Annotated in this window: 61 protein-coding genes and 1 pseudogene (2 of these 62 cut by a window edge); 15 read left to right on the top strand and 47 right to left on the bottom strand. The window is 64.1% G+C overall.

The window, feature by feature from the left end; all coding sequences use genetic code 11:
- A protein-coding gene (locus tag DEA8626_RS00645) for a 3-hydroxybutyryl-CoA dehydrogenase (RefSeq protein WP_108851152.1) crosses the window boundary here: on the top strand, nt 1-221 show its 3' end. Its footprint begins 655 nt before the window's first position; 221 of the gene's 876 nt are visible here — the last part of the coding sequence; its start codon lies off the left edge, out of view; its stop codon occupies nt 219-221.
- Nucleotides 222-230: 9 nt separating this feature from the next.
- On the opposite strand, the gene DEA8626_RS00640 is transcribed toward DEA8626_RS00645, so the two are convergent.
- The 7 genes from DEA8626_RS00640 to DEA8626_RS00610 are packed head-to-tail and all read right to left on the bottom strand — an operon-like array spanning nt 231 to nt 5,642.
- Nucleotides 231-1,133 (bottom strand): lysophospholipid acyltransferase family protein, encoded by a 903-nt coding sequence (locus DEA8626_RS00640; RefSeq protein WP_245890662.1) that lies wholly within the window; start codon nt 1,131-1,133, stop codon nt 231-233.
- A 35-nt stretch (nt 1,134-1,168) separates the two neighbouring features.
- Nucleotides 1,169-1,453: an HPr family phosphocarrier protein gene (locus DEA8626_RS00635; RefSeq protein WP_108851151.1), complete on the bottom strand. Its 285-nt coding sequence runs from the start codon at nt 1,451-1,453 to the stop codon at nt 1,169-1,171.
- Nucleotides 1,450-1,851 (bottom strand): PTS sugar transporter subunit IIA, encoded by a 402-nt coding sequence (locus DEA8626_RS00630; RefSeq protein WP_108851150.1) that lies wholly within the window; start codon nt 1,849-1,851, stop codon nt 1,450-1,452. Before DEA8626_RS00630 ends, DEA8626_RS00635 begins: the two co-directional genes overlap by 4 nt.
- Entirely contained in the window at nt 1,848-2,783 is a 936-nt protein-coding gene (rapZ, locus tag DEA8626_RS00625; RefSeq protein WP_438502423.1) for an RNase adapter RapZ, read from the bottom strand. Before rapZ ends, DEA8626_RS00630 begins: the two co-directional genes overlap by 4 nt.
- A complete protein-coding gene (locus DEA8626_RS00620; protein ID WP_108851149.1) occupies nt 2,780-3,214 on the bottom strand; it encodes an HPr kinase/phosphorylase in 435 nt (144 codons plus the stop codon). Before DEA8626_RS00620 ends, rapZ begins: the two co-directional genes overlap by 4 nt.
- The gene (locus DEA8626_RS00615; RefSeq protein ID WP_108851148.1) at nt 3,211-4,944 is read right to left on the bottom strand and encodes a sensor histidine kinase; all 1,734 of its coding nucleotides are present in this window, start codon (nt 4,942-4,944) and stop codon (nt 3,211-3,213) included. Before DEA8626_RS00615 ends, DEA8626_RS00620 begins: the two co-directional genes overlap by 4 nt.
- Nucleotides 4,941-5,642: a response regulator transcription factor gene (locus tag DEA8626_RS00610; protein WP_108851147.1), complete on the bottom strand. Its 702-nt coding sequence runs from the start codon at nt 5,640-5,642 to the stop codon at nt 4,941-4,943. The genes DEA8626_RS00615 and DEA8626_RS00610 overlap by 4 nt, the downstream gene beginning before the upstream one ends.
- Before the next feature lie 380 nt (nt 5,643-6,022).
- Here DEA8626_RS00610 and DEA8626_RS00605 point away from each other — a divergent pair, with 380 nt between their 5' ends.
- Complete coding sequence (locus tag DEA8626_RS00605) at nt 6,023-7,621, top strand: phosphoenolpyruvate carboxykinase (RefSeq protein ID WP_108851146.1); 1,599 nt, start codon at nt 6,023-6,025, stop codon at nt 7,619-7,621.
- A 69-nt stretch (nt 7,622-7,690) separates the two neighbouring features.
- Here DEA8626_RS00605 and DEA8626_RS00600 read toward each other — a convergent pair whose 3' ends face one another.
- Entirely contained in the window at nt 7,691-8,449 is a 759-nt protein-coding gene (locus DEA8626_RS00600) for a sulfite exporter TauE/SafE family protein (protein WP_108851145.1), read from the bottom strand.
- Between the two features lie 163 nt (nt 8,450-8,612).
- On the opposite strand from DEA8626_RS00600, the gene DEA8626_RS00595 reads away from it, so the two are divergent.
- Nucleotides 8,613-10,286 carry an acyl-CoA dehydrogenase family protein gene (locus tag DEA8626_RS00595; protein WP_108851144.1) on the top strand — a complete coding sequence of 558 codons (1,674 nt, stop codon included), beginning with the start codon at nt 8,613-8,615 and terminating at the stop codon, nt 10,284-10,286.
- A gap of 148 nt (nt 10,287-10,434) precedes the next feature.
- On the opposite strand, the gene DEA8626_RS00590 is transcribed toward DEA8626_RS00595, so the two are convergent.
- The 11 genes and pseudogenes from DEA8626_RS00590 to DEA8626_RS20930 form a co-directional block, all read right to left on the bottom strand.
- Nucleotides 10,435-11,478, bottom strand: coding sequence for a lysylphosphatidylglycerol synthase transmembrane domain-containing protein (locus DEA8626_RS00590; protein WP_108851143.1), 1,044 nt, complete (start codon nt 11,476-11,478; stop codon nt 10,435-10,437).
- Nucleotides 11,475-13,112, bottom strand: coding sequence for a glycosyltransferase family protein (locus DEA8626_RS00585; RefSeq protein ID WP_108851142.1), 1,638 nt, complete (start codon nt 13,110-13,112; stop codon nt 11,475-11,477). Before DEA8626_RS00585 ends, DEA8626_RS00590 begins: the two co-directional genes overlap by 4 nt.
- On the bottom strand, nt 13,109-14,122 hold the full coding sequence (locus tag DEA8626_RS00580) for a polysaccharide deacetylase family protein (protein ID WP_108851141.1): 1,014 nt from the start codon (nt 14,120-14,122) through the stop codon (nt 13,109-13,111). Before DEA8626_RS00580 ends, DEA8626_RS00585 begins: the two co-directional genes overlap by 4 nt.
- Nucleotides 14,119-15,462, bottom strand: coding sequence for an NAD(P)/FAD-dependent oxidoreductase (locus DEA8626_RS00575; protein WP_108851140.1), 1,344 nt, complete (start codon nt 15,460-15,462; stop codon nt 14,119-14,121). The genes DEA8626_RS00580 and DEA8626_RS00575 overlap by 4 nt, the downstream gene beginning before the upstream one ends.
- The gene (locus tag DEA8626_RS00570; RefSeq protein ID WP_108851139.1) at nt 15,459-16,085 is read right to left on the bottom strand and encodes an acyltransferase; all 627 of its coding nucleotides are present in this window, start codon (nt 16,083-16,085) and stop codon (nt 15,459-15,461) included. The genes DEA8626_RS00575 and DEA8626_RS00570 overlap by 4 nt, the downstream gene beginning before the upstream one ends.
- Nucleotides 16,082-17,104: a Gfo/Idh/MocA family protein gene (locus DEA8626_RS00565; protein WP_108851138.1), complete on the bottom strand. Its 1,023-nt coding sequence runs from the start codon at nt 17,102-17,104 to the stop codon at nt 16,082-16,084. Before DEA8626_RS00565 ends, DEA8626_RS00570 begins: the two co-directional genes overlap by 4 nt.
- Entirely contained in the window at nt 17,101-18,339 is a 1,239-nt protein-coding gene (locus DEA8626_RS00560; protein ID WP_108851137.1) for a DegT/DnrJ/EryC1/StrS family aminotransferase, read from the bottom strand. Before DEA8626_RS00560 ends, DEA8626_RS00565 begins: the two co-directional genes overlap by 4 nt.
- Nucleotide 18,340: 1 nt before the next feature.
- The gene (locus tag DEA8626_RS00555) at nt 18,341-19,462 is read right to left on the bottom strand and encodes a glycosyltransferase (RefSeq protein WP_146188815.1); all 1,122 of its coding nucleotides are present in this window, start codon (nt 19,460-19,462) and stop codon (nt 18,341-18,343) included.
- A gap of 273 nt (nt 19,463-19,735) precedes the next feature.
- Nucleotides 19,736-19,900 (bottom strand): annotated as a pseudogene (locus DEA8626_RS21730) (polysaccharide deacetylase family protein); the annotation flags it as partial.
- A gap of 68 nt (nt 19,901-19,968) precedes the next feature.
- Nucleotides 19,969-21,207, bottom strand: a complete 1,239-nt coding sequence (gene wecB, locus DEA8626_RS00550) for a non-hydrolyzing UDP-N-acetylglucosamine 2-epimerase (RefSeq protein WP_146188814.1) — start codon at nt 21,205-21,207, stop codon at nt 19,969-19,971.
- A gap of 309 nt (nt 21,208-21,516) precedes the next feature.
- A complete protein-coding gene (locus DEA8626_RS20930) occupies nt 21,517-21,693 on the bottom strand; it encodes a hypothetical protein (protein WP_181366316.1) in 177 nt (58 codons plus the stop codon).
- A gap of 133 nt (nt 21,694-21,826) precedes the next feature.
- Between DEA8626_RS20930 and DEA8626_RS00545 the strand changes: the two genes are divergently transcribed.
- A complete protein-coding gene (locus tag DEA8626_RS00545) occupies nt 21,827-22,852 on the top strand; it encodes a sulfotransferase family protein (RefSeq protein ID WP_181366315.1) in 1,026 nt (341 codons plus the stop codon).
- Between the two features lie 156 nt (nt 22,853-23,008).
- Here the strand turns inward: DEA8626_RS00545 and DEA8626_RS00540 are convergent, their stop codons facing one another.
- Nucleotides 23,009-24,235, bottom strand: a complete 1,227-nt coding sequence (locus DEA8626_RS00540) for an MFS transporter (RefSeq protein WP_108851133.1) — start codon at nt 24,233-24,235, stop codon at nt 23,009-23,011.
- A 144-nt stretch (nt 24,236-24,379) separates the two neighbouring features.
- On the opposite strand from DEA8626_RS00540, the gene DEA8626_RS00535 reads away from it, so the two are divergent.
- Nucleotides 24,380-24,787 (top strand): META domain-containing protein, encoded by a 408-nt coding sequence (locus DEA8626_RS00535; RefSeq protein ID WP_108851132.1) that lies wholly within the window; start codon nt 24,380-24,382, stop codon nt 24,785-24,787.
- Here the strand turns inward: DEA8626_RS00535 and recO are convergent.
- From recO to folK, 12 genes are all read right to left on the bottom strand, one after another.
- Nucleotides 24,778-25,500 carry a DNA repair protein RecO gene (gene recO, locus DEA8626_RS00530; RefSeq protein ID WP_108851131.1) on the bottom strand — a complete coding sequence of 241 codons (723 nt, stop codon included), beginning with the start codon at nt 25,498-25,500 and terminating at the stop codon, nt 24,778-24,780. The genes DEA8626_RS00535 and recO overlap by 10 nt on opposite strands.
- A gap of 112 nt (nt 25,501-25,612) precedes the next feature.
- Nucleotides 25,613-25,954 (bottom strand): DUF1491 family protein, encoded by a 342-nt coding sequence (locus tag DEA8626_RS00525; RefSeq protein ID WP_108853248.1) that lies wholly within the window; start codon nt 25,952-25,954, stop codon nt 25,613-25,615.
- A complete protein-coding gene (era, locus tag DEA8626_RS00520; protein WP_108851130.1) occupies nt 25,944-26,867 on the bottom strand; it encodes a GTPase Era in 924 nt (307 codons plus the stop codon). The genes DEA8626_RS00525 and era overlap by 11 nt, the downstream gene beginning before the upstream one ends.
- A complete protein-coding gene (gene rnc / locus DEA8626_RS00515; RefSeq protein ID WP_108851129.1) occupies nt 26,860-27,549 on the bottom strand; it encodes a ribonuclease III in 690 nt (229 codons plus the stop codon). Before rnc ends, era begins: the two co-directional genes overlap by 8 nt.
- Nucleotides 27,546-28,322, bottom strand: a complete 777-nt coding sequence (gene lepB / locus DEA8626_RS00510; RefSeq protein ID WP_108851128.1) for a signal peptidase I — start codon at nt 28,320-28,322, stop codon at nt 27,546-27,548. Before lepB ends, rnc begins: the two co-directional genes overlap by 4 nt.
- 58 nt (nt 28,323-28,380) lie before the next feature.
- A complete protein-coding gene (acpS, locus tag DEA8626_RS00505) occupies nt 28,381-28,806 on the bottom strand; it encodes a holo-ACP synthase (RefSeq protein WP_108851127.1) in 426 nt (141 codons plus the stop codon).
- Nucleotides 28,807-28,808: 2 nt separating this feature from the next.
- Complete coding sequence (locus tag DEA8626_RS00500; protein ID WP_108851126.1) at nt 28,809-29,786, bottom strand: NADPH:quinone reductase; 978 nt, start codon at nt 29,784-29,786, stop codon at nt 28,809-28,811.
- Nucleotides 29,783-30,529, bottom strand: a complete 747-nt coding sequence (locus DEA8626_RS00495) for a pyridoxine 5'-phosphate synthase (protein WP_438502422.1) — start codon at nt 30,527-30,529, stop codon at nt 29,783-29,785. Before DEA8626_RS00495 ends, DEA8626_RS00500 begins: the two co-directional genes overlap by 4 nt.
- Nucleotides 30,530-30,622: 93 nt before the next feature.
- Entirely contained in the window at nt 30,623-31,279 is a 657-nt protein-coding gene (locus tag DEA8626_RS00490) for a DUF2062 domain-containing protein (RefSeq protein ID WP_108851125.1), read from the bottom strand.
- A gap of 21 nt (nt 31,280-31,300) precedes the next feature.
- Nucleotides 31,301-33,424, bottom strand: a complete 2,124-nt coding sequence (locus DEA8626_RS00485; RefSeq protein WP_108851124.1) for a RelA/SpoT family protein — start codon at nt 33,422-33,424, stop codon at nt 31,301-31,303.
- Between the two features lie 31 nt (nt 33,425-33,455).
- The gene (gene rpoZ, locus DEA8626_RS00480; RefSeq protein ID WP_108851123.1) at nt 33,456-33,809 is read right to left on the bottom strand and encodes a DNA-directed RNA polymerase subunit omega; all 354 of its coding nucleotides are present in this window, start codon (nt 33,807-33,809) and stop codon (nt 33,456-33,458) included.
- 81 nt (nt 33,810-33,890) lie between these two features.
- The gene (gene folK / locus DEA8626_RS00475; protein ID WP_245890659.1) at nt 33,891-34,535 is read right to left on the bottom strand and encodes a 2-amino-4-hydroxy-6-hydroxymethyldihydropteridine diphosphokinase; all 645 of its coding nucleotides are present in this window, start codon (nt 34,533-34,535) and stop codon (nt 33,891-33,893) included.
- Between the two features lie 50 nt (nt 34,536-34,585).
- Between folK and DEA8626_RS00470 the strand changes: the two genes are divergently transcribed.
- On the top strand, nt 34,586-35,158 hold the full coding sequence (locus tag DEA8626_RS00470) for a LabA-like NYN domain-containing protein (protein ID WP_108851122.1): 573 nt from the start codon (nt 34,586-34,588) through the stop codon (nt 35,156-35,158).
- Nucleotides 35,159-35,265: 107 nt separating this feature from the next.
- Here the strand turns inward: DEA8626_RS00470 and DEA8626_RS00465 are convergent, their stop codons facing one another.
- Entirely contained in the window at nt 35,266-35,856 is a 591-nt protein-coding gene (locus DEA8626_RS00465) for a calcium-binding protein (protein ID WP_108851121.1), read from the bottom strand.
- A gap of 144 nt (nt 35,857-36,000) precedes the next feature.
- On the opposite strand from DEA8626_RS00465, the gene ispH reads away from it, so the two are divergent.
- The 4 genes from ispH to DEA8626_RS00445 are packed head-to-tail and all read left to right on the top strand — an operon-like array spanning nt 36,001 to nt 38,623.
- Nucleotides 36,001-36,948, top strand: coding sequence for a 4-hydroxy-3-methylbut-2-enyl diphosphate reductase (gene ispH / locus DEA8626_RS00460; protein WP_108851120.1), 948 nt, complete (start codon nt 36,001-36,003; stop codon nt 36,946-36,948).
- Nucleotides 36,945-37,538 (top strand): class I SAM-dependent DNA methyltransferase, encoded by a 594-nt coding sequence (locus DEA8626_RS00455; RefSeq protein WP_108851119.1) that lies wholly within the window; start codon nt 36,945-36,947, stop codon nt 37,536-37,538. Before ispH ends, DEA8626_RS00455 begins: the two co-directional genes overlap by 4 nt.
- Nucleotides 37,531-38,016, top strand: coding sequence for a ribonuclease HI (rnhA, locus tag DEA8626_RS00450; protein ID WP_108851118.1), 486 nt, complete (start codon nt 37,531-37,533; stop codon nt 38,014-38,016). The genes DEA8626_RS00455 and rnhA overlap by 8 nt, the downstream gene beginning before the upstream one ends.
- The gene (locus DEA8626_RS00445; protein WP_108851117.1) at nt 38,003-38,623 is read left to right on the top strand and encodes a trimeric intracellular cation channel family protein; all 621 of its coding nucleotides are present in this window, start codon (nt 38,003-38,005) and stop codon (nt 38,621-38,623) included. Before rnhA ends, DEA8626_RS00445 begins: the two co-directional genes overlap by 14 nt.
- Here the strand turns inward: DEA8626_RS00445 and DEA8626_RS00440 are convergent.
- From DEA8626_RS00440 to def (DEA8626_RS00425), 4 genes are read right to left on the bottom strand one after another with little or no spacing between them, the layout of a single operon-like run.
- The gene (locus DEA8626_RS00440; RefSeq protein WP_108851116.1) at nt 38,620-38,862 is read right to left on the bottom strand and encodes a GlsB/YeaQ/YmgE family stress response membrane protein; all 243 of its coding nucleotides are present in this window, start codon (nt 38,860-38,862) and stop codon (nt 38,620-38,622) included. The two genes, DEA8626_RS00445 and DEA8626_RS00440, sit on opposite strands and share 4 nt — an antisense overlap.
- 53 nt (nt 38,863-38,915) lie before the next feature.
- Complete coding sequence (fmt, locus tag DEA8626_RS00435) at nt 38,916-39,821, bottom strand: methionyl-tRNA formyltransferase (RefSeq protein WP_108851115.1); 906 nt, start codon at nt 39,819-39,821, stop codon at nt 38,916-38,918.
- The gene (gene def, locus DEA8626_RS00430) at nt 39,818-40,321 is read right to left on the bottom strand and encodes a peptide deformylase (protein WP_108851114.1); all 504 of its coding nucleotides are present in this window, start codon (nt 40,319-40,321) and stop codon (nt 39,818-39,820) included. The genes fmt and def (DEA8626_RS00430) overlap by 4 nt, the downstream gene beginning before the upstream one ends.
- A complete protein-coding gene (gene def / locus DEA8626_RS00425; protein ID WP_108851113.1) occupies nt 40,318-40,839 on the bottom strand; it encodes a peptide deformylase in 522 nt (173 codons plus the stop codon). The genes def (DEA8626_RS00430) and def (DEA8626_RS00425) overlap by 4 nt, the downstream gene beginning before the upstream one ends.
- 103 nt (nt 40,840-40,942) lie before the next feature.
- Between def (DEA8626_RS00425) and DEA8626_RS00420 the strand changes: the two genes are divergently transcribed.
- Complete coding sequence (locus DEA8626_RS00420; RefSeq protein ID WP_108851112.1) at nt 40,943-42,115, top strand: MalY/PatB family protein; 1,173 nt, start codon at nt 40,943-40,945, stop codon at nt 42,113-42,115.
- A 10-nt stretch (nt 42,116-42,125) separates the two neighbouring features.
- Here DEA8626_RS00420 and DEA8626_RS00415 read toward each other — a convergent pair whose 3' ends face one another.
- On the bottom strand, nt 42,126-42,476 hold the full coding sequence (locus DEA8626_RS00415) for a hypothetical protein (RefSeq protein ID WP_108851111.1): 351 nt from the start codon (nt 42,474-42,476) through the stop codon (nt 42,126-42,128).
- Between the two features lie 242 nt (nt 42,477-42,718).
- Between DEA8626_RS00415 and DEA8626_RS00410 the strand changes: the two genes are divergently transcribed.
- Complete coding sequence (locus DEA8626_RS00410; RefSeq protein ID WP_108851110.1) at nt 42,719-43,693, top strand: glutathione S-transferase family protein; 975 nt, start codon at nt 42,719-42,721, stop codon at nt 43,691-43,693.
- 3 nt (nt 43,694-43,696) lie between these two features.
- Here DEA8626_RS00410 and DEA8626_RS00405 read toward each other — a convergent pair whose 3' ends face one another.
- The gene (locus tag DEA8626_RS00405) at nt 43,697-44,059 is read right to left on the bottom strand and encodes a response regulator transcription factor (protein ID WP_108851109.1); all 363 of its coding nucleotides are present in this window, start codon (nt 44,057-44,059) and stop codon (nt 43,697-43,699) included.
- 175 nt (nt 44,060-44,234) lie between these two features.
- On the opposite strand from DEA8626_RS00405, the gene DEA8626_RS00400 reads away from it, so the two are divergent.
- Nucleotides 44,235-45,398: a lytic murein transglycosylase gene (locus DEA8626_RS00400; RefSeq protein WP_108851108.1), complete on the top strand. Its 1,164-nt coding sequence runs from the start codon at nt 44,235-44,237 to the stop codon at nt 45,396-45,398.
- A 46-nt stretch (nt 45,399-45,444) separates the two neighbouring features.
- Here DEA8626_RS00400 and DEA8626_RS21535 read toward each other — a convergent pair whose 3' ends face one another.
- Nucleotides 45,445-45,576, bottom strand: coding sequence for a hypothetical protein (locus DEA8626_RS21535; RefSeq protein ID WP_281261480.1), 132 nt, complete (start codon nt 45,574-45,576; stop codon nt 45,445-45,447).
- A gap of 262 nt (nt 45,577-45,838) precedes the next feature.
- On the opposite strand from DEA8626_RS21535, the gene DEA8626_RS00395 reads away from it, so the two are divergent.
- Complete coding sequence (locus DEA8626_RS00395; RefSeq protein ID WP_108851107.1) at nt 45,839-46,795, top strand: L-malyl-CoA/beta-methylmalyl-CoA lyase; 957 nt, start codon at nt 45,839-45,841, stop codon at nt 46,793-46,795.
- 6 nt (nt 46,796-46,801) lie between these two features.
- On the opposite strand, the gene DEA8626_RS00390 is transcribed toward DEA8626_RS00395, so the two are convergent.
- Nucleotides 46,802-48,016: an MFS transporter gene (locus tag DEA8626_RS00390; protein ID WP_108851106.1), complete on the bottom strand. Its 1,215-nt coding sequence runs from the start codon at nt 48,014-48,016 to the stop codon at nt 46,802-46,804.
- 111 nt (nt 48,017-48,127) lie between these two features.
- Between DEA8626_RS00390 and DEA8626_RS00385 the strand changes: the two genes are divergently transcribed.
- On the top strand, nt 48,128-49,087 hold the full coding sequence (locus DEA8626_RS00385; RefSeq protein WP_108851105.1) for an acetyl-CoA carboxylase carboxyltransferase subunit alpha: 960 nt from the start codon (nt 48,128-48,130) through the stop codon (nt 49,085-49,087).
- Nucleotides 49,088-49,273: 186 nt separating this feature from the next.
- On the opposite strand, the gene DEA8626_RS00380 is transcribed toward DEA8626_RS00385, so the two are convergent.
- The 6 genes from DEA8626_RS00380 to soxC all read right to left on the bottom strand — a co-directional run.
- The gene (locus tag DEA8626_RS00380) at nt 49,274-50,335 is read right to left on the bottom strand and encodes a YeeE/YedE family protein (protein ID WP_108851104.1); all 1,062 of its coding nucleotides are present in this window, start codon (nt 50,333-50,335) and stop codon (nt 49,274-49,276) included.
- A gap of 80 nt (nt 50,336-50,415) precedes the next feature.
- Entirely contained in the window at nt 50,416-50,853 is a 438-nt protein-coding gene (locus tag DEA8626_RS00375; RefSeq protein ID WP_108851103.1) for a DUF302 domain-containing protein, read from the bottom strand.
- 77 nt (nt 50,854-50,930) lie between these two features.
- Nucleotides 50,931-52,196: an NAD(P)/FAD-dependent oxidoreductase gene (locus tag DEA8626_RS00370; protein WP_108851102.1), complete on the bottom strand. Its 1,266-nt coding sequence runs from the start codon at nt 52,194-52,196 to the stop codon at nt 50,931-50,933.
- A gap of 19 nt (nt 52,197-52,215) precedes the next feature.
- Nucleotides 52,216-52,938 (bottom strand): c-type cytochrome, encoded by a 723-nt coding sequence (locus tag DEA8626_RS00365; RefSeq protein WP_108851101.1) that lies wholly within the window; start codon nt 52,936-52,938, stop codon nt 52,216-52,218.
- Nucleotide 52,939: 1 nt separating this feature from the next.
- Entirely contained in the window at nt 52,940-54,040 is a 1,101-nt protein-coding gene (locus DEA8626_RS00360; RefSeq protein ID WP_108851100.1) for a c-type cytochrome, read from the bottom strand.
- Nucleotides 54,024-54,182, bottom strand: partial view of a sulfite dehydrogenase gene (soxC, locus tag DEA8626_RS00355; RefSeq protein WP_108851099.1) — the final stretch only. The gene runs 1,110 nt beyond the window's last position; only the last 159 of its 1,269 coding nucleotides appear in the window; its start codon lies off the right edge, out of view — the gene reads right to left on this strand; the stop codon is at nt 54,024-54,026. Before soxC ends, DEA8626_RS00360 begins: the two co-directional genes overlap by 17 nt.

Genomic DNA, 54,182 nt, shown 5'->3' with positions numbered 1-54,182 from the left:
AACTCGGTGCGAACCATCCAATGGGCCCCCTGGAATTGGCCGATTTCATTGGCCTCGACACCTGCCTCGCAATCATGAACGTGCTTCACGAAGGGCTTGCCGACACGAAGTACCGTCCATGTCCTCTGCTGACGAAGTATGTCGAGGCGGGCTGGCTCGGTCGCAAGACCGAGCGCGGTTTCTACGACTACCGCGGCGAAACCCCGGTTCCCACGCGCTGATCCTCGGCGCTACACGGCTCCTCCGGCCTCGCCTAGGGCAAGCGTGGTTTTTCGCAGCCAGGCCAGCATTCCGCGCGGATCGCTTGCCCAGTTCCTCAGCTCTTCCTGCTGGATCGGGCGGCCGATCACCGGCGCCTGCGGCTTGTAGAGCGCCCGGTATATCTCGTGCAGCAAGAGACCCTGCCGGAAGGTGGCCGACAACTTGTCGGCGACGTGATACAGCCGCGTGTTCTGGCCCGGAAAGAAGATCGGCAGCACCATCGCACCGGAACGCATCACCATCTTCGCAGTGAAAGGGTTCCATTCGGGCTCGATCGCTGGCCCGAAGAAGCCCTTCGTGGTCGCGACCCTGCCGGCGGGAAACAGGATGATCACGCCGCCATCCTTCAGATGCGTCATACAGGTGTTGCGCATCTGCAGGCTAAGCTCGCGGGCGTTGTTCTCATGCGGGAACGGCACGGGGAGCATGTGATGCTCAATCTCGGGGATACCGGTCAGGAGGGAGCGCGTGAGAATCTTGTAGTCGGTGCGCACCCGGCCCACGAGCTCGCCCATCACGAGGCCGTCGACGAGGCCGTGGGGATGGTTCGCGACGACGACAACCGACCCGGTCCTCGGGATACGCGCAACCTGCTCTTCAGGCGTCAGGATGTCGATGCCCATCGTCCGAACGGCCTTGGTGAAGAACGGCTGGCCGATTGGAACACCGGTGCGTTCGAACTGTCGGATGAGGCGGATCAGGTGCAGCTTTCCGGTCATCCATTCGATCGTGCGAATGGCTCCTGCCTTCACCGGGTTGGTGAAAGTCCCGGCATAGGAAAGCCGGCGCATCTGGTAGGGTTTCGACGCGGCCTGGCTGGGTATCCTCTCGCCGATGTCCGGCGCCGCCTCTGTCTCTTGGCCGTCCGTCAAAATCCGGGGATCCTCCGAATCCAGTTCAGGCAGGCTCAGTAATCCTCCCCGAAGCGGTTGGCAACCAGCGCGTCGAGCGCGTCGGCAAGTTTGTCGGCCTCCGGACCGCTCGTCCGGACATCGATCGTACTGCCCCGAGAAGCGGCGAGCATCAGGAGCCCCATGATTGAATCGCCCGAAACACTCATTCCGTCGCGGCCCACTTCGGCAGTGGCGTCATGCGCCTCGACCACTTCCACAAACTTTGCCGAAGCGCGGGCATGCAACCCCTTTTCGTTGACGATCTTAATCGTCCTCACCGTCGCCGCGCCATCGCTCATTTGTTGCCCTGACCGGTTCCGACGTAGCAGTTGATATATTTGCGGCCGGCGTCGAGCGCCGAGGCCGCCGCCTGCGGGACGCTCAGATGGCGCGACTTGGCCAGTTTGATAAGCATCGGAAGGTTCGCGCCGTAGAGGATTTGGCGGTTTCCCTCGGTACACGCGTCGAGGCTGAGATTCGAAGGCGATCCGCCGAACATGTCGGTCACCACGACGACCCCGTCGCCGGTATCCACGGCGTTCGCGGCCGCGCGGATTTCCGCCTGCTTGGCCGCGCGGTCATGATTGTCCTCGATGGCGATCGCGCGCATGCCGGACTGCTTGCCAACGACATGTTCAACCGCGGAAAGGTATTCCCGCGCCAGTCCGCCATGTGCGACGATCACGATTCCGATCACGCCCTGTCACCCCGCCTTGGTCCGGTCGTCCCGCTAGCCCTACGTTCAAGTTCCCGGTGCCTCTTAGACACCTGCCAACCAGCCTCTGCAAGCGCTTTGGCCATCATTTCCGTAACGACAACCGACCGGTGTTGCCCACCTGTGCACCCGAAGCCGATCGCAAGGTGGCTCTTGCCCTCATCGACATGCGCCGGAAGGAGAATGAGCAGCAGATCTCGCGTCCGGGCGAAGAAGTCCGGGAACCGGGGATCATCAGCGACGAAATCCGCGACATCCGGCGCCGTGCCGTCGAGCGGGCGTAAAGCTTCCTCCCAATGCGGATTCTTCAGGAACCGGCAGTCGAACATCATGTCGAGCCCGCGCGGGACCCCGCGTTTGTAGGAAAAGGAATGGATTGAAACGGCGAGCCGTGTCGAGGCGGTGCGCGCAAACCAGCGGGCGACTTCGGCCTTGAGATCATGCGGCGAAAGTTCCGTCGTGTCGATCAAGACTTCCGCGCGCACGCGGATCGGCGCGAGGAGGTCGATCTCGCCAGCAACGCCTTCTGCCGGCGTACCGGCGCCTGACAGAGGATGGCGGCGCCGGGTTTCGTTGTAGCGGCGGATCAGCTCATCGGGTCGGCAATCGAGATAGAGAACCTCGGGATCGATATCAGGAAGCCGGGTCAGCCGGTCGATGAGCTCGATGAGTGACGTAACCGAGAAATCCCTGTTGCGAACGTCGATGCCCAGCGCGAGGGGCCGCGCGATCGGCGGACCGTCGAGAAGCCGCGGAATGAGGCTGATCGGCAGGTTGTCGATGGCTTCGTAGCCGAGATCCTCGAGCGCATGGATCGCGGTTGAACGCCCAGCCCCAGACGGACCGGTCACCAGCACCACGCGCTGGCCGGTTTGCTGGTCTTCTGCCGGTCGTGAGGCATCCATGGTCGTCATTCAATTCGTCCGGCCTTGAGATATTGCATGATCGCAGCTGGAAAATGGGCACTCTCGACCCTGTGAAGAAGAGGCAGCTCGACGCCCAGCACCTCGGTGACGCGCCAGGGCGGCAGACGTTCTCGCTCTTCCTGCCCGAGATCGACGGCCAGCACGACCCGCGCGGCCGTCTCGTTCTCGGCGGCAAGAATGCCCACGCCACGCGCCTCGATCTGACCATGGATTCCGCGCGGCGGCATGGCGATCAATGTGGCCTCACGCGAGGAGACGAATGTACGGTCGTCGGCAACGAATGCACATCCGAATGCCATGAGTTGAAGCGCAAGCCCCGACTTTCCGCTTCCCGATGGTCCCAGAATCAGAAGGCCGCGCCCCGACAAGGAAATGCACCCGGCATGCAAGATGACAGAGTTCGGCGGCTCCCGGTTCACACCGGAAGGCCCACGACAAAGCGGGCTCCCAGCGGTTCCGACGTGATATCGGCATCCGTGGGCCGGATGTTCTCTGCCCAGATCACACCGCCATGCGCCTCGACGATCTGCTTGGAGATCGCGAGACCAAGTCCCGAATGCTCGCCAAACTGGCCTTCCGGCCGTTCGGAATAGAACCGCTTGAATATTTTGGTCAGCGCCTGATCTGGAATGCCGGGTCCGGTATCCTCTACGACTACGAGCACGCGGTTCTCGCGCTTGCGCGCCCAGACACGAACGGCGTCGCCCTCCGAGCAGAACGAGATGGCGTTGGTGATGAGGTTCACGAATACCTGCGCGAGCCGTCCCTCGAGGCCCTGAATCACGATTGGCTCCGGCGGCAAGTCGGAGATGAAATCGACCCCTTTCGCCCTTGCCTCCGCACCGAGATACTCGGTCAGGTTCCCAAGCATTTTCACGAGGTTGAAGCTATCCTCTTCCTCTTTCACGAGCTCGCTGTCCAGCCGTGAGGCATTTGAGATATCGCTGACCAGGCGATCGAGCCGGCGAACGTCGTGGTCGATGACGTTGAGAAGCTTCTCGCGCTGATCTTCGCGTTTGGCCACTCTGAGCGTGCCGACGGCAGACCGGAGCGACGCCAATGGATTCTTGATCTCGTGTGCCACGTCGGCGGCGAATTGTTCGTTCGCCTCGATCCGGTCGTAGAGCGCGGCCACCATTCCGCGCATCGCGCCTGACAGCCGCCCGATCTCGTCCGGTCGCGCAGTCAGATCCGGTATCCTGACGCGGTTCGGGCTCATCTTGCGGGCGTTCTTGTCGCGGCCGAGTTCGGCAGCGGCGGCAAGGTCGGACAAAGGGTTGGCAATCGTCGAGGCGAGCACCAGCGACAGGCCGATCGAAACGATGATCGCGATGACGAACATCTGCAGGACCTGCTCGCGTTCCACCCGCACTAGCTGGTCGATCTCGCCCGCGCCCGAAGTGACCGCCACGACGCCGATCACACTGTCCCCGTGACGGATTGGCGTCGCAACCGTGAACACCGCCTCACCGGCCACGTCGCGGCCCGTGCGGATCCGCGTCTCGCCGCCCAGCGCGCCGGGAATGAGGTCGCGGGCCATGTCCTCCGTGGCGACGGCCGTTTCCTGCGCGCTTTCCGGAGCAAGCAGGCTCGCGATTGCCTCCCAGACCGTATTCAAGATGTCTACGATGAGCGTCGAACGATGGTCGCGCTCCAGCCCAGCGACGATTTCGGGAGCGGGTCGTTCAATGCCCAGAGTGGACATGAGCAACCGCTCTTTCGTGTCAAAGAGAAAGAGCTCCGCGCCCTGCGGCAGTTCGATTCCAAGCGCGGTGCGCCGCACATCGATGCCGTCGGCCGTGGCGATGTCGATCGGATCACCGTCTCGCGGCAGCTGCGCCTCGAACACGTTAGCAATGATCTGCACCTCGGCGACGAGCCCGCTTTCGCGCTGCAGGACGAGGCTGTCACGAAACGGGTTGAGGTAAAGTACGCCCGCGACCAGAACGATCATCGCCATCAGGTTGAACGTGATGATCTTCCGCGCAAGCGGCGAGCGGTTAAGCGAGATGAATCCACGCCGTTCGCGTCCGGCTTTCAGCTCGGATTCGACAAAACCTTCGGGCGCGGTCCAGTCCTCGCCGAGGACCACGTCCGCGCGGCGGGACTCAGTTCGATCGCGCAAGTCGATCCTCGACGCCAGCGTCATTCTTCGTTGTAGCGATACCCGATACCATAGAGCGTTTCGATTGCGGAGAAGTCGTCATCCACTGTCCGCATCTTTTTTCTCAGCCGCTTGATGTGGCTGTCGATCGTCCGGTCGTCGACATAGACCTGATCGTCATAGGCCACATCCATCAGCTGGTCGCGGCTCTTAACGAAACCGGGCCGCTGGGCCAATGCCTGCAGAAGCAGGAATTCCGTCACCGTCAGCGCAACGTCACGCCCTTTCCAGGAGACAGAATGACGGAGCGGGTCCATCGTGAGTGAGCCCCGCGTCATGATCTTGGTTTCCTCGGTCGTCGCGACCTCGCCCGAAGCAATGGCTTCCTGTCGCCGCAGGAGCGCGCGGATGCGCTCAACCAGAAGTCGCTGCGAAAAGGGCTTCTTGACGTAGTCGTCCGCGCCCATCCGAAGCCCGAGAACCTCGTCGATCTCATCGTCCTTGGATGTCAGGAAGATCACCGGCATTGAAGTCTTCTGACGCAGGCGCTGAAGCAGTTCCATTCCGTCCATGCGGGGCATCTTGATGTCCAGCACGGCCATGTCCGGCAGGCGCTTGTTAAACGCGTCCAGCGCCGCCTGACCGTCATTGTAGGTTTCGACTTCGTACCCTTCCGCCTCAAGCGTCATCGACACGGACGTCAGGATGTTCCTGTCGTCATCGACCAGTGCAATCCTCGACATGTTCGCTTTCCTCGTTCTGCTCTCGTCTTGTTTCTCTTTGTTTTCCCGACATTGTCCATTTTCCGGAATGCAGAAGCAACCGATATGTGCGAATCGGTGCCATCCACCGAATCATGCGGCGCGAAAAATCTGCGGGTTTGACCAATTTGCCTCACATCCTGCGACCGTCGCCAAATCGGTATCACCATTCCCGTCATGATTGCGCTAAACCGGCAATGATGGCGCTAACCCCGACATTGCCTTCTATTCCAAGCGTCTAGCGACATGCTATACGGGGCCATGTCGGCCCCGTTTGGGGGCGGCCGGCGCCCGTGACGGTGGCAGGGGTGCGTGCTCACTGGAACTCAGACAGCGCCGCGACGCGGAAACGGGAGCTTGCGATGAAAGACGGACGTGTGAACCCCTCGCACCGGTTGGAACACCAGGGAATCGAGGGGCTTGGCCACGTCTTCTACAACCAGCTCGAGCCGGCGCTGGTCGAGGCCGCGCTGAAGCGCGGCGAGGGAACACTCGGCAAGGGCGGCTCCCTGCTTACCACCACCGGAAGGCATACCGGCCGGTCCCCCAAGGACAAGTTCGTCGTCCGGACGCCGTCGGTCGAGGACACGATATGGTGGGAAAACAACGCGCCGATGACGCCCGAGGCCTTCGACCGGCTGTACCTCGACATGCTGGCCCACATGAAGGGCGGCGACTACTTCGTGCAGGACCTCTATGCCGGCGCCGAGCCCGAGCATCGCCTTGATGTGCGGGTTGTCACCGAGCTTGCCTGGCATGGGCTGTTCATCCGCCACATGCTGCGCCGTCCGGAACGGTCCGAGCTTGACGATTTCATCCCCGAATTCACGATCATCAACTGTCCCTCTTTCAAGGCCGATCCTGAACGCCACGGCTGCCGATCCGAAACGGTGATCGCACTGAACTTCGACAAGAAGCTGATCCTGATCGCCAACAGCGCCTATGCGGGCGAAAACAAGAAATCGGTCTTCACGCTGCTCAACTACATCCTGCCCGGCAAAGGCGTGATGCCGATGCACTGCTCTGCGAACCACGCGATCGGCGATCCTGACGCCGCCGCCGTTTTCTTCGGCCTGTCGGGCACCGGCAAGACGACGCTCTCCGCCGATCCGTCCCGTACGCTGATCGGCGACGATGAACACGGTTGGTCCGAGAGGGGCACCTTCAACTTCGAGGGCGGTTGCTACGCCAAGACCATCTCGCTCTCGCGCGATGCGGAGCCGGAGATCTACGCCACGACCGAAAAGTTCGCGACCGTGATCGAGAACATGATCTTCGATCCCGAGACCTTGGAACTCGATTTCGAGGACGCGAGTCTCACGGCGAACATGCGCTGCGCGTATCCTCTCGACTACATATCGAACGCCTCGACGACGGCGCTTGCGGGCCATCCGAAGAACATTATCATGCTGACCTGCGACGCCTTTGGCGTGCTGCCGCCCATCGCGCGGCTGACGCCGGCGCAGGCGATGTATCACTTCCTGTCGGGCTTCACCTCGAAGGTCGCAGGGACCGAGCGCGGCGTGACCGAGCCCGAGCCCACCTTTTCAACCTGCTTCGGCGCGCCCTTCATGCCGCGCCGGCCGGAAGTTTACGGCAAGCTCCTGCAGGAAAAGATTGCGCGCCACGGCGCGACCTGCTGGTTGGTGAACACGGGCTGGACGGGCGGCGCCTACGGCACAGGTTCGCGGATGCCGATCCGTGCGACTCGTGCGCTTCTGACGGCGGCACTCGACGAATCGCTGAACGAGGTGCAGTTCCGCAGGGATCCGAACTTCGGTTTCGAAGTGCCGGTCAGCGTGCCAGGTGTGGCTGACGTGCTTCTCGACCCACGCCAGACCTGGGCGGACGGCGCGGCCTATGACGCCCAGGCGCAAAGGCTTGTGAACATGTTCGCGGACAATTTCGCCCAGTATGTCCCGCATATCGACGCGGAAGTGAAAGCGGCCGCGATCGGATAGGCGTGCGCTGCCCCGCCTTCCCGCCTTTGGGCTGGAGCGCGCGCCGGCAATTTCGACAAGAATTGACGATCAGAGCGTGAGCGCCCGGCGGACAAGGTTGAGCCCGCTAATGGCGAGCACGATCAGCGTCCAGCGCCGGAAACGGCGAGCATCGAGTCTGTCCTGAATCGAGAAGCCGAACCAGAGGCCGGCGAGCGCGGGAACGGATAGGAACACCGACAGCGGAAGTGTCTCTGCGTTGGCCACGCCCGAGCCAAGATGCGCGGCCAGAAGCATCGCCGATCCAATCATATAGACCACTCCCTGGACACGCACGTTCTCGCGTTTTTCGACGTCGAGCGAGATGAGAAGAGCGATCGTCGGTGGCCCCCAGACGCCCGAGATGCCGCCGAAGAAGCCGCCCACGATGCCGGTCACGACCTCTGCCCGCGCGCGGTTATGGGCCTCGAACCGCAGTTGCCAGCCGGCGAGTTGGCTGAGCGCGAAGGCGACGATTGGCAGGCCGAGCGTGGCCAGAAGCACGGCCTGCGGCATCACGGGAACCGCCTGCGCCGCCAGAGCGATCACGACGCAGAGTGTAATCAGCAGCCGGCGGTATTCCCAGGCAGTGGCAATCGCAGCCGACCACCCCTGCCTCAAGGCCTGGGCGAGATTTGTGGCGAGCGTCGGGAGGATCAGCGCGGCGAGTGCCTGTTCCGCCGGCAGGAAGGAGGCTAGTCCGGAAATCATAATCATCGGCATCGCGAAGCCGACGGCGCCTTTGACGATGCTCGCGAAGACTGTGACGGCGACGGCCAGCGCAAGTACCGTCAAATCGTGTCCGAACATGCGTTGGCGCTCCTTCCGCGCCCGCTATAGCCACTGCGGAAGAGACGCGCATCCGAAAAACAGCTAGGTCATTTTAGTACGGCTAAGCGTGTACACGCGAATTATTATTGCGCTGCAAGTGCAAAATAGCTAGGACAGTGCGAGTGCAGAAAAGGAGCCGCCGATGCCGCATGATGGAGCCGACAGTCCGAATGCAGCAACCCTTCGCGACCTGCTGACGCTGACCGAAGACGCTCTGTCTCCAGTCGAGAAGTTGCTGGGCGAAGCGCGGTCCAACCTGCGGGCAAAGGTTTCAATCGACGGCAAAATCTCCGGCGCGGCCCTGGAGAGGCATCAGTTTGCTGCGCACGCGTTATCGTGGCTCGCCACCTACGTGGAATCGCTTCGCCAGATGCGCGCCTGGGCCGGACGGATTACCGAGGCTGGCGCGTTCGGCGAGATGGAGGCGCTGATCCTTCAGATCGGCTTCGGGGAATACCTCGCGCAGATCGCCGGCGGCATTCCGATGAGCCAGGGTGAAACGGCGCGGCTGTCCGATCTCGGGCTGAACTGGAAGCCGGAAGGCGCTGCGGCAACGCTGATCGCGGGCGGCAATACGACCACGTCGAGGACACGGCTTGTCGCGCTCATGCGCGACAACCATGGACGATCAACCTTTGGCGTGACCGGCCTCGACGACGAGCTGGAAATGATCCGCGACCAGTTCCGACGCTATGCCGAGGAGCGGGTGGTGCCGAGCGCGCATGACTGGCACCTCAAGGACGAGCTGATCCCGATGGAGATCATCGAAGAACTGGCGGAGCTTGGCGTCTTCGGGCTGACGATTCCCGAAGAGTTCGGCGGGCTGGGTCTGTCCAAAGCATCCATGGTCGTCGTGTCGGAAGAATTGTCACGCGGCTATATCGGCGTCGGCTCGCTCGGCACCCGGTCCGAGATCGCGGCAGAGCTCATCCTGTGTGGCGGGACACCCGAGCAGAAGGCGCGCTGGCTGCCGAAACTTGCGTCTGGGGAAATCCTGCCGACTGCCGTTTTTACCGAACCGAACACCGGGTCCGATCTCGGCGCGCTCCGGACCCGCGCGGTCACGGACGGCGAGGACTGGCTGGTTACTGGCAACAAGACTTGGATCACGCACGCGGCGCGGACCCATGTGATGACGCTCCTTGCACGGACCGATCCTGCGACGACCGACTACCGGGGACTATCCATGTTCCTCGCGGACAAGACACCAGGTACGGATGATAACCCATTCCCCACACCCGGCATGACGGGAGGCGAGATCGAGGTTCTGGGTTACCGGGGCATGAAGGAATACGAACTCGGCTTTGACGGGTTCCGGGTGAAGGGCGAAAATCTGCTTGGCGGCGTGGAGGGTCAGGGTTTCAAGCAGCTCATGCAGACCTTTGAATCCGCCCGCATCCAAACTGCAGCCCGCGCGATTGGCGTGGCCCAATCGGCGCTGGAAGTGGGGATGCAATACGCCGAGGACCGCAAGCAGTTTGGCAAGAGCCTCATCGAATTTCCCCGAGTGGCCGGCAAGCTCGCGATGATGGCGGTGGAGATCATGATCGCCCGGCAACTCACCTATTACAGCGCCTGGCAGAAGGATCACGACAGGCGCTGCGACCTCGAGGCCGGAATGGCCAAGCTTCTGGGCGCCCGGGTGGCTTGGGCTGCCGCGGACAATGCCTTGCAGATCCACGGCGGCAACGGTTTCGCGCTCGAATACCAGATCAGTCGGATCCTCTGCGATGCACGCATCCTGAACATATTCGAGGGCGCGGCAGAGATTCAGGCGCAGGTGATCGCGCGGCGGCTTCTGGACGGTGCGAAGTAAGGAATCGCCCGGTGCTCGTCCGCAAGAGCGGTCACCGGTATCGGGGCGGGCACGCATTTCATGCCCTAAGCTCTCTGTGATCGGGCATGACAGTGGCTGGAAAATCGATTTCTAAGCATTCAATCGGCCAAGCAAGGCAGCTCCGCTTCTAGCGCCAGGGCCAACTCCTCCGCAACGCGCCCAAGACAACTCCGTCCGAGCGGTGTTGTGTGGTCGCGCCGTGACAATCCTGTTTCTGCCTCGCCCCGCCAAGAGCGCCAGATCGCACGCTCGGGTCCCCAAAGGCCAAGGCTAGCCCACCGAAAAGCCCATAGATGGTCAGCACGATGCTCCAGGACAGGCCAAGCGCGAAGGCTGGTTCGGGCCCGACGCCGAACTGGCCGTAAAGAACGACGAAGGCGGCCTCTCTCACACCCAATCCGTTCGGCGCCACGGGCACGAGCGCCGCGAGGACGATGATCGGAATCAGGGCAAAATGGACCGCGACGGGGATCGCGATCGACATCGCCCAGGCAAGAAGGACGATCGGCACAATGACACCGATCACCTGAACGGAGATCGCGATCGCGAGACTCAGGGCCAGAACGCGCGGCCGTCGCCTGAGCAGGCGGAGCGCCTCGAAGAAAGTGCCAAGCGCAGGCCAGCGCAATCGCGCACGCGACCAGGAGAAAACTAGAACGAACACGACAAGCGCGCACGTCAGTCCAAGCAAAGCGACGAGCACGAGGTGCCGCGACTGCCCATCGATCCGGTCGCCCGCCAGCGCAATGGCGCCGATGGCCACGAGAACCACTGCGAGCACGCCGACCAGCCGGTCGGCGAAGATGCTGGCATATGCGCCGCCACGGCCTCCACCAAAGCGGCGCAATAGCTCTGCGCGCACGATATCGCCCCCAGTCATCGTCGGAAGTCCGAGGTTCACGAACATGCCGATCAGGTACAGCCGCAGAAGCATCAGGACCCGCGGCGGCGCAGCAATGATCTGCGACAGCGTCAGCCGCCAGCGAACGCACGAGAGCACCTGTCCGACCCCAAAGAGGACCATAGCGGCGGCGACAAGTGATGGCTCGGATGCGCCCAGTACGGCGAGCGTTTCGCCAAAATTCATGATGCCGGCGAGGACGGCGAAAATGACCCCGGCGACCGCCAGCCGGAGCACTGGATAGAATAGCTTCCGAAGGCGCGAACTCACTCCTTGTCCTCTTCCCGCCTGACCTCATAGGCCCAACCGGCCTGCCCGGTCGCAAACCGCTCTGCGTTTCCCAGATAATCGTTCGTCAGCGCAACGAGGTCCGGCACAAGAACCCGGCGTCCCCGGCTAAGCCGCGTCGGCGCCGCAACATCGTCGAGGATCAAGACCCGTCCGCCCCGATCGAGCGTCTCCTCGATCGCGCGGCGGACCGCATTGACCCCCTCCTTTTCGACGATGATCGCGCGAGGCGCATTGTTGAACCGCAGGTAGCGTTCGAGATTCCAGTGCGCCGCCATCACGATGAGGTCGCCGGGGCGGACACGCTCGATCAGTGCAGTGCCGCGCGTGTGAAGGTAGTCACCCGCTTCCCGCATCTGCGTGCCAATGCCGACAATCCCGTTGTGCACGATGAACACTGCCAAAAGGGCGGCAACCACCGCAGACCGGTCGGCCGCGACACAAGGGGCGATCAGTCGTTTCCCCGAAAGAACCGCGAGCGGTACGAGGCCGGGGATCCACCCTTCGAAGCCCAAGGGCGACAAGGTCAGCATCATTGCGCCGTGCGCGACTAGCCAGACGATCACCGCAGCCTCGCGAGCGTCGATAGCTTGGCGTGGCTTAGTCCGCCACGCCGTCCCGATGATGACGAGGCCGAGTACGGCGGCGGCCGGGAGCGTCGCGAGCGCCACCCAGACTTGCGGACCAGCATTCTCGGCCACGAACCGGTGCTCCTGGTGCAAGAAAAAACCTTCGGTCAGACGGAACCGCTCGCGCAAGGATTCGATTGCGAACATCCAGTTCGTGGACAAGAGGTCGTGGCTGACTGCGTAGACCATCTTCGCAAGCGACATTGGCGACGGAAGTTTGGGAGCCACGTGATCGGCCTGAAGCACAAATGAAACGGCATGCGCAGCCTCCTCCTCCGTCCCGAGATGGGCGGCCAGCCCGAAACCTCCGATGACCATGGCGCCCGCTATCGCGCTGTATTGTGCGAGATACCGGATCCGTCCGCTCAGCAGCAGAAAGACTGGGACCACCAGCCCGGCTACGATGCCGATCGGCTGATACGTGAGAGTGCCGATGCCCCCCAGCACGGCAAGACCGAGGACAGATCCGAACGAGCGCGCGGGCGCATTGCGGACAAGGCGGAATGCCGCGTGAACAAGAAGCAACGACAACAGCACCGCGCTCGCATAGACCTCGATCTCGGTCGCGTAGCGCCAGAATCCGTAGCAGCTCGCGAAAAGGCCAGCGGTGAGCCAGGCGCTTCGTCTCGCCAGGCTGAAATCACGTACAAGAAGTCGCGCAAGCAGCATCACGGCAAGAGACGCCAGGACTGCGTTCACCACCCCAATCAGTCGGAACAGGTCAATATCGGTAAGAACTGCCGAGGCCAGCCGGTAAAGGCCCTTCATCGCGGCGAGCCACAGAAACAGCCGTGGGTTCTCAACATCGATGATCGGGTCGTGGGTGATGATCAAAGCGTAGTAGTAGGTATCGACGGACAGGGAGTGGTTCGTCGGCGCGGTGAGAAGGTAGCCCAGAACGATGCCGAGGAAGACGATCGTCGCCTTCCCCCGACCCAACGCGGCACCGGCGGCGTTTTCGTCCATGGGATCAGCAGCGTCGGTCATCGCTTGTCCAGCCCCATGCGCCCCCTAGCCTGTCGCGCGGCCGGCGCGGCGCTGAAGTCCGGTCTGCGGAGCGGTAACGAACGTCCCTCGAGCGCAGCTGCGTGGTCGCGGATCGGCACGACGTCAAACCGATCGCTCAGCGTGGCGAGCCAGCGGCCCATGCGGGCCATTTTGACCTCGGCCGTCCGGTCCATGCCCGGGAAGAACGCGAGCCTTTCCACGTCGTCGCGCCCCATGAAGTCGAGCGGATGTAAAAGTAAGGACGGTGTGATCCCGCAGAGATTGCAGCTTCGCAGCGCCGCGGCGAAATAGGCGTGGGCAAGCGGCTCAGATCTGCCGGCGATCCAGTGCAGATAGCTGAAATGCATGGGAAAGCGCGCGATCGGCATCGTCGTGACCGGGATTTCCAATAGCCGACCCCCGCCAAGGACCCAATGATAGGGGACAAGCGGGCGAAGTCCGTCGCGCAATCCGCCGAACAGCGCCTTCCGCATGGCCTTCTCCGCCGCGTCGAGGCGCGCGTTGAAAAAGTAGTATGCACGCGCCAGGGGTCCGACAAAGGTCGGGAAAGTCGAGCAGTCATAACGGTATCCCCGTTCGATGAGAACGCGGATCACGGTTTCCGACAGGCTGTAGCCGGGTCCGCGGAACCCCGTTGGAAGCGTGCCTGTCGCGGCGGCGATTGCATGTTCCGCCCCCTCGATCTCGTCCGCAACCTCGTCAGCTGAGTAGAGATGCAACCAGGGTTCGTGATGAAAGGAATGATTGCCAATTTCGTGGCCGGCGTCAGCGATCAATCGGAGCGCCGCATGATTCTTCTCGAGTGCCGCGTCCTTGCCAACCACGAAAACGGTGATCTTCAGGGACAGAGCATCGAGAAGCGTCAGGACACGCGGCACAACCACATCGAGATAGGAGGGAAATGTCTCCCAACCCGGATCGCCGTGCGTCTTCATGTAGGACCACAGGTTGTCGAGGTCGAGAGACAGGCTCGCGAGTTTCCGTCTCATGCCGCCGAGCTCAGATTGTCGGCCATGGCGCCGCCCAGAAGCCGTGGCAGGGCGGCTTCGGCTACGCCGAGTGTGGCATCCACGTTGAGTGTGCCGTCCGTGATCTGCGCCGAATTGACGATATGGAAGCCCGGAATGTTGGTTTCGACGGCAGGCACCGCGTCAAGATATCCAACCGTTGGAACCGCCATGACGTTGCGTACGCGCGAGAGGCGGAACGCGCGAATGGCGCCCGGATCAAGGTCCGGATAGATGCGTGTGATGCCGGCGACGAACCGGGCCCGCACCGCGCCATCGTCAAGCTCCCAGAAGGGATCATCTTGTGCAACGTACCGCGGCAGGTAGACAAGGCTTTTCCCGCCGAACCGCTCGCGGCCGGCGAGGGCTGACATCTCGACGACGGCGGTGAAGGGCAGGTCGGAATCGGTCAAGTAGGTCAGGTAGTAGCCGCCGAGCGGGCGGTCGAGGACGAGCGACGCGCAGATGATGCCCTGATAGACCACGCTGTCGAGGCGCGCCTTCAGCTCGGGCGACAGTGCATCGCAGAGCCGCGCGGTGACGCCGCAGGGCAAGGTCGATACGACGTCGTCGAACAGCCGGGCGCCTTTCGCGGTCTCGACCTGCAATTGATCGCCCTGCGGAGCGATTCTCGTGATCGGGCAGCCCGTGACGATGTCGACGCCGGCACTGGAAAGGCGGTCGCGCAGCGCGCTGAGGATCCTGTCGTAGCCGCCGTCGATGAAGCCGAGAGTTTCGGTCTTGGCGCCGGCGCTCCGCGCAAGATACAGCCGGCGCACTGTGGCCCAAATGAACGCGGCCGAGGCACGGTCATCGTTGGTGCCGAGTTTGGCGCGCAGGAGCGGCCGCCAGAGCCGCTCGTACGCTTCGCGGCCGGACCACTTCGTCAACCAATCCCCGACCGGCACCTGGTCGAGCGGCCGGCCATCCTCAATCCGCGCAGCCCACATCAGCGTGAAGGCAAGTCTCGCCTTGGCAAGAATCCCGAGCGAGGGAAGGCGCAGGTAGTCCACTGCACTGTTGAGCGGTGACAGCCGCCCGTCAGCGAAAAACCCCGTCCGCGAGCGCTTCCAGACAAGCGCGCTGGAAAGTCCGAGCTCACTAACCAATTCGAGGGTTCTGCGGTCCGCAGGCAGGATTACATGGTAGTGCTTATCCCAGACAATGTCGTCGATGCTCCAACTCGCTGCGAGCCCTCCAGTCTCAGGTGCCGCCTCGAGGACGGAGACATGGTGACCGGCCTGCGCAAGCCGGAGCGCGATCACCTGACCGAGAACGCCACCGCCCGCTACGCACCAGGTTCTTTTTCCCTGCGCGTTCATGCCCGAGCAGCGGCTGGCGCAAGTAGCCGTCCGTTCTTCAACCGGTAAGTGTCGGCGCAGATTTCGCAGCGCAACAACCCGTCCTTGGCGGCTTCGGGGTCGCCGGAGTAGAGTCTTTCTCCACAGCGGCAGACGAGACCGACGGGTTTCGCGGGATTGCCGGCGACCAGTGCGTGAGGAAAGACGCTCCTGGTCACGACCGACCCCATACCGACAAGCGCAAATGCTCCGATCTCGATCCCCGGACCCAAGCGGCACCCTGCCCCGAGCGTGGCACCTTCGCGCACGACCGTCGGCTCGGTATGCTCGTCGGGGCCGGATCCACGCAAAGTACTCAGGTCCGGCGTCGTCGCGCGCGGAAACCGGTCGTTTGCAAAGATCGTGCCAGCCGCGATCATTACACCGGTTTCCACCGTCACGCCGGTCGGGATGTAGACGAAGGAATTGACCTTCACGCGGTCGCCAATCTCCACGCCGTAAGCGATGTAGGTCTTGCCGCCGATGATACAGTCGCGGCCGATCCTCGATGGCCCCCGGATGTGAACGTTATCCCAGATCGAGGTCCCATCTCCGATCTCGACACCATCTTCCACGATCGCAGTCGGATGAATGCGCACATTCATCGGGCAATTTCCATGAAGGGCGAATGGGCCAGATCCGGCTCGGCCGGAACCCAGCGCCCGGTCGCGATGGATCGGTACGCCGCCTGGATCACTGCGACGGAGGCGAGAGCGTCCGCAGCATCGGGCAGCGGTTTGTCCTCGCCGCGAACGACCGCAGCGAAATGGTCGATCTGCCGTGCGAATGCCGCCGACTTGTCGTAGCCAGTGCCGTACGGCTCCCAGATCCCGGCTCGCCCGCGCCGAAAGCGCGAGCCCTGCCAGCCGACCTCGATGGCGCCTTCCGTTCCATATACGGCGATGAATGCGCTTCGGTCCTTGTGCAGGCTCCACGATGTTTCAACCGTCGTCTGCGCCCCACCTGCGGTCCGCGCGATAAGGGTTACTGTGTCTTCGACCCCGACCGGCTGCATGCGTGGCCCGGCGACCGCGAATACCTCCGTGATCGGCCCCAGGAAATAGCGCACGATGTCGATGCTGTGGGTGCCGTTGTCGATCAGCACTCCGCCGCCGCTGATGCGGGCGTCCGCATTCCAACGGTTCGTCATGTCGACGACGCTGGTGAAGACGTTTTCCAGCATGAGCGGAGCGCCAATGGCGCCCTCGGCGATCATCTCGCGCGCCCTGATCACGTCATCGACGAACCGGAATTTGGACGCCATCGACAAGACGACACCGTTGTCTGCTGCCGCCTGTGTCATCTGCCGCGCCGAGTCGAGAGTTATGCTGAGCGGCTTCTCGCATAGAACGGGAAGACCACGTGACACCAAATCGATCACGATGGCGGCATGGGTCGCCGGCGGTGTCGTCACGAGCACCGCGTCGCAGATCGAGGCCGCCGCCAAGTCGCGGTGCGACGAAAAGGGAACGGCGCCGGTGTCGCGCGCGAAGGCCGCGGCCGCGTCACCATCGGTATCGGCCACCGCGACAAGCTGCGCCGTTCCTCCGCCCGAGATGGCCGCCGCATAGCTGCGCGCGATCGCCCCAGCGCCAACAAGGCCAAGTCTGAATGCGCCGCTCATTGCGCCGCGCCCGCGGCTTCGCTGGCCGCATAGGCACGAAGCCGGTCGGCGATCAGATCGACATGCGACTCCTCGAGCCGCTCGTTCCAGGGCAAGACCAGGACATCTCGCAGGAACCGGTAAACCCCCGGGTACCGTTCCGGCGCGTAGTCGAGAATCTCGGGGCGCGCGAGCGAGAACGGAAATCGGCTGTTTCCGAAGGTCCGCTGGTCACGGATCACGGCGCATTCGAAGGCCGGCTTGCGGATGTAGCGCGGCGCCGATGCGATGTCGCCAGTTCGCAACGCGGCCGCCAGTACGTCTGGCCCGCCGAGATCCAGAGAGACACGCAGCGCGTATTTCCAGAAACTATGCCGGCCGGCCTTCGGCACGCAGGGCGCGTAAATCCCTTCAATGTCGCCGATCGCACAAGTCAGCCGCTCGGCCATCCGCTGTCGCTGGCTGATGCTTTGGGAGAGCTTGCCTAGCTGCGCGGTCGCGACGGCGCCCTGCAGCTCGCTCATCCGGCCGTTCAGTGCGGCGAAGTAGTGATCCGGGCTGGGGTCCCCGTAGCCCCAGGCCTTGTCGATGAACAGCTTGACCCGGCGGGCCAAGCGGTCGTCGTTCGAGATCACAATGCCGCCTTCGCCGGTCGTGATGTGCTTGCCCTGTTGAAGACTGTAACATCCGATCGCGCCCAGCGTGCCAACGGGTCGTCCGTCATATGTAGCGCCGAAAGCTTGGGCGCAATCCTCGATGACCGCGATGCCCCGCGATTCAGCGAGCTCGAGGATCGGACCCATCTCGGCCGGATTTCCGAAAAGATGTGTGACCACGATTGCGCGCGTCTTGGGGCCGAGGACACGCTCGACCGTCTCGGCGGTGATATTGCCAGAGGAAGCGTCGACATCGGCGAATACCGGTACGGCGGTCTGGTAGATGATCGGCGTAATCGCACCCATGTCGGTGACCGGAGAGGTCACGATCTCGTCTCCGGGTTCAGGGTCGATGGCGGCGACCGCCGCATGTATGGCGCTCGTGCCCGACGCGCAGGCGGCGGCGTGCGCGACACCGATCCGCTTGCTGAACCCCTCTTCGAATGCCTTGACGAATGTCCCCTTGGTGCTCGTCAACGTGCCGCTGCGCACCGCGCGCGCGAGCATCTCGATCTCCTCGTCGCCAAGCTGCCGACCGCTTGCGTCCTGATCCGATGGAATAGGAGGCACTGTCAGCCCGGATACCTGCACACTCGTCATCTCAACCTTCCTCCTTCGTCAATGCGATGGCACCGGCGCGTCTTCGGTCCCGCAATCGTGTCGCAAAAATCGCGCCGAGCAGCCGCAAGTGTCCGACAATCGTACGAAACAGCCTGAGTTTCGAACGGCCAAGAACCCGAGCCTCCAGCACGACCGGGTATTCGGCAATCCGCCCGCCCGCCATATCCAGCCGCGCGAGCATCTCGGCGACTCCGATGAAACCTTCGTGGTGCAGAATCAGACCTTCGAGAGCGCGTTTCCGGTAGACGCGGAAGCAGCTGGTGTAGGTCGCGAGCTGGGTGCGAAGCACCATTCGATAAAGCGATGAGGCGCCCCTCGACACGAAAATCCGCCAGCCGGGCACGCCTTCAACCCCGGCATCGGCGTGATAGGGCGAGGCGGTAACCAACGCCACGTCGGGCGCAAGCAGCGCCAGCATGTCCTCAATCCGGGCCGGATCGTAGCTACAGTCGCTATCCATGGTGACGACGATGTCGTCCTTGGCCGCGCCGATTCCGGTGAGAATGGCTGCCGCGATACCCCTGTTCATCTCATGCCGCACGATCCGATATCGTCCGTCGTGGCCGAACAGCCGCTGCATTTCCTGCCGGGTTCGGTCGGTACTGCCATCATCGACGAGGACAAAGCTGAGCCTGTGGCGCCGGCCGAGTTCCGCATCGAGCGCCGAGAACACGTTCGCGAGGTAGCTAAGCCCTGCCTCCTCGTTGAAGCACGGCACGATGATCGAGACCGGCACGCCCGGCACTTCCGGCTCCGCGGGCGGCGCTGAAACCGGCGCGAGCGGAGCGGTTCGGGCGACTTTTTCCTCTGCAAGCCCGAGATGCGCCCGCACTGGGCTGAAGGCCGCGCGCTCCAGAAGCCGCGCAAACCTTTCCTCGAACAGGTGATGATTTCGGTAACAAATAAGCCGTTGGACGGATGAAAGCACCGCCAGTCGCGCTAGGTCGGGATCGAGTTCCCAGAGCTTGAACGTGAAGTGATGCGGCGCGCGGCTTCGCGCCCAGCCGGCGAGAAGGCGGTTTTCGAGAGCGCCGGGCACGTGCCTGAGGCTCTCGCCGCCGACGAGGGGCACGTCCTGCCCCGCGATGCGCAGGCTCGGCATACCGAGCTGAACGGGGGTCCCGTCCGATGCGGCTCGTGTGGTGACACGAAGCGGGCCAAGGGCAGGCCCGGGGCGGCATTCGTACCGAAATGGTGAGGCGCCCGACCCGACGCCAGATGGCACCGCCCTTGCCGGGCGATCGATCCGGCATCCATGGACGGCTCTGCCCGCCACGGACTCCAACCGGCGTTTGAACTGAACCGCGTGCAGCGAAGGATCTGCGAAGGCGAGTCCGGCCCGCCGCCTTGACGGGGAAAGGCGGCACGCGATCTCATGACCTTCGAGGGCAATGTCAGCGATCAGCGCGCCATATCGTTCCGCGACCCAGTCACCGACGAAGAATGTTGCCTTCGTGTCGTGGCGGTCCAGCAAGCGCAGAACTCTCTCGGTATTGTCCACGATCCGCGAAGGAAATCTATCCCAGTGCCGTTCCGGCACTCCGCGCCCAGAGGTCACGAGCTGAAAATGTTCCTCGAAGTCGACCGAAAGTAGATGACGGATGTCGTTCACGATGCCTCAGCCGCCCCCCTGCCTTGAATGGCGGCTTCAGTGCGCCACGCCTGAATCGCGTCGACGATGCGCCGTGCACTCTCCCCCCGTCCGAACGGGTTTTCGATCGGTTGCACTCGATACGCCCAAGAATCCTGCGCCTCAGCCAGGATCAATTCGTCGCTAAGCCGCTGCGGTGTCCGGCCCACGAGGCGCGCGACGCCAGATTCCACGACCTCTGGCCGCTCTGTGTTTTCGCGAAGGATTAGCAGCGGCTTGCCGAGGCTCGGCGCCTCTTCCTGCACGCCACCCGAATCCGACACGACGAGCCATGCGGAGGCGAGGCAATGCAGGAAATCGGGATAGTGAAGCGGCGGCACGAGATGGATGTTCGGCACCCCGCCTAACTCTTGCGTGGCGACCTCGGTGACGGCTGGATTGCAATGCACCGGGAAGACGAGGCTGACATCGGCCCGCCGCTCGACGAAATCGCGCAAGACGCGCAAACGCCCGCGCATGAGCGCCCCGAAGCTCTCGCGGCGATGCGTTGTAAGAAGCAAGAGCCGGCGGCCGGCAAGACTCGCGACAAGGTCCCGGATCTCTGGCGAGGGTGTCTGCCGTTTCCGGATCAGCCCGATCGCATCGACGATCGGATTACCGGTCAGGATGATCCGATCGCGCGCCACACCTTCTGACAGCAATGCCGCGACATTTCGGTCGGTGGGGGCAAAATGCAGCGTCGCGAGCGCCGTGATGAGTCGACGGTTCATCTCCTCGGGAAAGGGATTCTCGCGCGCTCCCGACCGAAGTCCGGCCTCGATGTGCCCAACCGGGATCTGGCGGTGCCATGCAGCTTGCGCCGCGGCCAGCGCGCTCGTCGTATCGCCTTGAACCAGCACGAAGTCCGGCGCCTCATCCGCGAGTACGTCGTCGAAACGCGCGACAAGTCGGGATAAGAGGCTGTTCAGCGTCTGACCGTGAACCATCGCGCCAAGATCATGGTCGACCCGGATTTTCCAAAGCTCGATGAGCGGCTTGACGAGGTCGGTATGCTGGGACGTGAGTACCGTTACCGGCATGAGGCCGCGCCGGCGCCGGAGCGTGCGCAGGACCGGAAGGAACTTGATGAGCTCAGGTCGGGTTCCGAATGCGCAGAGGACCTTCAGGGGGTCCAAATCCGGTCGCTTCCGCGTGTCCGTGGACAGCGGCGTGCTCGTGCCCCAGACATCTCTTGTTCGACATCCCGGTTGGTTCATGAAACCGCCCAACCGGCGCCCGGCGCGGCCGGTTCAATCTTCCCAATGTAGTTTTGCATCGGCACGACCAATTGGCCTCCCACCCCGCACAAAGGTTTCGGTCGGTCCTCAGGGCTACTCTGCGGCGCGATGTAATGGCAGCTGCACCGCGAGATGCGCCTTTTGTCAATTCAGCATGTCGAAAGTAGTCAAAACCGAACCCACACTTCCTCGTCGACCAGCCGTCCAACGCTACGCGTCTGAAGGATTTCAGGGCGACGATTCGTGACCTTCCACCACTTTCAAGGTTCCGGGCAACGCCCTGTCCAGTCAAGAAATATCGAAGGCTTTTCTCATTTTGTACCGCTTGGGATTGAATCCGCCTTCGGCACGTTGTCCGCGCGGAACTAATCCACGCGCGGAATATTCATTGTCGAACGGCTTGCCATGAGCGCCGATTTCCTGTCCCCTCGATGCAAGCGCCACCGCCCTGCCGTGCGTCGCCATCTTGCGCCGACCTAGGCGGGGGCCATTTGAACGTCATTCCACGATGCCCGAGCCAAAAGCACGCGATCCGAATCTAGCATCCTTGTCGCCGGAAGGCGGTCACTCACGGCGAATCCGTCGGGCGCTGCATCATGTGGTGCCAAGCCACTTCCACAACCCGGCGGGACTGGCACTTCGCGTTCTACGGTCCGGTAACCGCGACGCCCTTGCTGCGCTTTTTCAGGCGGGGCTGCGGCTGGGGCTCGCGCCTTTCGACATGGCCATCGCGCGTCTCGTCGCGAGCGATGCCGACGCGGCCGAGGCGCCCTCGCGTCCGGTCCTCTTCGTCACCGGGCCGCCACGCAGTGGTACCACCCTTCTCCACCAGCTCCTGATCCGGGCATTGCCCGTCGCCTACATCACGAACCTGGCAAGCCTGCTCCCGCGCAGCGCCGCATCTGGCGCCTTTCCTCTGACCGGGGGAATTGCAAACCAACGTGTTCGCCTCGAAAGCTATTACGGCCGCACCCGGTCGCTGTCGGGTCCAAGCGACGGGCTTGAATTCTGGGACCGATGGATGGGCACCGACCGCCGCGCGATCCCGTCATCGATTCCGGAAAGTGCCACCGAGGATATGCGCCGTTTCTTCGCGCGCCTCGAGCGACAGTCCGGCCGGCCGGTCTTGGCAAAGAATAACAATCTCCTGGGCTCGGCGCATCTTGTCGCGGCCATCCTGCCAACCGCGCGCTTCGTCTGCCTCCGCCGTGATCCTCTCTATCTCGCGCAGTCTCTGCTGAAGGCGCGGCGCGACATTCAAGGCTCGACCAAGATCGGCTACGGCCTCGACCACTCCGCAAGCGGCGGCGCGTATCCTGACGATCCCATCGAAGATGTCCGGAGCCAAATCCGGTTCTACGATGGCCTGCAGGAACAGCAGATGCAGCGCCTCGGCACGGATCGTTTCGCGGTCGTCAGCTACGAAGAACTCTGCGCCGACCCTGCGTCGATCGTCCGGAAGATCGCGCGCAACGTGTTCGGGTTTCACGATATCCCAGTGGAACTTACGCCGCTTCAGCCAAGACAGCGCCAAACGCTCGACCGAGGCACATTCGAGCGGCTCGCAGAGCAACACACGATCAATTCTCCTGAAAGCGCCGACGAGCAGCCCAAGTCGCCGTAGTTGGAGTATCTGGCCGACGTGGCATCCGCGCAGACGCACGGCGCAACGACAAAGACCTGTCGATCTTGCCCCCCCGGAGCCCGGCACAACCGAAAACGACCCAGGACGGTCAAGGCTCGCGCCCCGGCATGTGTTTGGCACGGCGGGTGCGAGTTGTTACGCGGGCTGGTCGAAGCGGGGTTGGCGCTTTTCACCAAAGCGCGGATGCATGAGCCCGGCAACTCCGGCCATCATCGCGAGCCCGGCTGCGCAGGCGACGAAAACGCCGGAGATCGGAGCGACGAGAAGAACCAGCCAAGCCGCGCCCGGCGTAACGATGCCCGAGACGTCGCGGAAGCTCGAATAGACGGCCGACATCTCTGTCCGTTCCGCCGGCTTGACCGACATCAGGAACGGCAGACCGCCGAACGTATCGAGCATGACGAGAAAGATCGACCCTGCAAAAAGCGCCGCAACAGCGGCCGGGGGCCACAACTGACCCAAAGCGGCCAGCGCGAAGCAGCCTGCACAGCTCGCGAACGCGATCTGGATCGCACGCCTCAGTCCGCGCCGCTGCATCCAGCGCAGGATCAACGGGGAGGTGAAGAGGAGCGCGTTCGACAGCGTAAATGCCGCGCTCGCGATCCAGTCGCCAAGCCCGGTCTCGAGGCAGAAGATTGGCAGATAGACCACATAGACCCACCATCCCGCCGAGCGCAGCACCGCGAAGAGCCATCCCGCAATGAGCCGAGGCTGGCGGAAGAACCGGCCGAGATAGGCGAGCGGGTTCGGCGCGGGCGCCCGGGCCCGGGTGATGAGCTTTCCATTGCCGAGCCGCATGAACCAGAAGGTCGCGAGCAGCAGAAGCGCAAACCCCATGGCGAAGATGAACGGAAGGGGCTCCCAGTACTTCCACATAAAGACGCCGAGCAGCGGCCCAACCGCCCAGGAAGCGGCGCTGTAGAGCATCTTCAGCGTCTCGCCGTGCCCGAGTTCATGCCGGGCGATATAGTCCATCACATATGCGTTCAGGCAGATGAAGATGGTAACGGTTGCGAGGCTGGACAAAAGCAGCGCGACGGGTGTCAGGACCGGCCCGCCGATGATCGCGAGGATGCCAGCCGCGGGATAGAGCACCGCTCCGCCCGTATAGACCCAGCGACGGGGCGCGAAACGGCTGAGCCACGGCACCATCAGCCCGGTGAGGAGCGAGACGCATCCGATGACGAAGTAGGCGAGACTGACCAGCGCCGCATCGCCCTCGAGCGCGCGGTACATCACGAGAGGCCACACGGAAATAAGGATGCCGCGGACCGAGGCGTCGAGCCCTGTCAGGATTGCGAACCCCTTCACGCCCGGGACCGGAGCGTGGCGCACGAATTCGGGGATATTGCGACTTAGCATCGGACCTCCTGCCATCCCGTTTGAGCCGTCGCGCGCAGGGACGTCGCGACGATTTCCGACGCGGATGTCGCTTGCGCTCCTCGTCAGGAGACTTAGGGGCTTGCCACTGGGGCCGGGCTTCTGTCTCCTCAAGGCATGATCCGCATGTGCCTCAGCCCGCTTTGCCTCGCCCTTTCCGCCACGCTCGGCGCCTGCGCGGGTGACGAGACGCTGTCAGGCCATGGCGCGCGCGAAGGGACATGGCGGCTCTCGGAGCTTGATGGCGCGGCGTTCGAGGCGCGCGCGACACTCGGGTTCCCAGCACCGGGGCGGATATCGGGGGATGGACCCTGCAACGCTTTCAACGGCACGCAAGGCGCACCCTACCCTTGGTTTCAGGCCGAAATGCTGTTGTCCACGCGCCGCGCCTGTCCCGACCTTCAGGCCGAGAACGCCTATTTCCGTGCGCTGACGGAGATGACGCTCGCCGAAGTGCAGGACGACATCCTGATCCTGTCCAACACAGACGGTCGCGAGATGGTCTTTCAGCGCGAGGCGGCGGATCAGCCCTGACGGGCCAGCATGTCCACGAGACGCCGCCGCGCCTCGGGCAGGCCGCGGCCACGGAGGTCGTAGGCAAGGCGGTGTTCGAGGAAGTATCCCGTCGTCCTCAGACCGTCGGCGATCTCCGATCCCGACGCAGGGCCCTGCCCGAGCAAGCAGGGCGGCAGGGGCAGAAGACGGTTGGCCCAGTCTCCCGCCGCGTCGCGCGACACCGCGCGCCCGGTCTTGGGGCTCACGTAAGCCAGATCCTCACGGCTTCCGCTGACGGCGCAGCCGGTCAGATCGAGGCCGTAGCCCAGCTCTTCAAGCAGCATGAGCTCCCATTGGAGATAGTCGAGCGGCCAGCCGGGCGCCGCGCCGAGCGTGTCGAGAAGCGCGATCGAGCGGGCATAGAGATCGGGGTGGGGCTCGCGTTCGGGGAGCGTGAAATGCAAAAGCGCGCAGATAGCGTTGAGGCCTGCTAGCGCGAGACGGTCCGACAGCAGCGCGGCGCGGGAGCGGACCGGCTCGACCGTAAACGTACCGATATGATCTTCAAGCCGCGCGCGCCAGGTCAAGTCAAGCTGCGCTCCGGGTTGCAGAAGCGGCGCAGTCTTGCGCGACGCGCCACCGCGCACGACGCCGGCATGTCGGCCGTGATCGGCCGTGAAGACCTCGATGATCGCCGAAGTTTCGCCGTGCGTCCTTACGGCGAGAAGCGCCCCCACGTCACGCCAGTCCATCTGCCCTCCGAAGCAGCCTCCGCGAACTATCCCTGCGGCCGAAAGGAATGTCCATGTCGCATCGGGGGCGCTGCTGCCCAACCACCGAGGCGCTTGGCCAGCATGCGAGGGATCAGTGCGCGAGCCCGTCTTCATCGAGCAACGTGCGGCCACCGCGGCTTTCGATCTCAATGACCCAGAGATCCGGATCGGTCGCTCGCTGACGGCCGATGGCCTCGTCCACGTCGGGTTCCGGACCCTCGGACAGCACGACCCAGGCGCGCGCCCCGGTCATGAGGTCGAAGCTGCGCTGGAAAAGCTTCGCCTGCCCGTCGAGCGAGGCGAGCTTGACAAGCACCGCGCCCGCGGTCGGATCACCCCGCGCGGTCACATAGGCGGGAATGTGGGCGGCTTCGAGCCGCGCGATATAGGCGCGGACCCAAAAGTCGGTGGCAAGCCGCGGCTCAGTCACCATCCCGGAACTCGAGCCCCATCTCGGAATAGCGCTCCTTTTCTTCGAGCCAGTTGGGGCGCACCTTGACCTGCAGGAAGAGATGGACGGGGCGGCCGAGGAACTCGGTCAGTTCCGCCCGCGCGGCTTGGCCGACGGCCTTGATCGTCTCGCCCTTGTGGCCTAGCACGATGCCCTTGTGGCCGTCGCGGGCGACGTAGACGATCTGGTCGATGCGGGCCGAGCCGTCCTTGCGCTCCTCCCATTTCTCTGTCTCCACAGTAAGCTGGTAGGGCAATTCCTCGTGAAGCCGCAGCGTGAGTTTCTCGCGCGTCACTTCGGCGGCGATCATCCTGAGCGGCAGGTCGGCGATCTGGTCTTCGGGGTAGAGCCACGGTCCCTGGGGGAGTTCCGCGGCGAGCCATGTCTTCAGATCGTCGACGCCGTGGCCGCGTTCGGCCGAGATCAGGAACGTCCTTTCGAACGGATAGGCCTCGTTCAGCTTCTGCGTCATGGCCAGCAGCGTCTCCGCCTTCACGCGATCGATCTTGTTGATGGCGAGGGCGACACGCTGCTTATCGCTCGCGCGCTCTTTCAGCGCATCCAGAATTGCCTCGACGCCCGGCGTCAACCCGCGATGCGCCTCCACCAGAAGCACGACGATGTCTGCATCCGCCGCGCCTCCCCAGGCCGCGGCGACCATCGCCCGGTCGAGCCTGCGGCGCGGGCGGAAAAGACCAGGCGTGTCGACGAAGACGATCTGCGACTGATCTTCCATTGCGATGCCGCGAATGCGGGTGCGTGTTGTCTGGACCTTATGCGTCACGATCGACACTTTCGCGCCGACCATGCGGTTCAACAGCGTCGATTTGCCGGCATTCGGCTCTCCGATCAGCGCCACGAAGCCTGCGCGTGTCTCTTCACCAGACTCAGTCATCCGCCTTCTCCATCCGCGCCAAGAGCGCCTTTGCCGCCGCCTGTTCGGCCTGCCGTTTCGCGCCGGACCTTGCCCGCTCCGCCTCGCCCGTCGCAAGCCGCGCCTCGACGGTGAACAACGGCTGATGGTCCGGCCCCTCGCGCCCGATCTCCTCATAGGTCGGGGGCGGCAGGCCGCGCGCCTGGGCCCATTCCTGAAGCGTGGTCTTGGCGTCACGCGCGTCCGCCTCGACCGTGACGATGCGCTTGCCCCAGAGTTTCAGTACGAGCGCCCGGGCCGCATCGAAGCCGCCATCGAGGTAAACCGCCGCGATCACCGCCTCAAGCGCATCGCCAAGAAGCGCTTCCTTGCGCCGCCCACCCGACATCATCTCGGACCGGCCGAGCTTTAGCACTTCGCCCAGCGCGACTTCGCGCGCGACCTCCGCACAGGTCTCCTTGCGGACAAGGGCATTGAACCGCGGCGCGAGCTGTCCTTCCGTCGCCGCCTTGTCAGCGGCTAGGAGCGCCTCGGCCATGACTAGACCCAGAACCCGGTCGCCAAGAAACTCGAGCCGCTGGTTGTCGGGCCGGGTGGGCGTTGCGATCGAGGCATGGGTGACGGCGCGGACCAGCAGTTCCGGGCGCCGGAAGTCATGCCCGATCCGGGCCGCGAAGGCTTGCAAGTCGGTCGAGAGCTTCACTCCACCGCCTTGAAGAAACGGTCCCCTCGCCAGGTCCAGAAGAAGAAGAGCGAGCGGCCGGCGGAGGAGAACATGATGCGGTCGGCGCGCCCGATGAGATACTCGGACGGCAGGTAGCCCACCCCGTTCGGCAGCGCGAAGCGGCTGTCCTGGCTGTTATCGCGGTTGTCGCCGAGGAAGAAGTAGTGATCTTCGGGCACCGTGTAGACCGGCGTGTTGTCTGCTGCTCCGTTGCGGATGTTAAGGACGTCGTGGCTGACACCGTTCGGGAGCGTCTCGGTCCGGCGCTCTTTCAGGCACTGTCCGCCGATGCCGATGGGATCGTTTGCGCATTGCGGGATGTTGCGCTGCGAACCCTGGGGTTCCTTGATCTCTTCGAACATTCCCGCGTCCTCCTGCGGGACGGGCTGGCCGTTAAGCCACAGAATTCCGTCTTTCATCTGCACGGTGTCGCCCGGCAGGCCGACGAGGCGTTTGATAAAATCGGACCCGTTTGCCGGATGCCGGAAGACCACGACATCGCCGCGCTCGGGCTCCGAGGCGAAGATGCGGCCCGAAATCGGGCAGATTGCGAAGGGGCAGGAATACTTTGAATAGCCGTAGGCCATCTTGTTGACGAAAAGGAAGTCGCCGATCAGCAGCGTGTCCTTCATCGAGCCGGAGGGGATCCAGAACGGCTGGTAGAAGAGCGTCCGGAACACACCCGCGATCAGAAGCGCGTAGATGACCGTCTTGATCGTCTCGACGATCCCGTCCTTGGCGGTACCCGACATACTGTTTCCTGCCCCTGCTCTCATGCGTGCAGCTACATGATCGCCCCGCGTCGGGGAGTCAAGTTTCGCTCGCGGCCGGTTGCGTGGCGACGGGGCGTGCCTCGATGACGACGAACGCCTGTGCCCAGGGATGGTCGTCGGTCAGCGTCACATGAACGATAGCCTTGTGCCCGTCTGGCGTCATCTCGGCCAGCCGGTCGGCGGCCCAGCCGGTCAGCGTCATCACGGGCTGACCAGTCCTGAGGTTGGCGACGCCCATGTCCTTCCAGGCGATCCCCATCCTCAGCCCCGTGCCGAGCGCCTTCGAGCAGGCCTCCTTCGCCGCCCAGCGCTTGGCGTAGGTGCCGGCTGTGTCGTGGCGGCGTTCGGCCTTTCGCTGCTCGGTCTCGGTGAAGACGCGGTTCCGGAACCGGTCGCCGAAGCGGTCGAGCGTGCCTTGGATGCGGTCGATATTGCAGAGGTCCGTGCCGATTCCGAGGATCATTGTCAGATATCCAGGACCACGGTACCAAGCTTGTCGCCCGCCTCTACCCTGCGGTGCGCGGCGGCGGCATAGGCCAGCCCGCCGCCCGGGACGACGGCATGCGATAGCGCGCCTTCGGCGAGCCAGCGGGTGAGCTGATCTTCTCCACGGCGGCGCGTTTGCGCGTCGAGAAGATAAACGATCAGCATCCGCAGAACAGTGTTCTTGAACATGAACGGATAGAAGTCGAGGGCGGGCCGCACGTCGGAGGCTGAGGCATAGGCCGCGATCGTGCCGCCGGGCTTGATCAGCGCGAGCGACGCCGCCTGGTTGGCGGCGAAGTCAACCTCGACGATCCGGTCGACACCGGCGCCACCCGTCACTTCGGCCACCGTCTCGGCCACGTTGGCCTCGCGGTAGTTCACCCACTCGGAAGCAGTGGAGTGGTTCGCCTTCTCCTCCGAAGAAACCGTCGCGATGACGCGCGCACCTCCAAGCAGGGCCATCTGGCAGGCGTAGCGCCCCACCGTGCCTGCACCGCCCGTAACCAGCACGGTCTTGCCCTCGACAGGACCGTCGCCGAAGACCGCGAACCAGGCGGTCATGGCGGGGATGCCGAGACATGCGCCGTCGGCGAAGCTCGTGCCCTCCGGCAAGGGGACCGCCTGCTCGGTTGGAAGCGCGATTAGTTCTGCCGCGGTGCCGAAGGCGCGCTGCCACTGGCCATTCCAGATCCAGACGCGCTGGCCGATGCGCGCGACGTCGACGCCCGCTCCCACGGCCTCGATCACCCCCGCGCCGTCGGAATGTGGCACGATCTTCGGCCAGGCCATCGTCACGCCCGGACGTGCGCCGGCGCGGAGCTTGACGTCGGACGGATTGACGCCGCTGGCCTTCAGTCGCACGAGCACCTCCCCCGGCCCGGGTTCCGGGTCGGGCAAGTCGCCGGTGACCAGCACCTCGTCCGCGGGACCGAAGCCTTCGTACCAGACAGCCCTCATCCGACCGCCCTCGCCGCGTCCATCCGCTGGCGCATTCCGGCGATCGCGGCCGTCAGGCCGGTGAAGATCGCCTCGCCGACTAGGAAATGGCCGATATTGAGTTCGCGAACTTCGGGAAAGGCGGCGACCGGGCCAACGGTCTCGTAGGTCAGGCCGTGACCGGCATGGACCTCAAGCCCCAGCGAATGGGCGAAGGCGGCCATGTCCCGCAGCCGCGCGAGTTCCTCGTCGCGCTCCTTGAGCCGGCCCTCGGCGTGCAGGTCGCAATAGGCGCCGGTATGAAGCTCGACCACCGCCGCGCCGATCCGGTGCGCAGCCTCGATCTGGGCGCGGTCGGCGGCGATGAAGATCGACACCCGGCAGCCGGCCTCGGCCAGGGGCGCAATGAAATGCGCCAGACGGTTTTCCTCACGCGCGACCTCAAGCCCGCCTTCGGTCGTTCTCTCCTCGCGCTTCTCGGGGACGATGCAGACGGCGTGCGGGCGATGGCGAAGCGCGATCTTCTGCATTTCGTCCGTAGCGGCCATCTCGAAATTCAAGGGCACCGACAGCGCCGCCATCAGCCGTTCGATGTCGCCATCGGTGATGTGGCGGCGATCCTCGCGCAGATGCGCGGTGACACCGTCCGCGCCCGCCTCTTCCGCGAGTTTCGCGGCACGCACCGGATCTGGATAGGCCGAACCGCGCGCGTTCCTCACGGTCGCCACATGATCGATGTTCACGCCAAGTCGCAGATAGTCCACGATCCGCTCCGTTCCCGCCTGTGCCACGGGGTCAAGGTAGCGGCAGGTCCGCAAAGTGTGAACGCCGGAATCGTCACGGATACAATCGTGCACTCAGCCCTGTTCGTGCCGCTCCCCCACGCGGGCGTGAAGCCGGGCCTTCAGCTTTTCGAAACGCGCTCTCAGCTTTTTGCGCCGGCGCTTCTGATAGGCGGCGATAACCGGTTCGGACAAATAGTAGGAAACGACGCCGCACACCAAGCCAGGCACGAGCCCGCCAACCAGGTAGGGCAGAAAAATCTCATTGTAGAAATTGTAGAGATTGCTCCAATGTGCCGTCGCGTCGGTGAAGATCGCGAAGAAATTGTGCTTCAGATCCTCGCCCGCGCCCACGAATTTGCCAAAAAGCGTGGGGTGTTTGCTTTCGTCGAAAGTCGTGCCGAGAATGAGGTGGCCGAGCTTCATCGACGTGAAGGCGATGACCGGGAAGGTGATCGGATTGCCGACGAAGGTCGCCAGGAGAGAGGCCAGGATGTTACCGCGGATGACGCGCGTAACGAAAAAGGCGATCACGAAATGCATGCCGAAAAGCGGGGTGAAGCTCGTGAACACACCCGCGGCGATGCCGCGCGCGATGCGATGGGGATCGTCCGGCAATCGTCGCACGCGATGTTTGACGTAATGGAAGGCGCGGGTCCAGCCGCCGCGCGGCCAGAGGGCCTCGGCGATAATCTGCAGGTAAGACCGCGGATTGCGCCTCTTGAAAACCAAAACCCGTTCCCCTTCCGCCCCTCAGGGCTTGCGACCAAGATCGCGGTAACGCTCGATCTGCGCAACATCGCTTTCCGCTTCGAGCGCGGTCAGCACCGTATGCAGATGCTCAGCATCCCTGAGGTCAACTTCCACAATAAGACGGTAAAAATCCGGCTTTCGATCGACGAAAGTGAGATCGGAAATATTGGCCTTCTGCTCGCCGATCAACGTACAGATTCGACCGAGCACGCCTGCGTCGTTGGTGATCGTCGTGTTCAGGCTAACGGTGTAGACGGGTGGGTGGCGGCCCGAATGCCAGTGCAGGTCGACCCAGCGACCGGGCTGTTCCTCGAACTCGGCGAGCGCGGGGCAATCGATTGCGTGCACGACGACACCCTGTCCGCGATAGGTGATGCCAACAATCCTCTCGCCCGGTACGGGCTGGCAGCAATTCGCACGGCGAAAGGACTGATCGGCGGTCAACCCAACAACCGCGCGGCGGGCGTCGACCTCTTCGACGGCCTGCTGCGTGGCGAGTTCGGGGTAGATCGCCTCGATCACCTCCCGGGCGGTCAGCTCCGCGCTGCCGAGACGCGCGAGGACCTCCGTTTCGTCGCCGAGGCCGAGTGTCTTGGCCGCGGTGCGGAGCGCCTTCTCGGTGGACCGGCGGCCGACATGCTCGAAGGCGACGCGCGCGAGCTCCTGACCGAGCTTGACGAAGCGCTCCCTGTCCTCCTCGCGCAGGGACCGCCGGATCGCGGATTTCGCGCGGCCGGTGACGACGATGTCGATCCAGGTGGCCTGCGGGCGCTGCCCGGACGCGGTGATGATCTCGACTGATTGCCCGTTCTTCAGCCGGGTCCAGAGCGGCACTCGGATGCCATCGACCTTGGCGCCGACGCAGGAATTGCCGATCCTCGTGTGGATCGAATAGGCGAAGTCGATCGGCGTCGCGCCCTTCGGAAGCTGCACCACGTCGCCCTTGGGCGTGAAGCAGAAGACCTGGTCGGAATACATCTCGAGCTTCACATTCTCGAGGAATTCGTCGTGGTCTTCGCCGTTGTCGAACCGTTCGGTGAGTGCCGCGATCCACCTTGCTGGATCGACGGCGAAAGGGTTCTGGGCGCGTTCGCCGTCGCGATAGGACCAGTGCGCGGCAACGCCGGCTTCGGCGACTTCGTGCATCTGACGCGTGCGGATCTGGATCTCGACACGCTTGCCGTCGCGGCCGGATACGGTCGTGTGTATCGAACGATAGCCGTTCGACTTCGGCTGACTGATATAGTCCTTGAACCGCCCCGGCACCGCCCGCCAGCGCCGATGAATCGCCCCGAGGATGCGGTAGCAGTCCACCTCATTGCGGCAGATCACCCGGAAACCGTAGATGTCGGAGAGCCGCGAGAAGGCAAGCTGCTTTTCCTGCATCTTGCGCCAGATCGAGTAGGGCTTCTTGGCGCGGCCGAAGACGTCGGCATCAATCCCCTCCTTCTCAAACTCGGCGCGGATGTCGGCGGTGATCTTGTGGATCACGTCGCCGGTCTCCTTCTGGAGCGTGATGAAGCGGCGGATGATCGACGAACGCGCCTCGGCGTTCAGCACCTTGAAGGCGAGGTCCTCGAGCTCCTCGCGCATCCATTGCATGCCCATGCGGCCGGCGAGGGGTGCGAAGATGTCCATCGTCTCGCGAGCCTTGCGGACCTGTTTCTCCATGGGCAACGACTTGATCGTGCGCATGTTGTGCAGCCGGTCCGCGAGCTTGACGAGGATCACCCTGAGATCCTTCGACATCGCCATGAAGAGCTTGCGGAAATTCTCCGACTGCTTGGTCTCGGTCGACGAAAGCTGAAGATTCGTAAGCTTGGTGACCCCGTCCACCAGTTCCGCGATCTCGGCGCCGAACTTCTCGGCGATCTCCACATAGGTGGACTTCGTGTCCTCAATCGCGTCATGCAAGAGCGCGGTGATGATCGTGGCGTCGTCCAGCCGCTGCTCGGTCAGGATGGCGGCGACGGCGACGGGGTGGCTGAAATAATCCTCGCCCGAATGCCGTTTCTGGCCGTGGTGCATGTAGCGGCCGTAGTCATAGGCCAGCCGGATCAGACCGGTGTTTGTTCGAGGATTGTAGTTGCGAACCAGCGCGATCAGGTCTTCGACGTCGATCATTCCCGCGCCAGCACCCCGGACATCGTTGTCCTCAGCCCTGCCCCTGGGCTTCCATCAGCGCCCTGAGAAGCTTCTCCTCGGACATGTCGTCCTCGGCCGGACGGTCGACTTCGGCGCCCATAAGGAGCGCCATCGCGTCGTCTTCGGGCTCGTCGACCTCGATCTGGGTCTGATTGCTTTCGATCATCCGCTCGCGCAGTTCGGCGGAACCCTGCGTCTCATCGGCGATCTCGCGCAGTGCAACGACCGGATTCTTGTCATTGTCGCGGTCGATCGTCAGCGGCGCGCCGGACGCTATTTCGCGCGCGCGATGCGAAGCGAGCATCACGAGCTCGAACCGGTTCGGGACTTTGTCAACGCAATCTTCAACCGTCACGCGGGCCATCTGAATGCTCCAATCGACCTGGGAGATGTGGAGACCGCTATTTAGGGCCTCGCATCCCCCTTGACAAGCCAAGATTCCCGGTCAAAGCGGGCAAATTGCCGCTTTATCGGCCTCGGGCAGCGCCGCGGCCATCTCGGCAACCGTCTGGCCGGTCAGGGGGTGGCACCAGAACGGAGCGATCTCGGCCAGGGGAATCAGCACGAAAGCCCGGTCCTGCAAACGCGGATGCGGCAGGATCAGGCGATCGGGCGACTCGGTCCGCTGCCGTTCGGCAGGCAACAACATCCAGCTTTCGAGCGTCGGAGTATCCGGCAGGATGGTATCATCCAGCCAGAGGAGATCGAGGTCGAGCGTCCGCGCGCGCCAACGCTCCTTTCGCTCGCGCCCGTGGTCACGCTCAATGGCGTGCAACTCGGAAAGGAGGGCGGGCGCGGACAGCCCCGTGTCGAGCAGCAGCGCCGCATTCACGAAGTCGGGCCCTGATCCGGGCGGGAAGGCGGGCGTGCGGTACAGCCTCGAAACGGCGACAATCCCACCGATTCGCTCCTGCACATCGCGCATAGCGCGAATTATGTTCTGCTCAGGAAATCCCAAGGTTGACAGCAGATTGCCGCCAAGCGCGATCGCTGCTATCCTGTCCTTTTGGACAGATACCAAATTGTGTGTCACTCTGTCTAATCCTAAACTAATGTGGGGAAGATCGCCGGGCCCGTTCAGTTTGCCCACCCAAACGTTTCACGGATGGACCGGCGAGGGGATATTGGAAGGAACAATTGATGTTCTACAAGGACGAACGGCTCGCGCTGTTCATTGACGGCTCGAATCTATATGCGGCGGCAAAGTCGCTTGGATTCGACATCGACTACAAACTCCTCCGCCAGGAATTTGAGCGTCGCGGCAAACTGTTACGCGCGTTCTATTACACGGCGCTTCTGGAGAACGATGACTACTCACCGATCCGGCCGCTTGTCGACTGGTTGCACTACAACGGCTTCTGCATGGTCACGAAGCCCGCGAAGGAATACACCGACAGTCAGGGCCGGCGGAAAGTAAAGGGTAACATGGACATCGAGCTGACGGTCGATGCCATGGAACTTGCGCCGCGGATAGATCATATCGTTCTCTTCTCCGGCGACGGCGACTTCAAGCCGCTCGTGGAAAGCCTCCAGCGCCAGGGCGTTCGCGTTTCGGTTGTCTCGACGATCCGTTCGCAACCGCCGATGATCGCGGATGAGTTGCGCCGTCAGGCCGACAACTTTATTGAGCTTGATGCACTGCGCGAAGTGATCGGGCGCCCCCCGCGCGAACCGCGCATGGACCGCGCCGAGGAGACCGCCAACGGCAAGTGACGGCGGAGCGGTAGCTCTCGCATGACGGTGCACCGCGACCCTGCGCCCCAGGGAAGCGCAAAGTCGGGCTTTGTTGCATTCCGCCTCTCAGAAAGAACCACCACGCGTCAGTGGAAGAATCCGAAATCGCCCGGAATATAAAACGTCGCGCCCTGAAGCAGCACAGAATCGCCCTGATCGCCGTACTCGATCAGAATGCCCTCGTTCGTGAATGTGAAGCTGTGGTCGATCGGCCCGTTCACATAGGCGGCGAAGAACAAGAACTCGTCGATCCCGGGCTCGTAATCCGTCACGACATCGTTGCCGTCGCCGACGGTGAACTCGAACTTGTCGACACCGGAGCCGCCGGTCAGCACATCGTCGCCCTCGTCGCCTGCAATGCGATCGTCACCCGACCCGCCATCGATCGTATCATTGCCGGTTCCGCCAAATGCCCAGTCGTCTCCGATTCCGGCGAAAATCTGGTCATGCCCGGATTCCCCCACGATGCGGTCGTCGCCGCTATAGCCGTAGATGATATCGCTGCCGGCGCCCCCGGCCACCACATCGACGCCGCGCGTGCCATAGATGATGTCGTGGAACGGTGTACCGTAGGTGAATCCGCCCGAGGCGTAGATGGTGTTGTAGAAGACATAAGGCGGTATGTAGCCACCGAAAGGGGTGCCGCTGCTGCTAGGATTTGAATCGCCTCTGGCCATGATAATTCCTCCTGAAAAGTTCTTCGTTCAAAGCAAGTCCGCAACAAGCGGTCTGCGCGGCGCATAATCGCACCGCACCCGGTTGTTGCGGTGCGCAGTGTATCATAACTTGCGCCGCAACCTAAGGATCGAGGATCGGACCCGATGCCGGCACCGCTCACGCTCTACCTCGCCGCGCCGCGCGGCTTTTGCGCCGGTGTCGACCGGGCGATCAAGATCGTCGAGATGGCGCTCGAGAAATGGGGCGCGCCCGTCTATGTGCGCCACGAGATCGTGCACAACCGCTTCGTCGTGGACGGGCTGCGCGCGAAAGGAGCCGTCTTCGTCGAGGAGCTTGACGATTGCCCTGACGACCGGCCGGTGATCTTCTCCGCGCATGGCGTACCCAAGGCGGTGCCGGCAGAGGCGGCACGGCGCGAAATGACCTTCGTGGATGCCACCTGCCCGCTCGTCTCGAAGGTCCATATCGAGGCGGAGCGGCACCATCAAAACGGCCTTCAAATGGTGATGATCGGACATGCGGGCCATCCCGAGACGCTCGGCACGATGGGCCAGCTTCCCGACGGCGAAGTGCTGCTGGTGGAAACCGTCGGCGACGTCGCACATCTCACGCCGCGCGATCCCGACAAGCTGGCATTCATCACCCAGACCACGCTGTCGGTCGACGACACGGCTGATATCGTCGGCGCGTTGAATGCGCGTTTCCCCGTGATCGTTGGACCGCACAAGGAAGACATTTGCTACGCCACGACGAACCGGCAGGAGGCTGTAAAGGCCATCGCCCCCGGTATTGACGCGCTTCTGGTGATCGGGGCGCCGAATTCGTCGAACTCCAAGCGCCTCGTCGAGGTTGGCCGCGCCGCCGGTTGCCCCTATTCGCAACTCGTCCAGCGGGCTGCGGACATCGATTGGCGGGCGCTTGACGGTATCCGCGCCGTCGGCGTGACGGCCGGTGCCTCGGCGCCCGAAGTGCTCGTGAACGAAGTCATCGACGCCTTCCGCGCCCGCTTCGATGTGAGGGTAGAGCTTGTGGAAACCGCGAAGGAGCGGGTCGAGTTCAAGGTGCCGCGCGTGCTGCGAGAACCTGCATGAACGCGGACAGCCGGACCCTTGCGGTTTACGACGCGAAGGCTTCGGAATATGCCGCGCGTTTCGGTTCTGACCGGCCCGACCGGCACTTGCAGAGCTTTATAGACGCGCTGCCGAAAGGCGCCTGCGTTCTCGACCTCGGCTGCGGGCCGGGCGATGCCGCCGCCTTCATGCGCGCCGCCGGGCTGGCGCCCGATCCGGTCGACGGCTCGGCCGAGATGGTGCGGCTCGCCAACGCGCACCATGCGATCCGCGCGCGCCTCGCGACGTTCGACGAAATCGACGGCGTGGCAATCTATGACGGCATTTGGGCGAACTTCTCGCTTCTCCATGCGGCGCGCGGTGATGTGCCGGGCCATCTGGCAAGCCTTCACCGCGCAATGAGGCCGGTCGGGCTGTTCCATATCGGGATGAAGACCGGGACCGGCGAAGCACGCGACACGCTTGACCGGTTCTACACCTACTATTCCCGCGACGAACTTCTGGGCCTTCTCGGCGACGCGGGGTTCACGGTCACCTCTATCGAGGAAGGGGCCGAGCGCGGTCTGGCGGGGACGCTCGATCCCTGGATCGTCATGCGCGCCCATGCCTGAGCTTGTCGCCTATACCGACGGGGCCTGCTCGGGCAATCCCGGCCCGGGTGGCTGGGGTGTTCTGATGATCGCGCGGAATGGCGACCGAGTTCTGCGCGAACGCGAACTGAAGGGCGGCGAGGCGCAGACCACGAACAACCGGATGGAGCTCTTGGCGGCGATCACCGCACTCGAAACGCTGACGCGGCCCTCGGCGATCACGATCGTGACGGACTCGGCCTACGTGAAGAACGGCGTCACGACATGGATCCATGGCTGGAAACGGAACGGCTGGCGCACGGCCGACAAGAAGCCGGTCAAAAATGCTGACCTGTGGCTTCGATTGGACGAGGCGCAGGCCCGCCACGACGTGACGTGGGAATGGATCAAGGGCCATGCCGGCCATCCCGAGAACGAGCGCGCCGACGAACTCGCGCGCAAGGGCATGAAACCGTTCAAGCCGAAGAAGCCGAAAAAAGCCGCCGATGACCCTGCTTGAGCTGCTCGACTACGCCTCGGTCTTCATCTTCGCGCTGACCGGCGCGCTGGTGGCGAGCCGCGCGCAGCTCGACATCGTCGGTTTCGCCTTCGTCGCGAGCCTGACCGCCGTCGGCGGCGGCACGGTGCGCGACGTCTTGCTCGACCGCCACCCAATCTTCTGGGTTGCCGCACCGTCCTTCATCGCGGTCGCGGTGGCGGCCGCGATCCTCGTCTTCTTCACGGCGCACCTCTTCGAGAGCCGGCTGAAAGTTTTGACCTGGCTCGATGCCTGCGCCCTGTCGGTCGCCGTTCCGGCAGGAACAGGGGTCGCGCTGGCGCTTGGCGCGCATTGGGGGATCGTGTTGCTGATGGGTGTGGCGACGGGCTGCTTCGGCGGGCTGATGCGCGATGTCGTTTGCAATGAGGTGCCGCTGGTGCTGAAGCAGGGCGAACTTTACGTCACCGCCGCCTTTTCCGGGGCGGCGGCGGCGCTGGTGGCAACGCAGTTTCTGCCGATCGGGCTCGCCCTTCTTGTCTGCGCCGGGACGACCTTCACGCTGCGCGCCGGCAGCCTGATCTTCGGCTGGAGCCTGCCGGTCTACAGATCGCGCCCGCCGCGCAGCTAGCGGCGTCTCGGTCCGTAGGTCTGCCAGAGCCAGATCAGTGCCATCGCCCCGAGCACGGCGCCCACGAAGCCGCCGAGCCAGCCCGAGACGGTCAGGATGAAGCGCAGCACCAGCCCGCCCGTGATGGCGCCCAGCACCCCGATCCCGACGGTCGAAAGCAGATCCGCCTCAACGCCCATGATCCGCGTGGCGATATAGCCCGCCGCCGCGCCGATGATGATCAGTCCGATGATGCCCATGTCCTGCCCCCCATGTCCCTCAATATGGGGCGGACGCGGCCGCGTGTGAATGCTCACTCCATTCGGTCGGGCAGATGCAGCCCCTTCAGCACCTCCGACGCCGGCATGGCCTTCTTTCCTTCACGCTGCGCCTCTGTAACTTCGACCGCGCCCGTGCCGCAGGCGATGGTGAACCCGCCGAGCACCTCGCCGGGAGCACCCTGTCCTTTCGCGAGACGCGAGCGGAGGAGCTTCACGCGCTCGCCAGCGACCGGGCACCATGCGCCGGGAAAGGGCGACAGCCCCCGGATCTGGCGGTCGACCTCTACCGCCGGGCGGGTCCAGTCGACCCGCGACTCGGCCTTGTCGATCTTGCTGGCATAGGTCACGCCCGCGTCGGGTTGGCGTATGGCATCCGTCCCGACACCTGTCCCGACAGCGTCGAGAACCGACAGGATCAGCCGCGCGCCCATCCCGGCCAGCCGGTCATGCAGATCGCCCGTCGTTTCCTCCGCCGCGATCTGCGTCCGCTCGCAGGCGACTACCGGCCCCGTATCGAGCCCCGCCTCCATCTGCATGATGCAGACGCCGGTCTCCGCATCCCCGGCCATGACCGCGCGGTGGATCGGCGCCGCCCCCCGCCAGCGCGGCAGGAGAGAGGCGTGGATGTTGAGGCAGCCTTTCGCAGGCGCATCCAGCACCGCCTGCGGCAGGATCAGCCCATAGGCGACGACGACGGCGACATCTGCCTTCAACGCGGCGAAGTCTGCCTGCTCGACTGCTCCCTTGAGGCTGACCGGGTGACGGACCGGCAGGCCCAGCGCCGCGGCTCTCGCCTGAACCGGGCTCGGCCGGTCCTTCTTTCCCCTGCCCGCAGGTCGCGGCGGCTGGGTGTAGACGCGGACGATGTCGTGCGCGGAATGAAGCGCCTCGAGCGCCGGGACGGAAAAGTCCGGCGTGCCCATGAAGACGACCCTCACGCGCGCCCCCTCAGCTTCTCCGCCTTGGCGACCAGCATCTTGCGCCGGAGGGGCGAAAGATGGTCGACGAACATCTTGCCGTTCAGGTGGTCGATCTGATGCTGGACGCTCGTCGCCCAAAGGCCCACGAAATCCTTCTCTTCGACTCCCTCGTCCTCGTTCAGGAAGCGCACGGTCACCGCGCGGGGCCTTTCGATGACCGCCGAGATGCCCGGCAGGTTCGGACTCGCCTCCTCGTGTTTGCGCATCTGGGTCGAGGCGTGGAGCACTTCCGGGTTGGCCATCTTGACCGCCTGCCCGCGCTTGTCCGAACAATCGACGACGGCGAGCCGCATCATGATCCCGATCTGCGGCGCGGCGAGACCGTAACCCGGCATGGCGTCCATTGTCTCGACCATGTCGTCCCAAATCATCCGGACCGTTTCGGTCACCGCCGCGACCGGCTCTGCCGTAGTCCGCAGACGCTTGTCGGAATAGGGAACGAAGGGCCTGACCGTCACAAGCGCGCCTTTTCGCGCTTCAGCTTCTGCATCTTGCGCGTGATGAGCTGGCGCTTGAGCGGCGTCAGGTAATCTATGAAGAGCTTGCCGTTCAGGTGGTCGATCTCGTGCTGGACGCAGGTCGCCCAAAGACCGGCGAACTGCTCTTCCTGCGCGGCACCCTCGAGATCCATCCAGCGCACCTTCACCTCGGCGGGCCGGGTGACGTCGGCGTATTGCTCGGGGATCGAAAGGCAGCCTTCCTCGTAGGTGTTCGTCTCGTCCGAGGTCCACGTCACCTCGGGATTGATCAGCACCATCGGGCGCGGCTTGGCCTCGGGATCCTTGATGCAGTCCATCACGAGCATCCGCTGCATGACCCCGACCTGCGGCGCCGCGAGCCCGACGCCCGGCGCGTCGTACATCGTCTCAAGCATGTCCGCGGCAGTGGCGCGCAATTCGTCCGTGAGCTCGGTCACGGGATCGCAAAGCTTCTTCAGGCGCGGATCAGGATGGATCAGGATCGGGCGTATCGTCATGCGCCCCGATTTAGGCCAAGCCTCAGGCGCGTGCAATGCCGCCCGCACCCTCTTGCGCCGGACACCCCGATGGCTAACCTGCGCGCGGATCAGAGGGACCATCATGAATTTCGACGAACTCATCGACTTCCGCGGGCAGCACTCCGAAAAGTGGGACACGATGGAGGACAAGCTCGGCGTGTCGTCCGAGGACGGGCTGGCCATGTGGGTGGCCGACATGGATTTCCGTCAGCCACAGGGCATGATCGACACGGTCAAGCGCCTGGCCGACAGCGCGCTCTTCACCTATTTCGGCGACAAGACCGAGTACGACGCCGCAATCCAGTGGTGGATGAAGACGCGCCACGGCTGGGACGTGGACGCGAAGGCGATCTTCACGACGCATGGCATCGTCAACGCGGTGTCGCTCTGTCTTGAATGCTACACGAAGCCCGGCGACGGGGTGGTGATATTCACCCCCGTCTATCACGCCTTCGCCCGCGTGATCCGCGCCAACGACCGGCGCTTGGTCGAATGCCCGCTCGCCATCCGCGACGGCATGTACGCGATGGATTTCGACGCCTGGGACGCGCAGATGACAGGCGGCGAAAAGATGGCGATCCTCTGTTCGCCGCATAATCCCGGCGGCCGGGTCTGGACACGGGAAGAGCTTCAGGGCATGGCCGAGTTCGCCAAGCGCCACGACCTGATCCTGGTCTCGGACGAGATCCATCACGACCTCGTCTATCCCGGCCGCAAGCACATCGCCATGCCGCTTGTCGATCCGGGGATCGCCGACCGGCTGATCATGCTCACCGCGACGTCTAAGACCTTCAACGTGGCCGGTATGCATTGCGGAAATGCGATCATTCACGATGAGGCGCTCAGGGCAGCTTTCGCGCGCCGCATCCACCAGCTTTCGATCTCGCCCAACTCGATGTCGATGCATATGACGCCCGCGCTCTACTCACCCGAGGGCGCGGACTGGGTCGATGGGCTAACCCGCTATCTCGACGCAAACCATCGCCGCATGCTGGACGGGATCAACGCGGTCCCCGGGCTGAAGATGATGCCGATGCAGTCCACCTACCTCGCCTGGGTCGACTTCGCGGGCACCGGCATGGCGCGCGAGGAATTCGTGGGCCGCGTCGCGCAAGGCGCGAAGATCGCGGCGAGCCCGGGTCCGGTCTTCGGCCTGGGGGGCGAGAGCTACCTGCGCTTCAACATCGCCATGCCGCGGGCGCGGATCGACGACGCGGTGGAGCGGATGCAGAGGGCTTTCGCCGACCTGCAATAAGCGAGTTGCGTCAGGTGCGCGGCAGATAGCCCTTGGGCGCATCGTCGTCGCGCGCGTAGTCGAGCGCGGGACCTTCGCGCGCCTCGGTCGAGCGCTTCATCGTGCAGATGAGCTCGCCACCCTCCACCCCGGAGGCCACGATCAGCGACTGGTAGAGATGGCGCGGCCCGTCGTAGATGTCGACGAGTCCCCTCAGATGCTCGACCTGGTCGGCGTCGAGCGCGAAGCCGGTATCCCAGAACCGCAGGATCGGATAGACGTCGTCATCCGCGTGCACGCAGAGTCTCGAGCGCCGCCGCATCTCGCGTTTTCGCGCCTCTTCAAGCCCGGCGCGCACCTCGTCCGGCAGATAGTCCGTCATCACACCTTCCCCCAGAACCACAAGAATGAACCTTTTTCCGTCAGAATCAAGCTTTTGCGCCCTACCGCCGGCAGTCCTGCGCTCAATAGGGTTCCGCAGGGTCACTCTGTTCGTTGTCGCCAGACAATCGCCGGGGCGTTTGTCTGTGCAAGGATGCAGAACGTTTCCGCGCCTCGGCCGGTTCCGGCGGAGGTGTCGCTTTCATATTTCTTATGCCAAGCGGCGACGGAGGAACGGCAAGCATGGGTAAGCTCATCGACGGCAGATGGTCGGCTGACGGAAACGGTTCCGCCCCCACGGACGGTGCGTTCCGTCGAGCCGAGTCCACCTTCCGCAACTGGGTCACGCCTGACGGCGCGCCCGGCCCCTCGGGCCAAGGAGGCTTTCGCGCCGAGGCCGGGCGCTACCACCTCTACGTGTCCTACGCCTGTCCCTGGGCTCATCGCACGCTGATCTTCCGCGCGCTCAAGGGGCTCACGGACCTGATCGGCGTCTCGGTGACCCATCCGGATTTGCTGGACGACGGCTGGACCTTCCGCACCGATTTTCCCGGCGCGACGGGCGACACGCTCCACGGCACGGAGTTCCTCCGTGATATCTATCTCCGCGCCGAGCCGGGGATGACAGGCCGGGTCAGCACACCGGTGCTCTGGGACGGGAAGCGCGGCACGATCGTGTCGAACGAAAGCGCCGAGATCATCCGCATGTTCAATTCCGCCTTCGACCACCTCACCGGCAACACGGACGACTACTGGCCGGAAGATCTGCGCGCGGCGATCGAACCCGTGAACGCGCGCATCTACGACACGGTCAACAACGGCGTCTACAAGGCGGGTTTCGCTACTCGGCAGGGCCCTTACGACGCTGCCGTCGCGGCTTTGTTCGACTCTCTCGACTGGCTCGAGGACCGGCTATCGCGGCAGCGCTGGCTTATGGGCGACCGGCTGGCAGAAGCGGACTGGCGGCTCTTCCCGACGCTCGTGCGCTTTGACAGCGTCTATCACACGCATTTCAAGTGCAACCGGCGGCGGTTGATCGACTACGAGAACCTCTGGGACTACACGCGTGCCCTCTATCAGCATCCCGGCGTCGCCGCGACGGTGCGGCTCGATCACATCGTGCGCCACTACTATTTCAGCCACGAGAGCATCAATCCGCACCGGATCATTCCGATCAATCCGATCCTGGATTTTGACTCCCCCCACAGGCGCGGCTGAGGCTCAGCCGGTGCTGCCGTAGTGTTCCACCACCGCCGCGAGGTCTTCGGGCGGCGTGGCACTCGGCAGGAAAGCGCAGGCGTTCGGAATGTGCTGAAAGATCGAACCGTCCGAGAAGAAGCTGGTATTCGTGACAAAGACGACGCGCGTGGACGGATGGCGGTAGCTCGCATAATCGGCGACCGCGATGGCGCTGCCTTCCTCGAGAACGAGGTCGAGCACGATCACTTCGACGGACTGCGCCTCGAGAAACGCCACGGCCTCGGCCTGGCCGCGTGCGATGCGGACCTCTGCCGAGAACCGCTCCAGATGGCGTTTCCAAAGCCAGCCGAGGTTGGGATCGCTTTCCACGATGAGAACGCGCATGGCTATCCTCGCCTACCGCCGGGCCTCCCTATCAGACCCTTTTCGTATTGTTTGTTAGAGGATCGTGAACAATGATTAATCAAGTGTTAACGGACGTCTTCATGTCGGCGGGAAACCGCGTATTGCCGCCTCCGCCCGGTGCGCTAGTCTGAGCCGCGCCAGACAGGAGATGACCATGCGCCTACCCGCTATCGCCCTTGCTTTCACCATGTCGAGTCAGGCCGCGCTCGGCTGCGGCGGCAATTTCGGCAGCTTCGTCGCCGAACTCAAATCCGAGGCCGTCGCGCGCGGTCATGCGCCGGCGCGCGTCGAAGCATTCTTCGCGGGCGTGCGCCAGGACAGCCGGGTGTTGAAGGCGGACCGCTCCCAGGGGGTTTTCCAAAAGAACTTCATCGACTTCTCACGTGCCGTGATCAGCAAGAACCGGTTGGTGAACGGCCAGCGCAACGCGCAGCGCTATCAGAGCGTCTTCCAGCGCGTCGCGCGGGATTACGGCGTGTCGCCGGGCGTGCTGCTGGCATTCTGGGCGCTTGAAACCGACTACGGTGCGGTTCAGGGCGATTTCAACACGCTGAACGCGCTCGTCACGCTGTCACATGACTGCCGGCGGCCCGCGCTGTTCCGGCCGCAGATCTTCGCGGCCCTCGAACTTCACCAACGCGGCGATTTCGATCCGGCGCGCACGAAGGGCGCCTGGGCGGGCGAGATCGGCATGGTCCAGATGCTGCCGGAGGACATTCTCAGGAACGGCGTCGACGGTGACGGCGACGGCAAGGTCAGCCTCAAGACGTCGCCGCCCGACGCGCTGATGAGCGGGGCGCGGATGCTACGGGGGCTTGGTTGGCGGTCCGGCGAGCCGTGGCTTCAGGAGATCGTGGTGCCCGAAGGGCTCGATTGGTCGAAGACGGGGCTGCAGACCCAGCTACCGGTTACTGAATGGGCCCGCATGGGTGTGAAGGGGCGCTCAGAAGCGCTCGCGCAGGGGCTGAGAGGGTCGGTCCTGCTGCCCATGGGACGGAAGGGACCGGCCTTCATGGCCTATCCGAACTTCCACGTCTATTTCGAATGGAACAAGAGCTTCGTCTATGTCACTACAGCCGCCTATTTCGCGACCCGGCTGGAGGGCGCCCCGCCCTATGACGCGGGCAATCCCGAGGCCGGACTGTCGCCGAACCAGATGCAGGCGCTCCAGCAGAAGCTGCAGGCGCGGGGGCACGACGTCGGCGGCATAGACGGCATCCTGGGCGCAAAGACGCGTGAAGCTGTCCAGAAGGAGCAAATCCGCCTCGGACTGCCGGCGGATGCCTGGCCGACGCGCGCCCTGCTGGCCGGTCTTTGACCGGCCGACTGCGCCCCAATCAATCGGGACGTCGCGCCGGCGCGCCTCAGCACGCCAACGAAAGCACGTCGGCGACGATACCTGCCTTGCAGGTTTTCGCCCCCTGCGCGTGGCCCGGTTCGATCCCAGCGATGGCGAGGAGCAGGAACATGACGGCGATGGACAGTGATTCACGCATCGGAATACCTCGTGGCTTTGTTCACTTCCTGTTCTAGGAGTTAACTATTAACGCGCCGTTACGCCTGCGTGCGCGGCCGCGTGGCTCAGAGGACGAGGATTCGTCAGTGAACGCTCCGCCCCGCGCCTGATTGCCATACGTTCTGCCGACGCGCCGCCGAGAACGTTTTCTGCGCATGCGAAAGGACGCTTGCACGCCGCAGCGCAATATTCTATCCGAACGCTGACAATTCACGAAACTTCCTTGCCGAAGGATCCGCCCCATGAGCTTCCGCATCCAGCCCCCCGCTCCCTCCCGTCCGAACCGCTGCCAACTCTTCGGGCCGGGCTCCCGCCCCCAGATTTTCGAGAAGATGGCGGCTTCGGCAGCCGATGTGATCAACCTCGACCTGGAAGATTCCGTGGCCCCCGACGATAAGCCAGAGGCGCGCAGGAACATCATCCAGGCGATCCGCGACGTGGACTGGGGCGACAAGTATTTGTCCGCTAGGATCAACGGCCTGGACACACCCTACTGGTATCGCGACGTCGTGGACCTGCTTGAGCAGGCCGGCGACAGGCTGGACCAGATCATGATCCCCAAGGTGGGCTGCGCGGCGGACGTCTACGCCGTTGACGCTCTCGTTGCGGCCATCGAGGCGGCGAAGGGACGGAAAAAACCCATCTCACTGGAAGTCATCATCGAGTCCGCCGCCGGAATCGCTCATGTCGAGGAGATTGCGGCCGCCTCGCCGCGCCTTCACGCGATGAGCCTCGGCGCTGCCGACTTCGCCGCCTCGATGGGAATGCAGACGACCGGCATCGGTGGCACGCAGGAGAACTACTACATGCTCCGCGAGGGGGCCCAGCACTGGTCCGATCCCTGGCACTGGGCCCAGGCCGCGATCGTCGCGGCCTGCCGCACACATGGCGTCCTGCCGGTTGACGGACCGTTCGGCGATTTCTCCGATGACGAGGGCTTTCGCGCCCAGGCGCGGCGGTCGGCGACACTCGGCATGGTCGGCAAATGGGCGATCCACCCCAAGCAGGTCGCCTTGTGCAACGAGGTTTTCACGCCGTCGGAGGAGCAGGTGACGGAAGCGCGCGAGATTCTGGCGGCGATGGAGAAGGCCAAGGCCGAGGGCGCAGGCGCGACAGTTTACAAGGGGCGGCTTGTCGATATCGCCTCGATCAAGCAGGCCGAGGTGATCGTTCGGCAGTCGGAGATGATCGCGGGGTGAGGCCCGTCATGCCACCGCGGGCAACCGCGGGCGCGAGCGCAAGAGGATCATCAATACGATCCCGAGGTTGAGGAGGTTCCATGCGATGCCGTTGACGAACGCTATCTGGTAGGATCCGGTAAGGTCATAGATCCAGCCCGACATCCAGCCGCCGAGCGCCATGCCGATGATCGTCGCCATCATCACGAAGCCGACCCGGGCGCCAGCCTCCCGCGCCGGCAGGTATTCCCGCACGATGACGGCATAGGAGGGGACGATCCCGCCCTGCGACAGGCCGAATATCAGGCTCACGACATAAAGCGAGGTGAGCCCTGCCGAGGGCAGGTAGAGCACCAGCGCCACCGCCTGCAGCGCCGAGCCGATCAGGAGCGTCCGCACCCCACCCAAGACGTCCGCGAGCAGCCCCGAGGCGACCCGCGAGGCGACGCCGCCCAGAAGCATCAGCGACAGCATTTCCGCCCCTACGGTCTGGCCGAAGCCGAGATCGACGCAGTAGGCGACGATATGGACCTGCGGCATCGACATCGCCACGCAGCAGCCGACGCCGGCGAGTGCCAGCAGCCATTGCAGCGCCCGGGGGCTGAGGCCCGTCGTCGCCGCGCGCTCGGCGGCGATGCGGGTGGTGTGGTGCGACAGGTCCTCGGGCAGCCCCCTGCGGAGAAGAAGCGCCAGCGGGATCACCACGGCGAGGGTCAGCGCGGCGAGGAAGAGATAGACCGCCCGCCAGCCGTCGCTCTCCAGCAGTCCCGACAGCGCCACGGGCCAGATCGCGCCCGAGAGGTAGTTGCCGCTCGCCACCAGCGCCACCGCGATGCCGCGACGCTTCAGGAACCATTGCGAGACATCGGCGATCAGCGGGCCGAAGCTTGCCGCCGTGCCGAAGCCGATCGCAAAATGCGCCGCCGTCAGCAGAATCATCGACCCGCTCGCTGCCGCGAGCCCGTAACCCGCTGCGATCAGAATCGCCGCGCCGGTCAAGGCCACCGCCATCCCGAACCGGTCCACCGCCCGGCCGATCTGGAAATTGCCGAGCGCGAAGCCCACCATCGTCACCGTATAGGGCAAGGTGGCGTCCGCCCGGTCGATCCCGAACTCCGCCTGCATCGCCGGCATGATCAGGATCACCGCCCACATGCCGACATTGCCGACAATGCCCACGAGAAGCGAAACCCCGAGGCGGAGCCACGACGCGCGGCTGTCGAGTGCGATCCGGTCATGCATGCCGGCGCTGACGCTAGTGGCGCCCTGGATGCTTGTCCATCGGCCTTCGCGCAGAGTTGCATTGCGTGACGGCTCCCGTCATACAGGCCGGTGACCGTTGGGGAGAGCGCGATGAACTACCTCGAATTCGAGAAGCCGCTGGCCGAGATCGAAGGCAAGGCCGAAGAGCTGCGCGCGCTGGCCCGCAAGAACGAGGGGATGGACGTCACGAAGGAAGCCGCCGCACTCGACAAGAAAGCGGCCGACATGCTGCGCGACCTCTACAAGAACCTCGATCCCTGGCGGAAATGCCAGGTTGCGCGACACCCAGACCGGCCGCATTGCAAGGACTACATCGACACGCTCTTCACGGAATTCACCACGCTCGCCGGCGACCGCAATTTCGCCGATGATCAGGCGATCATGGGTGGTCTCGCGCGCTTCAATGACCAGCCCGTGATGGTGATCGGGCAAGAAAAGGGCTCCGACACGAAAACCCGGATCGAGCGCAATTTCGGTATGGCCCGGCCCGAAGGGTACAGGAAGGCCATCCGGTTCATGGACCTCGCCGATCGCTTCCGCCTGCCCGTCATCACGCTCGTGGACACGCCCGGCGCCTATCCAGGCAAGGGTGCGGAAGAACGCGGGCAGTCCGAGGCCATCGCGCGGTCGACCGAGAAATGCCTGCAGATCGGCGTGCCACTGATCTCGGTCGTGATCGGCGAGGGCGGCTCGGGCGGGGCGGTGGCGCTGGCGACCGCGAACCGGGTCGCGATGCTCGAGCATTCGATCTATTCGGTGATCACCCCCGAAGGCTGCGCCTCGATCCTGTGGAAGGATGCCGAGCGGATGCGCGAGGCAGCCAATGCGCTTCGCCTGACCGCGCAGGATCTCTTGAAGCTCGGCGTCATCGATCGGATCATCGAGGAACCGTTCGGTGGCGCCCAGCGCAAGCGCGACGAAGCGATCGCGAGCGTTGGCAAGGCGATCGGCGCGATGCTCGAAGAATTGTCGGGTAGAAAGCCGGCCGATCTCGTCAAGGACAGGCGCGAGAAGTTCTTGAACATGGGGTCCAGGGGACTGGCCGCCTGATCGGTCTGGCTGCCGACCTGTAGTGCGACGGCTCGTAGTCCACGGCGTCGGGCGGTCTTGCCTACGTAGCCATGGAAGGTCTCAGCCGGGCAGTCGGGGCCCTAATGCCGCCTTTCACCAGCGCTGGATAGCCGGCCTCCTCGGCAGGGCGAAATCGCGGCGATGCCGGCTACAGTGACCCATCGATCAATGGGCCAGCCTGCGGCGTCCCTCGACCAGCGGAATCGTGATCAGTGCCCCGGCCCACATCGCGGCGCCCGCCAACCACGCGGTAACAGAGAAAAGCGCGCCACCTGACACCGCTGCGCCCACCGCGCAGCCCCCGGCGAGCATGCTGCCGAAGCCCATCAGGAAGGCGCCGACGAGGTAGCGCTCCATCGGCGCGTCAGGTCCGAAGCGCTGGATGCTGAACTGGCGCGACAGAAGTGCTGCGACGAAGGCGCCGAGCACCACGCCCGGCACAAGGCCGACACCGAAGGTCAGGGGCAAGCTCGGTGAATTGACGAGCCCCATGAGCGTATCGGTCGACGGACCGGTGAAGGTGATGCTCGTGACGGGCACGACATCAAACGACACGGCGGCGATCCGGGCGGTAAATATCCAACCCACCGCAACTACGAGACCCACGAACATCGCCGCGACGGGGCGCGTCGGCAGCTCTCCCGGCTGGCGTAGCGCGGCGAGCATAGCCGCAGCAAGCGCGATGGCAAACACCAGTGCCGCGATGCCGGGACCGAAGCCGAACCTCGAGAGCAGGTCGCGCGCTGCTCCACCTTCTACCAGCCATAGCCGCGTCAAGCTCTCGCGCGCAGGCGAAAGCGCGCCTCGAAGGCTCGCCTGCGCCACCAGCGTCACCACGAGCCCGGTCACGATTGCGCGCAGGTTGCCCGTGGCCGAGAGAACGAGCAGCCGACTCACGCAGCCGCGCGCCAGAATCATTCCGGCCCCGAAGAGCAGTCCGCCGATGATGGCGCCCGACAAGCTGCCGGTCTGCGCCAGTTGGCGCGCGGCGGACAGGTCGGCGTATCCCAGCGCGACCGCGCCCTGCGTCGCCGCGACGGCCGCAGAGAAGGCGATAACCCAGACGAGCATTTGCGGCCCCACCCGCAGCGCCGCAATCTCCTGTGTTGCCGAGCGCAGACAGAAGCGCGAATGCTGCGCGGCCGCACCGAAGAGACCGCCCACGGACAGACCGAGCGCGAAGAGAACCGCGCTCTCGCCGAAACGGTCGACAAGGGTATCCAGCATAGCCTCTCCTGACTGACAAGACCGGCTCTAATCCGGATCGTCAGGGGTCGCCATGACTTCGGTCAAATCCTCAGCGGCGGTCACTCGCCCACGGCTTCGCGCGAAATCGTGTCAAGCAGCGCCTGCACGTCCTGCATCGGGCCGTCGGGCAGATTGCGGTAGCCCACCGTCACGGCACCTTCCCGATCGGTCACGAATATCCCGTAAGGGCAGTGGGCGACGTTCATCGGGTCGGCCTCCATCACCTTCCGCGAGATCTGCGCCGAGCAGAAGATGAAGGTGTCCGCCGCGTCGAAGATCTTCACGTCGCTGCCCACATCCGCGCCGGTCCGGTTCAGCATCTCGCCCACATGGCTCACGTAGTCGATCACCAGGCCCTGTCCGATGATGGCGTTCTCGACGGCGAAGGTCGCGTCCTCGAACGTGCCGTCAAACGTGTATGTGGTGGCATCCTGCGCAGCAGCTACGCTCGCGGAAACCGCAAACACCGCGACCGCGGTCCTCACTCCTTGAATCATGAACCAGTCCTCCGTGGTTGAACATTTACGCGTCTTCGAGGGAGGGAGCGGCGCTGAGGCGCGCCGCCCCATGGCCGTCAGCCGAAGATGTCGGCCGTGATCCCGGCATACCAGCCGAGGCTTTCCTCATAGGTGGCCTTGCGCAGATCGGCGTCCTCGCCGGTCTGGCTGATGAAGCTGTCCACGCTGGCGATCTTCTCGTCCGTCGCCTCGTAAGATGCGCCAACCTTTACACCGTCATCGGTCCCGATCAGCGACCAGCAGGTATTGGAGTACTTCGCCGGGAACGCCTTGGAATCCGTCAGTTCCGCCCGGATGTTCATCGCCGCGACCTTCGCCTGGCTGTTGGCCGAGAAGCCGGATTTCGGCATGTCGCCCTGGGAAGAGGCATCGCCCAAGACAAAGACCTTCGGGTCGGCGCGGGTTGCCATGGAATGCGGATCGACCGGCGCCCAGCCGGACACGTCCGTCACGCCGGCGGCCGCCGCGATTTCCCCCGCCTTCTGGCCGGGAATGACGTTGCACACATCGACTTTCTCGACCTCGCCGTCGATCACGACCTCCATCGCGTCGGGTCGGACCTCGACCTTGTCGCCGCCGAAATCCGGGCCGATGCGGGTGATCATGCCGGGGTAGTGCTTTTCCCAGCCTTCCTCGAAGAGCCCCTGCTTGGAGAACTTCTCCTTCGGATCGACGATCAGGATCTTGGAGTTCGGATTATTCTGCTTGAGAAGATGCGCCACCATGGAGATGCGCTCATACGGGCCCGGCGGGCAGCGGTAGGGATTGGGGGGTGCCACCATGCAGAACGTGCCGCCTTCCGGCATCGCCTCGATCTGCGATTTCAGAAGCTGGGTCTGGGGGCCCGCCTTGTAGGCATGCGGCATGATCTCGGCCTGCGACAGGTCCCAGCCGGGCACCGAGCCGTCGACGAAGTCGATTCCCGGCGCGATGACGAGACGGTCGTAGTTCAACACCTCGCCGCCCGCGAGCGTCACGGTGCCCGCGTCGCGGTCGACGCCCGCCGCCATGTCGCGGGCAAGCGTGATGCCATAATCGGAGGCGAGCTTGTCGTAGCTATGGCCGAGGCTTTCGAAGTCGCGAAAACCACCGAGATAAAGGTTGGAGAAGAAGCATGTGTAGTAGATTTCCGAAGGCTCCACGAGCGTCACGTCGATTGCGCTGTCGCTGTCCTTGGCGATGTAGCGCGCGCATGTCGCGCCGCCTGCGCCGCCGCCGATCACCACGACGCGCGGTTTCGTCTGACCGAAGACCGCGGGTGAGGCGAGGACCGCGCTCGAGGCCGCGATGGTTCCGAGAAATCCACGTCTGTTCAATGTCATTTCTTCCTCCCTTGTCGTCTTACTCCGTCAAAGCTGCAAAGTACGCGGCAAGCGCGGCGATCTCTTCCTCGCTCAGCCGGCCGGACATCATCTGCATGACGGGATGCGGGCGCAGCTTCTGCTTGTAGGCATGCATCGCGAGGACGAAATCCTCCTCCGGCCAGAGCGTGATCGAAGGAATGCCTTCATCCGCGCCATCCGCACGATGGCAGGTTTTGCATTCCGAAGCGAGATATTCGCCAAATTCGGGATCGCCCTTCAATGCGAGGACGTCGGCTGGCAGTTCGGGCAACGTGCGGCGCGCCGTCGGCTCCGCCTCGGGGATGTCGCGGGGTTTGTCAGAGAAGTCGCGTAGGAACGCGAGCAGATCTGCGCGCTCGGCTGCGTCCCTAAGCCCGGGGTACGACATGCGAGTTCCGGAGGCGAAAGTGCGCGGATTGGCAATGTAGGCATCGAGCGTCTCGAGCGTCCAGGTGAGCCCGTCCCGCCCCGCCCGGGTGAGGCTTTTCGAATAGCGGAAATCGTCATGGCTCGCGGCACGGCGGCCAAAGATGCCGTTGAGCTTCGGGCCGATGCTGTGTTCGGCTTCAGGCCCAATTGCGTGGCAGCCCGAACATTCGCCCCAGATTTCCGCCCCACGTTCGGCATCGCCGATTTCCGCGGCGGGCGCGCTGCGGCCACCAAGCGCTCCGCAGAACGCTAGGCTGAGGGCGAGGCACGTGACAAAACCCCGCCCGCTCATGTCAGCCCTCGAACGAGGCGAGGTAAGCGATCACGGCCTCGATCTCATCAGGCTTCTTGAGCCCCGCAAAGGACATCTTCGTGCCCTTCATGTAACCCTTCGGATTGGCGAGAAACTCTGCGAGCGCCTCGTGCGTCCAGGCGAGACCATCGCCGGCCGCCGCCTGCATCGGCTTGGAATACCTGAAGCCGTCGACCGCACCGGCGGCCTGACCGACAATGCCATTCAGCATGGGCCCGGTGCCGTTCTTCGCGCCCTCGCCCACCTTGTGGCAGGCCTTGCATTTCTTGAACACCTTCTCGCCCGCCTCGACCAGAGCCGGATCGACGGCCATCTCATCGGACGCCGTTTCGGTCACTTCGGCCGCTGTCTCTTCGGCGGTGCTCTCGTCAGCGGGTGCGGCCTCTTCCGTGGCCGACGCCGCAGCTATTGTCAGATCGGGCAGCGTGCCTGCGGGTTTTCCGTCGGGATCTTCGGGCGTGACGCCCAGATCGACAGCGCGCTTGGTGACCTTCACCGGCTCGCGGCAGCTGTCCATGCACGGCGCGACCGAAAAGACCGGATACTCGGCCTCTGCCCGGTCATCGGGATAGAAGCCGCCGGCGTTCGGAAGCACAATTTCAGCAAAGTTGTCGCGGCTGAGTTCGAAGTCATCGTCCACGATCCCGTTCGAGTAGAGCAGGAAGGCGGTAATCGCGTAGGTCTCATCCGCGGTCACGGTCTGGGCCGCGCCAAACGGCATCGAGCGGTGGACGTAGTCCCAGACGGTTGAGGCGTAGGGCCAGTACGAGCCTACGGTCTTCACAGGGCGGCGGTCCCTCAGCGAGCCCTGCCCTCCGGCCAGCACCGGCCAGTTGTCGATGCCTTCGGCAAAGTCACCGTGGCAGGACGCGCATTTCTCGGCGAAAACCTCGTCGCCGGTGAAGACGTCGCCCGAACCTTCCGGCAGCCCCGTACCGTCGGGCAGGACGGCCACGTCCCAGGCCGCGATCTCTTCTGGCAGGGCCGGACGGCCGAGGCCAAGGGTTTCTGCAACCGCGGGCGCGGCGAGCCCTGAATAGGCGAGCGCCAGTCCGGCGAGGAGATTAAGCGACTTCGACATTCTCGACCTCCCCGTCGGCGCGGACCCACCAGGTCTGGATTCCGTTGTTGTGATAGACGTTGTTCAGCCCCCGGATCTCGCGCAGTTGATCCTTCGTCGGCTGGACATAGCCCGTCTCGTCGATGGCGCGGGACTGGAGGTA

The organism is Defluviimonas aquaemixtae, assembly GCF_900302475.1.
In the GTDB taxonomy this organism is placed as follows: Bacteria; Pseudomonadota; Alphaproteobacteria; order Rhodobacterales; family Rhodobacteraceae; genus Albidovulum; species Albidovulum aquaemixtae.
Note: the sequence above shows the minus strand (reverse complement) of the source record. Positions and strands in the feature narration are given on the sequence as shown.

What these genes read in the sequence shown, in the direction of transcription:
- DEA8626_RS00635 (WP_108851151.1), bottom strand. Translation starts at nt 1,453, where the DNA reads ATGAGCGATGGCGCGGCGACGGTGAGGACGATTAAGATCGTCAACGAA.
- rapZ (WP_438502423.1), bottom strand. Translation starts at nt 2,783, where the DNA reads ATGACGACCATGGATGCCTCACGACCGGCAGAAGACCAGCAAACCGGC.
- DEA8626_RS00615 (WP_108851148.1), bottom strand. Translation starts at nt 4,944, where the DNA reads ATGACGCTGGCGTCGAGGATCGACTTGCGCGATCGAACTGAGTCCCGC.
- DEA8626_RS00610 (WP_108851147.1), bottom strand. Translation starts at nt 5,642, where the DNA reads ATGTCGAGGATTGCACTGGTCGATGACGACAGGAACATCCTGACGTCC.
- DEA8626_RS00605 (WP_108851146.1), top strand. Translation starts at nt 6,023, where the DNA reads ATGAAAGACGGACGTGTGAACCCCTCGCACCGGTTGGAACACCAGGGA.
- DEA8626_RS00600 (WP_108851145.1), bottom strand. Translation starts at nt 8,449, where the DNA reads ATGTTCGGACACGATTTGACGGTACTTGCGCTGGCCGTCGCCGTCACA.
- DEA8626_RS00595 (WP_108851144.1), top strand. Translation starts at nt 8,613, where the DNA reads ATGCCGCATGATGGAGCCGACAGTCCGAATGCAGCAACCCTTCGCGAC.
- DEA8626_RS00585 (WP_108851142.1), bottom strand. Translation starts at nt 13,112, where the DNA reads ATGACCGACGCTGCTGATCCCATGGACGAAAACGCCGCCGGTGCCGCG.
- DEA8626_RS00580 (WP_108851141.1), bottom strand. Translation starts at nt 14,122, where the DNA reads ATGAGACGGAAACTCGCGAGCCTGTCTCTCGACCTCGACAACCTGTGG.
- DEA8626_RS00575 (WP_108851140.1), bottom strand. Translation starts at nt 15,462, where the DNA reads ATGAACGCGCAGGGAAAAAGAACCTGGTGCGTAGCGGGCGGTGGCGTT.
- DEA8626_RS00570 (WP_108851139.1), bottom strand. Translation starts at nt 16,085, where the DNA reads ATGAATGTGCGCATTCATCCGACTGCGATCGTGGAAGATGGTGTCGAG.
- DEA8626_RS00565 (WP_108851138.1), bottom strand. Translation starts at nt 17,104, where the DNA reads ATGAGCGGCGCATTCAGACTTGGCCTTGTTGGCGCTGGGGCGATCGCG.
- DEA8626_RS00560 (WP_108851137.1), bottom strand. Translation starts at nt 18,339, where the DNA reads ATGACGAGTGTGCAGGTATCCGGGCTGACAGTGCCTCCTATTCCATCG.
- DEA8626_RS00555 (WP_146188815.1), bottom strand. Translation starts at nt 19,462, where the DNA reads ATGCCGAGCCTGCGCATCGCGGGGCAGGACGTGCCCCTCGTCGGCGGC.
- wecB (WP_146188814.1), bottom strand. Translation starts at nt 21,207, where the DNA reads ATGAACCAACCGGGATGTCGAACAAGAGATGTCTGGGGCACGAGCACG.
- DEA8626_RS20930 (WP_181366316.1), bottom strand. Translation starts at nt 21,693, where the DNA reads ATGGCGACGCACGGCAGGGCGGTGGCGCTTGCATCGAGGGGACAGGAA.
- DEA8626_RS00540 (WP_108851133.1), bottom strand. Translation starts at nt 24,235, where the DNA reads ATGCTAAGTCGCAATATCCCCGAATTCGTGCGCCACGCTCCGGTCCCG.
- DEA8626_RS00535 (WP_108851132.1), top strand. Translation starts at nt 24,380, where the DNA reads ATGTGCCTCAGCCCGCTTTGCCTCGCCCTTTCCGCCACGCTCGGCGCC.
- recO (WP_108851131.1), bottom strand. Translation starts at nt 25,500, where the DNA reads ATGGACTGGCGTGACGTGGGGGCGCTTCTCGCCGTAAGGACGCACGGC.
- DEA8626_RS00525 (WP_108853248.1), bottom strand. Translation starts at nt 25,954, where the DNA reads ATGGTGACTGAGCCGCGGCTTGCCACCGACTTTTGGGTCCGCGCCTAT.
- era (WP_108851130.1), bottom strand. Translation starts at nt 26,867, where the DNA reads ATGACTGAGTCTGGTGAAGAGACACGCGCAGGCTTCGTGGCGCTGATC.
- lepB (WP_108851128.1), bottom strand. Translation starts at nt 28,322, where the DNA reads ATGTCGGGTACCGCCAAGGACGGGATCGTCGAGACGATCAAGACGGTC.
- acpS (WP_108851127.1), bottom strand. Translation starts at nt 28,806, where the DNA reads ATGATCCTCGGAATCGGCACGGACCTCTGCAATATCGACCGCATCCAA.
- DEA8626_RS00500 (WP_108851126.1), bottom strand. Translation starts at nt 29,786, where the DNA reads ATGAGGGCTGTCTGGTACGAAGGCTTCGGTCCCGCGGACGAGGTGCTG.
- DEA8626_RS00485 (WP_108851124.1), bottom strand. Translation starts at nt 33,424, where the DNA reads ATGATCGACGTCGAAGACCTGATCGCGCTGGTTCGCAACTACAATCCT.
- rpoZ (WP_108851123.1), bottom strand. Translation starts at nt 33,809, where the DNA reads ATGGCCCGCGTGACGGTTGAAGATTGCGTTGACAAAGTCCCGAACCGG.
- DEA8626_RS00470 (WP_108851122.1), top strand. Translation starts at nt 34,586, where the DNA reads ATGTTCTACAAGGACGAACGGCTCGCGCTGTTCATTGACGGCTCGAAT.
- DEA8626_RS00465 (WP_108851121.1), bottom strand. Translation starts at nt 35,856, where the DNA reads ATGGCCAGAGGCGATTCAAATCCTAGCAGCAGCGGCACCCCTTTCGGT.
- ispH (WP_108851120.1), top strand. Translation starts at nt 36,001, where the DNA reads ATGCCGGCACCGCTCACGCTCTACCTCGCCGCGCCGCGCGGCTTTTGC.
- DEA8626_RS00455 (WP_108851119.1), top strand. Translation starts at nt 36,945, where the DNA reads ATGAACGCGGACAGCCGGACCCTTGCGGTTTACGACGCGAAGGCTTCG.
- rnhA (WP_108851118.1), top strand. Translation starts at nt 37,531, where the DNA reads ATGCCTGAGCTTGTCGCCTATACCGACGGGGCCTGCTCGGGCAATCCC.
- DEA8626_RS00445 (WP_108851117.1), top strand. Translation starts at nt 38,003, where the DNA reads ATGACCCTGCTTGAGCTGCTCGACTACGCCTCGGTCTTCATCTTCGCG.
- DEA8626_RS00440 (WP_108851116.1), bottom strand. Translation starts at nt 38,862, where the DNA reads ATGGGCATCATCGGACTGATCATCATCGGCGCGGCGGCGGGCTATATC.
- def (WP_108851113.1), bottom strand. Translation starts at nt 40,839, where the DNA reads ATGACGATACGCCCGATCCTGATCCATCCTGATCCGCGCCTGAAGAAG.
- DEA8626_RS00420 (WP_108851112.1), top strand. Translation starts at nt 40,943, where the DNA reads ATGAATTTCGACGAACTCATCGACTTCCGCGGGCAGCACTCCGAAAAG.
- DEA8626_RS00415 (WP_108851111.1), bottom strand. Translation starts at nt 42,476, where the DNA reads ATGACGGACTATCTGCCGGACGAGGTGCGCGCCGGGCTTGAAGAGGCG.
- DEA8626_RS00410 (WP_108851110.1), top strand. Translation starts at nt 42,719, where the DNA reads ATGGGTAAGCTCATCGACGGCAGATGGTCGGCTGACGGAAACGGTTCC.
- DEA8626_RS00405 (WP_108851109.1), bottom strand. Translation starts at nt 44,059, where the DNA reads ATGCGCGTTCTCATCGTGGAAAGCGATCCCAACCTCGGCTGGCTTTGG.
- DEA8626_RS00400 (WP_108851108.1), top strand. Translation starts at nt 44,235, where the DNA reads ATGCGCCTACCCGCTATCGCCCTTGCTTTCACCATGTCGAGTCAGGCC.
- DEA8626_RS21535 (WP_281261480.1), bottom strand. Translation starts at nt 45,576, where the DNA reads ATGCGTGAATCACTGTCCATCGCCGTCATGTTCCTGCTCCTCGCCATC.
- DEA8626_RS00395 (WP_108851107.1), top strand. Translation starts at nt 45,839, where the DNA reads ATGAGCTTCCGCATCCAGCCCCCCGCTCCCTCCCGTCCGAACCGCTGC.
- DEA8626_RS00390 (WP_108851106.1), bottom strand. Translation starts at nt 48,016, where the DNA reads ATGCATGACCGGATCGCACTCGACAGCCGCGCGTCGTGGCTCCGCCTC.
- DEA8626_RS00385 (WP_108851105.1), top strand. Translation starts at nt 48,128, where the DNA reads ATGAACTACCTCGAATTCGAGAAGCCGCTGGCCGAGATCGAAGGCAAG.
- DEA8626_RS00380 (WP_108851104.1), bottom strand. Translation starts at nt 50,335, where the DNA reads ATGCTGGATACCCTTGTCGACCGTTTCGGCGAGAGCGCGGTTCTCTTC.
- DEA8626_RS00375 (WP_108851103.1), bottom strand. Translation starts at nt 50,853, where the DNA reads ATGATTCAAGGAGTGAGGACCGCGGTCGCGGTGTTTGCGGTTTCCGCG.
- DEA8626_RS00370 (WP_108851102.1), bottom strand. Translation starts at nt 52,196, where the DNA reads ATGACATTGAACAGACGTGGATTTCTCGGAACCATCGCGGCCTCGAGC.
- DEA8626_RS00365 (WP_108851101.1), bottom strand. Translation starts at nt 52,938, where the DNA reads ATGAGCGGGCGGGGTTTTGTCACGTGCCTCGCCCTCAGCCTAGCGTTC.
- DEA8626_RS00360 (WP_108851100.1), bottom strand. Translation starts at nt 54,040, where the DNA reads ATGTCGAAGTCGCTTAATCTCCTCGCCGGACTGGCGCTCGCCTATTCA.